Raw genomic sequence first — 57671 nt, forward strand, 5'->3', positions numbered from 1 at the left:
GGCTGGAAAGTAAATGGTGTATAGGTCGGTGAGACACCGACCGATAGGGACAAAGAATAAGAGCGACCTAAATTTCTTCCCCCTACCCACCAAGTGGGGAGTATCCCTCAAAGCATTAATCAAAAACCTAACCTCCAGCTTTCTTTACTTTGTAGCCATCCTTTTGAAGAATGCCCATAACTTTATCGCGAACATCGCCTTGAATCATAATTTCTCCATCTTTAACAGATCCTCCTACACCGCATTTGGTTTTAAGCATTTTTCCTAATACATCTAAATCTTCTTGTTTGCCCTTAAATCCTGTGATAAGTGTTACGGCTTTTCCTCCACGGTTTTTTTTATCGAGCATTACGCGTAAATCCTGTTGTTGGTTTGGACTTGTTACAGTATCATCTACTTCTTCTTCGTATTCAAATTCGGGATTTGTAGAATACATGATTCCTCCAAGATCGCTTAAACTATTTTTCTTTGGTTTCATACTAACAAATGTAAGGGGAAAATGAATTATGGAACAATTACCTGTAAAGATAATGGATTTACAACGGCTTCAATTTCCATTCCCATCTGCGAAGGCTCGCCATCTACATGCACTGCGCCTTCTTTTTGGCGGGTAATTTTAATATTTTTACCTTTTATAATTTCGATCATATCGGATGTTTCTGCTGTGCCTCTTAACATGATGTAACTTAACATGGGCAATTTTAGCAGTGAAAAAGGTTTGATAATGCAAACATCTAAAAGGCCGTCTTTAACGGATGCTGATGGAGCGATAAATACATCGTTGCCATACTGAGATGAATTTGCAATGGTAACTGCAAATGCCTTACGCTGATATTCCACACCATCAATATTTAAAATATAGAGCTGGGGCTTATAATTGAAAACTTCTTGAAAGCCTAGTTTAACATAACCACTTAAACCTCTTTTTTTATCGCCCGAAAAAACAGCGCTTAAATGGGCATCAAAACCCATCCCTGCCAGATTAAAAAAAGATTTATGATTAAATGTGGCAGAGTCTATTTTATCGATCTTTAAATTATTGATCAACAAAATTGCCTGCCTTAAATTTTTAGGGATGTTTAGAAATCTAGCCAAGCCATTTCCTGACCCTAAAGGAAGAACGCCTAAAATTTTATTGTGTAGTAAAACCTTCGTAGCTACTTCATTTATGGTTCCATCGCCACCGGCTGCCACGATTATGTCAAAATTTTTAATAGATGCTTCGTCTGCCAGCTCGCCTGCATGCCCAACATATTCTGTAAAAACGAAGTTCGGACTGAATTTTTCCTTATCCAAATACTTATCTATAAAGTCGGGAATGCGCAATTTGCCCTTTCCGCCTGAGATTGGGTTTATGATGAAGAGGATATTGGTTTTGATTTGCAAGTTGTAAAGAATGAGGGTACAAAATAATCTATAATTTTTGAAATAAAGAAAATATACTATTTTTGCAATCATTAAAAGTGGATTGATTTGCTATCCCGAATCTTCGGGACCGGATTGCAACCACTTAAAAAAATTGCTAATGCCTCCTTCAATCATTTTAAAGCCTGTTTCTAAGGGGTTTTGGCAATTATTAATTTGTTTATTTACCAATATTTAATTTTAATAAATGTCATACTTATTTACGTCAGAATCTGTTTCTGAAGGACACCCAGATAAAATTGCCGATCAAATCTCGGATGCTTTAATTGATAACTTCCTAGCTTTCGATCCAGAATCTAAGGTTGCCTGCGAAACTCTGGTAACTACTGGTCAGGTTATTTTGGCTGGTGAGGTTAAATCCAAAACTTATCTGGATGTACAACAGATTGCCCGCGATGTGATCAAGAAAATTGGTTATACCAAAAGCGAATATATGTTCGAGGCAAATTCTTGTGGTATTTTATCTGCGATACATGAGCAATCGCAGGATATTAACCAGGGTGTAGACAGAAGCAGCAAGGAAGAACAGGGTGCTGGTGATCAAGGAATGATGTTCGGTTACGCAACTAACGAAACTGAAAATTATATGCCGTTGGCGCTAGATCTATCTCATGCATTATTAAGAGAACTTGCGAATTTGAGAAGAGAGAATTCTGAGATTACCTATTTGCGTCCTGATGCAAAATCTCAGGTAACTTTGGAATATTCTGACGATAATAAACCGCAGCGAATTGATGCGATTGTAATTTCCACTCAGCATGATGATTTTGATGAAGAAGAGACAATGCTAGCTAAGATCAAATCGGATCTGGTTTCTATTTTGATTCCAAGGATTAAGGCTAAATATCCTCAATATGCCCATTTGTTTAACGATCAGATTACCTATCACATCAATCCGACAGGGAAATTTGTAATTGGCGGACCACATGGAGATACCGGTTTAACCGGTAGAAAAATTATTGTGGATACCTATGGTGGAAAAGGCGCTCACGGTGGTGGTGCATTCTCTGGAAAAGATCCTAGTAAGGTAGACAGAAGTGCCGCTTATGCAACACGCCATATTGCAAAAAATCTTGTTGCTGCTGGTGTTGCCGATGAAATTCTGGTACAGGTTTCTTACGCCATTGGTGTTGCAAAACCAACTTCTATAAACGTGGTTACTTATGGAACTGCTAAAGTGAATTTAACAGATGGAGAGATCAGCAAAAAAGTAGAATCTATTTTTGATATGCGCCCATACTTTATTGAGCAACGTTTGAAACTGAGAAACCCGATCTATAGCGAAACAGCAGCTTACGGCCACATGGGCAGAACGCCAGAAACGGTTACCAAAACTTTTAGAACTCCAAATGGGGAGGAAAAAAATGTTACGGTTGAATTGTTTACCTGGGAGAAACTAGATTACGCAGATCAGGTTAAAGCCGCTTTCGGAATTTAATCTTCTATTTATAATATTTAAAAGTCCCGATCAAAATCGGGACTTTTTTGCGTTTAGAGATTTAGAATAAATTATCCCCTAAGAAACCTGAGATCAGCTTAGTAGGATGTTTAACATTTGGGTTAACTAGATTCCTTTCAGTTTCATAAAATCTTTCTCTTTATCGGTTATGTGGTCATCATCTATGGCATAAGCTTTAATGTTGGTTATTTTCATCTCATCCAAAACATCAACAAAATCTTTATAGGTAGATGTTTTAGTTGGCTTAATAATTACAATCATATGCTTTGATGGATTATTATTATGGATTTTGGCAACCAATAGTTTAGATGAAAGGATATCATTTTCAATATTTTTTAATGATGAGGTTTTTATTTCGGCTTTATCAGTCTCGCCCATGTAATACGCTGCTTCGTTATTCTTTCCCAATAAAATTGTCATTGTTCGCGATGCAGGATATGGCCCTTGATCTATTGTTGCGTCTGGTTTTGCTACATCAACTACGTTTAAATCGCCGAGTGTTGTAGTGAGCATAAAGAATGTTGTTAACAGGAACATTAAATCTACCATTGCAGTAAGATCTACACGAGGTGCGGATTTTTTGGTTCTTACTTTAACGGCCTTGCCGCTTTGAGATTCGTTTAGAGTTGCCATAATTTTAGGTTTTTTTAATTATGATGACAACTCGAAACCAATTGCATAAAAAAAAGCGATTAAAAATTTAATCGCTCCTTAATAAAATTAATTATTGAACTTATTTTACAGCTTCTATTATACCACAACCAACTCTCGGTCCAGAATTACCTGTAGGCTGAGTGGTATAATCATCGGTTCCGCCATGAACAATTATGCCTCTACCGATAATATTTTTAACATCGCCCTCGGCAATACTCCATCTATCTGTAGTTACGGTAACGGTTCCATGTCCTTTGCTATCTAATTTAATATTCCCAATATCGCCACTGTGATAAGCCGCAGAGCCCCATTTACCATGATTCTCTTTTGTAGGATTCCAATGCCCATGTGTGTTCATTCCCATATCGCCACAATCTCCGTGTTCGTGAAAATGTACTGCAACATTGCTATCTGCACGAGATGCAAAATCCATAATCAATTCCATTTTAATTTTACCATCACTTTCCTGATAAAACTTGGCAGTTCCTATGTTTTTGGTATTATCTGCAGTTTCAGTTAAAGTTGCCGAAGCTATTTCTTTATCAAGTTTTGATGTTGTACAGGCACTTGCAAAGGCAGCACCTGTAATGGCTAAGGCTAAAAGATATTTTCTCATCTGATTAATTTTTAGTTCAGTAATCAAACACATTGACATCCATTTAGTTTGCTCCTTAATTTTCAATTATAAAACCATTTCAATTACCACGTGTTTAATACTTATAAAATCATTATAACTATGGAACAGCCAATTGCAATGAACACTTTGAGCCAAATTTTGGAGAAATTGAGGCTGAAAGGAAAAGATAACGAATTAAAAATTTCTGATCACGGTAAGATGCAAAGTAAAACCCTTGGCAAAATTTACAGACCTGAGGATTTAACGATTGTCAAAACCTATCGTTTTGAAGGAGATTCTGATCCTGCAGATAATTCAGTTTTATATTTAGTAGAGGATCAAGACAAAAATATAGGGTATATGCTGGATGCTTATGGAATTTATTCTGACAATGATGGTCCTGCTTTCGATGATTTTTTGAAGAAGATCCCAACGGCAGATCGAGACGAGCAAGAGTTATTTGCTTAAAAAAATGATAAGGTTTGATTAATTTCAAACCTTATCATTTTTTTTACAATAAATTATTAAAATTTTTGATGAATTTGATTTTTGTAACTTCGCGGGCTCCAGTAATCCCACAGTATGAAAGGCAAATTTAATCTCCCACCTATACCCGCAGTTATATTATCTATAATTAGCGTACAGTGTGGTGCAGCAATTGCCAAAGGGCTCTTCCCAGAATTGGGCGCTGCAGCAACAGCATCTTTAAGAATTGGCTTATCTGCCGTAATCTTACTCATTGCTTTTAGGCCAAATCTGTTTAAACTCAATGCAAAACAGTGGAAATATGTAATTCTATACGGTATTTCTCTAGGCGCAATGAATATGGTTTTTTATCTAGCAATAGAAAGAATTCCCATTGGTCTTGGCGTTACGCTAGAATTTGTTGGTCCTCTAGTTCTCGCCATTTTCTCTTCAAAAAAAGCGATTGATTTTCTTTGGGTATTGCTGGCTGCAATTGGAATTGCACTAATTGCGCCGTGGACGAGCAACAATGGATTAGATTTAGTAGGAGTTTTATTAGCGCTCCTTGCTGGAGCCTTTTGGGCAGCCTATATTATTTTAGGTGGCCGGATTTCAAAAATAATGAAAGGCGGAGATGCAGTTGCCATCGGGATGCTTTTTGCTACCTTACTGATATTGCCCTTTGGAATTTTTAGCGGAGGATTAAAACTCTTAACCCCAAAATTATTAGGCTTAGGAACAGCACTTGCTCTACTTTCAAGTGCCATTCCATTTACCTTAGAAATTAGGGCATTAAAACAACTTCCTGCCAGAACATTCAGTATTTTAATGAGCCTAGAACCTGCAATGGCATCATTGGCTGCATTTGTTTTCCTTCAAGAATATCTTTCCGTAAAAGAATGCTTGGCGGTTGCCTTTGTCGTTATTGCTTCAGCTGGATCTGCAATTACAGCCAGAAGAGCGAAACTGTAAACTACTCCAATTTATCCGTTTTATAAATTACAACAGAATCTGTTAATGCTCCCGCTTTTTTCACGAAAGCTTGAATGTAGCTCTGCTTATTGTGGGCATCCAAACTGCTTTGATCAGCCCACTCTTCTTGAAAAATAAACGTATTTTCCGCTAATGATTCATGCAAATCATATTGAATACAGGCCTTTTCCATTCTCGAATTAGAAACCATATCTAGTAAAATACTTCTTAATTCGGCTATTTTATCGGCTTTACTTTTAACTATTGCTGTTAAATAGATGCTCATATACTTCTGTGTTTAAAAATTGATTGTTTAAATGTTCTCTATACGTTTTTAAATCTTTCATAATGTCTGCATTTTTCTCTACATCGTGAAAATGCATTCCATCAATCCGCTCCATGCCCGTAAATGCATTCATTCTATGAAAGCCAAAAAGCGGTCCGTCATCTACACTGGTTTCCATAAAAAACTCATCAGGTAAAGTGAATGCTTCTTTAGGGGCATTCCAAGATGAGGTAACCATATATTTTCGTCCGTGGAGCATACCGCCAGTTCCATAGTTCCGGGTTGGGTTGGCGGATTTTCTACCATCGCTAATATAAATTCCGCTTTTATAGCCTTCTGTAAAGACTACATCAATATATTTTTTAAAACCGTGAGGCAACTGAAACCACCAGATTGGTGTATGGTAAATTACAACATCGGCCCAAACATATTTTGCTACTTCTTCTTTTGGGTCATAGTTATTGTTAATGTTTGTTGTTTTAACCTCAAAGCCTTCCAAGCTATTGAAAAAGTCTTCGGTTGCGGATGAGATGGTTTCATTAAACTTTCCGCCAGAGTGACCAAATTTTTGGCCGCCATTTATGATGAATATTTTTGTCATATCGTTTTCTTTATTTTGATAGGACAAAATTACTTTAGTTATATCTATTATAAAAACAAGTTAATTTATAGCTTTGTATCAGAATTATAATAGTAAAATTATGGTAAATTTGGAGTGGTACAGAAGTTTTAAGGCAATTTATAAAACAGGAACTTTAACTGGTGCGGCTGAAAGTTTGTTTATTTCTCAGCCTGGAGTTAGCTTACATTTAAGTTCTTTGGAAAGTTATGTTGGTTCTAAATTATTTGAGCGTACTGGTCGAAAAATGATCCCAACGGAAAAGGGGAAGGTACTTTATAACTTTATTGTTGAGCCTTTGGTTAAGCTTGAGGAGGCGGAAAAACATTTTCAAAAAAGCACGGAGAAACATACGCCTACCATTAGTGTTGGCATGTGCTTCGAAACCTTCCAAATAACGCTAGAGCAGTACATTTCTACATTGCCTTTTAATGTGATTATTCGATTTGGAGAATATCCAGAAATGCTAGATCAGTTGGATAAGGGAATTTTAGATTTAATTATTACGCCACAAAAGGGAACATCGGCAAATGTAGAGCACGAGGCTTTCTCCTCAGAAACTATTGTTCTTGTTGGGGGAATTGAAACTGATGAATCAGAGTTTAAACATATGGTAAAACGCAAAGATTTAGATGCGATGGAACATTGGTTAAAACAACAAAAATGGTACGGTACAACTGGCGATATGGAACACCTTTTACGCTTTTGGCAATTAAACTTTGGCAAACACGCCGATTTTAGACCAAATTATATTGTGCCGAATTTAAACTCTATAGTCCGTTGTCTGTCTGGCGGAAACGGTTTAGCGATAATTCCTGATTTCTTATGTAAAAAAGAAGTTGATGAAGGAAAAGTAAAGGTAATTTGGGAAGGATCACCAAAGCTTAAAAACACGCTCTATTTTGGATCAAGAAAAAAAACTCAATATCTAATGGAGATAAATTTGATTAAAAAATTATTTAAGGAGGTAATGGTCAGTATTTAGGTTATTGGTTGGTTAAATAAACTATTTACGATATAGGGGGCATCTTTTTAAAAGATACTCTAATGGCCCACTGTAAGAACCATCCGTATTGCTTAAAAACGCTTTATGGCTTTCATTATAAATACTTGCATTATTATCCATGTAAATTTGAAGGCTCACACTTACATCAAAACGTTGCACGGCATCACTGCTAGACGATCCGTAATTGGAAACGCCCTTAACCTTGTTATCGTCACCGCGTTTAACCTTTGTATCATCGCTAGTTGAGGTGTAACTGGTTTGGTAGCCCTTATTTTGCGTTACTGTTCCATCAATAATATATTCTACACCTAAAATATCGCAAAGATTTTTCATAGTAAAACCAATCATTTTATCACGCGTTGCTCCTGCTTGCACAAGGGCGGCATTAGTAGAACGTGGATCGAGAATGGTATATCCTGCGGAGTGCTGATTAAGTAACGCATAAGCATCCTGTTGCGCCTTCATTCCAATGGCATCGGCCCCAGGCTGGTTATCCATTAAAAATGTAAATGGGATAATTGCAATTTTATTATGATGATCTACAGGAGTTGCTGTCATGGCAACCTGATCTTTCTGTCTAGTTTCGGAAGGAGGAACCTGCTGTGAGAAAATCTCTACCCGGCCACTGGAATGGGTAATCTGAGAGATGTCTGATTTTTTAATTACATATTCAGCGGTTTCCCCAGAGTACACAAAAGAGACATCAGCATCTGTAATCTTAATAATTTTTCCTTTAAGTTCTTCACCGCTGGTTTTTTTAATCACATCAGCTTTCTGCTGAGCGCTGTTTTGGGCAAAACTGCAGATGGCAATCATTATGCAGAGCAATGATAGGTAAATTTTTTTCATGGTAGGTTTGATTTTTAAGATAAAAATAATCAAAACATTCTGAAAATCTAAATTTGATAATCAATTTTTTACGCAAAAAGCAAGGGATTGTTTAATAATAAGTTGCTATCATTTGGATACATTTTGATTTTTATTTAATATTGATTAAGCCCTAACGTTATGAAATTCACTCTACTTTTGCTCAAAGCTTTCATATTAAGCCTAATCTTTTTCCCCTCCCTTTGCATTGGTCAAAAAACAGCTGCCCAAAAAGAGCAAACCGATTCACTAAAAACCAATCCAAATGGATTTTTAGTCAGAATGCAGAATTTCGCCAAGCAATCGGCAAAAGAAAGTATTGCAGATTTCGAGGCAGATAAGGTTGTGATGGTGCAATTAAAAGTCATTAATGATATTAGACTTACCAGTCAAGATGCAAAAGGCTATCTTAAAACCGGTGTAGATACCATAACGCCAAAAGTCAAATTGGAGGTGCTAAAGGCGGATTATAAAACAGCATCTGATGGTGTCTTTATTAATGCGGGAACAACGCAAACCTATCGCAACCTTGCTTCAACGAAAAGAATTATTCGGGAATTACTATTAGATGCGAAAAAAATTAAATCAGCACTTGAAGTTAAACAAAAAGCATTATCCGGTTTTCATTATAGAATAGATTCATTATCTACTGCACCAGAATTGTTTGTTTTTCCGAAAGATTCCATCTCAGTTGTTGATTATTTACGCACCCTTGGAGCAGTTGCTTACGAAACAGCACCTGTTGATTCTACCCTAAAAAAAGCTAATCTCCATGTTCAAAAGTTAATAAACACGTATAATATTGCAATAAGCCAATTACAGAATAGTATTGAGCAGGTAGAGCATTACGAACAGAATATGGCCTTTAGTACTCTTGATCGCGAACTGCCAAATATATGGCAAGCTCAACTTCATTTTAGACCCTTTTTAGAAATCGTTCAATTTTCTACAATCAAAAACCTACTCACCCTTAAATTTTATCTATTAAATAATATAGGCAAATTGGCTTTAATCGTTTTGCTAATTATCACATCTTTTATCTATCTAAACTCTTTGAAAAAAATGTATCAATCAAAGGGATTACTAAATAAAGAATTGGATGGGCAATTGGCCATACGTTATCCAGCGTTATCGGCAGTGTTAATTGTATTAAGCTTATTTCAGTTCTTATTCATATCTCCGCCGTTTATCTTAAGTTTCTTAATTTGGATTATTTGCAGTATTTGCCTTACAATCGTATTCAGAAACTTTATTACCTCTTACTGGATGAAAGTATGGCTATTGATGATGGTGTTATTTATATTTGCTTCAGCCGGAAATATTCTTCTTCAGGCGTCGAGAGTTGAACGCTGGTATATGCTTGCCCTGGCCATTGCGGGTACCCTGGCGGGAGTAATCATTCTTAATCAGAAACGATATCTTGAACTTCGTGAAAAATGGATTTCCTACTCAATTGCAATCATGATAGGGTTTGAGATCGTTTCCATTATATTGAATGTTTATGGAAGATTCAACCTCTCTAAAACGTTATTTCTGGTAGGATTTTTAAATGTCGTTATAGCGATATTATTTCTTTGGGTTGTGCGACTAATTAATGAGGGTTTGCTTCTAGCCTTTGACATTTACACGGTACAAGACAGGAAATTATTTTACCTTAATTTCGGGAAAGTGGGCAACAGAGCACCGGTTTTACTCTACATACTCCTCGTTTTAGGATGGATAGTATTAATGGGCCATAACTTTCCCCTATTTGAATTTTTCTCTAAACCTTTCCTTACCTTTTTAAGCAGTGAGCGAACCCTGGGCAACTACAATTTCAGCATCAACGGAGTAATCCTTTTTTTCGGAATTATGACCGCATCTGTAATCATTTCTAAAATTGTATCGTTTTTTGCTTCTGATGATCACCTTGTGGGAAGCAAAGATGACAATACTCAAAAACGCGGATTGGGAAGCTGGGTTCTCTTAATGCGCATATCCATACTTTCAATCGGTCTTTTTTTGGCGCTCGCTGCAGCCGGCATTCCTATGGATCGAATTACCATCATTATTGGGGCACTAGGCGTTGGCATTGGATTTGGCCTGCAAACATTGGTCAATAATCTGGTTAGTGGATTAATCATCGCATTTGAGAAACCAGTTAATGTTGGCGACATTGTGGATGTGGATGGGCAAGGCGGTACGATGAAATCAATTGGGTTTCGAAGCAGTGTAATTACGACTTGGGAAGGTGGAGATTTGGTAATGCCTAATGGAGATTTACTGAACTCTCATTTAATGAACTGGACACTGGCAGGAAGCCGAAAACGGATGTCGCTCGTTATTGGAGTAGCCTATGATACCGATCTTCAAAAATGTAAGGAGATAATTGGTAATATTATAGAAACTGAAGAGCGAATTCTTAAAAACCCGAAACCAGTAGTCCTATTCGAGCAGTTTAACAGCAATTCTATTGATTTGAAAATACTTTTATGGACGAGGCATTTAAGGGAAAACAACTCTACCAAAAGCGATCTTATTGTTGCGATAAATGAAGCATTCAAAAAAAATGGCATTAAGATCCCGTTTAATCAACAGGAAATTTATCTGCATAAGTTGGATGAATGAAATTGGGATTTAATTAGGATAAGGGATTGAAACCACACCTATAAAACTTGAAAGGTATTATGCCTTTTGCAAGGGAAATTTTGGCAATAAATGTTCTAAAGAATTTCTAAACCCTTTATTCTTTTGAAATGTTTCTGATTAAGCGTAAGGATAGGCAATTTATACATTATGCAGGTGGCAGCAATAAAAATATCTCTAAATTCAATCATTCTATTACTTGTTCTTAATTCATGATAGATTTGAGCAGCCTTTATGGAAACAGAATCTGTAAATGATAGTACTTCCAAATCCTCTGTTAAAAGCAATATATCATTTTCTTTCTCTATAGTAGTTGCTCCCATATACAACTCGTAAAGCGATACCGATGAGATAAATAGTTGTGTATTTTCTGGAATTAAATAAAGCGACGTTTTAAATTTATCTTTTGCCCTTAAATGTTCAATAAAGATGCCTGTATCAACTACCATTGTTGTGGACTCAGATTTTCAAAAGATTTTCTACTGTCTTCAAAACTTTTCAAATCCTCTTCTGGCCAAGTCGAAACTGTAAGCAATTTTTTTTTGTAATCAGATTTCTTAGTTTGACTGTTTTCTTGAATGGTTACACCTAAACCTTTAAGTATTTGTTTTACCAAGGTACTTTTTTTGTCGGGAATATTTATAATTAGCGTTTCCATATAACAAATATACTGAACATTTATATAAATCAAACTGAAGGCAAAAATACTACTGCAATCTTCTAGAATCAGCGGAAAAGTTGGATGAATGAAATTGGGATCTAGAAGCAAAAAAGCCTCAACTTTTACAAGTTAAGGCTTTTGTTGCGGAATGGACGGGACTCGAACCCATGCCATAACTCGCTTTAAACGAGGTTTTTATATCTTTAAAAGCAAAGTACTCACCAAATACTCACTAGAAGGTTACAATTACTTGACTACAAACAACTACCTCAAATATACTTTAAGCTCTTAAATTATCAAAATTAATTCGTCAAAAGAATGATATTGGCTATTTTAGCCTATCTCAAAAATATGCGCTCAATATTACTATTATTCCTATTGACGATTGCTCTGAACGCTCACGCTCAGGCACCCGTCAATGATGACATCCGCAATGCGGTTTCACTATCCAAAATTACTGCATTCTGTTCTGCGGACGGGGAGTTCAGCAATGCAGGAGCGACGCCGAGCGGATACAAAAAGGGCAGCCTCTGGAACAGTGAGGGTAACGACATATGGTACAGCTTCATTTCCACAGGGACTGATGTTACAGCTACGGTTACGGGCATGGAAACTACTCTAGACAAAAACACGCTAATTAAGCCTTTGGTTGCCTATTACACCTATAAGGAGAATATTCTTACCGAACAGATCGGGTCCATGACTATCAAAAACAATACAGTTACGGGCTATAAGGGGGGGCTTGTCATCGGTCAGCTCTATTACCTCAGGATTAGTGCCGAAAGCGGAGCAACCGGAAATTTCAGGTTGTGCATAAACAGTTATAACCCTCCAAAAAAACCAGGCCAGGATTTTTCGACCGCATCCCTTCTCTGCAACAAGAATGGTTTTACAGAACAGAGTATCAGCGGGGCCGGGCTCAATAACAGGGAGGCACTGGGAACCTGCATGAGTACGGAGTCCAACTCGGCATGGTATAACTGGACGGCTTCGAACAATGGCGATCTCGGCTTTTCGATTACACCCACCTCGGTGACCGACGACATTGACTGGGTGCTCTTTGATCTGGGTCCTACAGCTGACAACGGTATCCCATCGGCGCAGAATGCCATTCGCTGTGCTTCCGGAAGTGGAATTGCCTGTATACCCCGCTATTATGCCACAGGTATGAACAGTGGATCGATAGACCTCACCGAGCAGTCGGGATGTGTTGCCGGACAGGATGGCTTCGTAAAATCGGTCAATATGGTACAGGGTCATCGATATGCCCTACTCATCGACAATTTTTCCAATGGCAACAATGGCTTTACGCTTCTCTTTTCCGGAGCGGGAGAATTCCTTGGCCCCCAGGCATCCATCAACATGCAGACAGAAAATCCATGTCAAGCCGACCAACAATTTACCTTCAGGACAGTCGCCAGCGGGTACGACAGTCTGAGATGGAACTTTGGAGAAGGCGCAAGCAAGGTATTTTCCAGTGATCCCGGTCCACAGCTAATCAGCTATTCAACAGAGGGGCAAAAGACCGTTATACTTGAAACAACCAGCTATAGGGGCTGTACAACCATAACCAGTTATTCTTTTTATGTTTCCCTAAAACCGGCAACGCCGATAATCCTTGCAAACAAACAGGTTTTCTGCATCGGCGACAGTATTGGGCTGAGCACTTCCGAAGTCAGAGATGCAGTTTATCGCTGGACTGGGCCAAACGGGTTTTTGGATACAGAAAGTAGAATAGTCATCCCTGTGAAAGATTCAGGGCAATCCGGAAGATATATCCTGCGGGTCAAAGTCGGCGATTGTGAGAGCGATATCGCCTATTTTGACATCCCCCCTATCCTAAAAAAACCAGTTGCACTTTTCGGAACAGCCCCCGAACTGCCAGGAAAGTTTTCTGCTCCCGCCCCCATTACATTCTTGAACCAGTCCAAAGACGCGGACCAGTTTGAGTGGGACTTCGGTGACGGCGAGAGATCGGACGAATTCAGTCCTGTGCATCTTTATAAAAAAGCCGGCAGTTATACGGTTACCCTTCGGGCATCTTCCAAAAGCAGTTGCTTTGACAATTTTTCCCTCAGCGATCTGGTCCTGCTCGATGGATCAACACTGATGATCCCTAATTCCTTCTCTCCCAACGGTGATGGAATAAACGATCTGCTGAATATCAATATTGCGAACCTTAAAAAATTCAGTTTCCGGGTCTTCAACCGATACGGGGAATCGATCTTTTTGACCGAAAATATTTTCGATGCCTGGGACGGGCAATGGAAAGGAAGTCCGGTTCCTATTGGCGCATATTTTTACGTGTTAAAGGGAACGGATCTTTTTGGCAAAGCAGTCGTTCACAGCGGATCGATTACGCTGATCCGATAACTACCACATCCTTGTCGGACAGACCACCTTGTAGACGTTGTTGAGCAACAGACCCAGAACTATTTCATGGCTTCCGCTACTGACTGAGTTTAGCCGGGAGACCGTCAGGTCATAAGAGTAGGTGAGGTTTAGAAAATGACTCACATTTATCCCTGCCATTGCGGTAAAGGCATCTGTACTTCTATAGCCGCCTCCCATCCAGAACCGGTCTGTAAGCCCGATCTTTAAGTTTGCATCCAGGGAAATCGGAGTGTTGCTTACCCATTTTGCCATTATAGATGGCGTAACATTAAAATCCTCCCCCAACGCGACGCGATAACCCGATGTAAAAAAAAAATGAGGCACAAGTTTCCCCTCATTAAGGTTATTTTCTTTTCCAAAAACTATTTTTTGAGGCAGGAGCTGCTGTACGGAAACTCCAGAGAAAAACCGCCTTCCGTATAGCCAAAGACCCAACGACAGGTCCGGACTCAATGTTTTACGGGAAGCATTGGATAGCGCCGGATCACCCGGTCTTTCCAGAACAAGTGCACCTACATCAATCCCTACCCTAGAGACGCCTGTGGAAATCCCCGCAGCGAGGTTCAGTCTTCTATTAAGCTGAAGATGATACGCGTAACTAACATCAAGAAAGGCCATCGAAAGCTGGCCCGACCGATCCGAAACTGCCGAGAAACCAATGCCATGGTGCGCAGGCGAAGCGGTATAGTCCTGTTCGATGCTTCTAGATCTTGGATCCGTTCCGTCTTCGCCGAACGATAACGGGTTTGGCCACAGATAGGCATCACCAAGAGCCCAGTGCGCTGAGACAAATGAAGTTTTGGGAGCACCCTCCAGCCCGGTCCACTGTTGCCTATGACCCATCCGGAGATCCGTATAATTTTCGATACCGCTCAGCGCAGGGTTGAGCAGGTAATTGTTCATAACGTATTGTGAATACTGGGGCCTCTGCTGGGCAGAGAGAGCCTGCGGATAAAAATAAAGAATCAACAAGCTTAAAATCTGTCCTACAGAAAACAGAAATCCGTTTAGCCAGGTTTGATTGCCATGTTGCTGCTTTAGCTTATCCATATCTGTTTATGTTCCCCTAAATAAGTGCACGACCTCATAAGCCAAGATCTGTTTTCAATATCTTTTAAAAATAACATGAAATCATTGTCGGCTTGAGAAATAAGAAGTAAATAAGAATAAGAGGTTCGCTAATTTACTACAGAAAGCCCAGTTCCCTGCGGATGCAGCATCGTGGAACCGCCATATCCCCAGGTTACCAGGTATTTGAAACCTGGCCTAGGCCCAAAATCAACTAGATCTGTATAAACCAGTCCATCAGTTGTCTTCACAAGCTTGATATTGTCACCTACTTTCTTTAATCCATAAAATGTTCCCTCGACTATCACTTCAGAAAATCCACCACCAGAGCCATAACTTGCCTCGGTTACGATTGATCCATTGTAAAAATAAAAATCCGTATTGTCGCCGCCGTTTATAGCCGTCGTGATCTGAATGTCGCAGTGATAAGCTGTAGACCCGAATGGCGCCTTTACCAGAATGATTCCATCCCCCTCCATTTTGTAGCCCATGGGAATCTGTTGCCCATAGTTGCTGTTCAACCAATAAGTTTCATTATCATCCGTAGAAAATACATCTGGCATTGGTGAAACCCGATAAAGCCCCGGCAAATTGTTAGATGCAATTGGAGGTGAGGCAACCACAAGATCGCCATACAGCGCCCAAACATCCGTTGCAATTTTGACCAAGGTAGCCGTAGAATACTGAGCCCGAAGTGCCTGACCTTTGGAGCTTTCAATCGCAACCCCAATTTCTCCTTTTACAAAAGTCTGGCCTGTACCCATCTGTCTAATTATAATCTGGGTTCCGATAGGGATGTTTGACGATGAACTTGCGGGAATGGAAACTGTATTTGCATTAGTCTGATTTAATTGAACTAATTTTCCAACATCTAAAGGTAATATTGTATAGTTTACGGTTTGCGTATTGATTTCTAGTATTTTTAAACCGTTCGGCAAGGGTATGCCCGCTACCGCGAAAGTACTCCGTTTGACATACTTAATCACCCCATCGGCACCTCGAACCAAAACACTATCACTACTCGTCCCCTCTGAAACGTTTTTAAGATAAGCTTTTCCCGCAAGCGACAAGCTTCCGTTGCCCGCAGGATTTCCTAAGCGAACGCTGTCCGGATTTACCACCGCAATCTGTGCAAAAAGACTATACGCCAAAAAGCTGAACAATAAGCTGAAGAGATATTTCATGTTAATTTGGATGTCTGGTTTAAAAAAGAAGGTCAAAGCCTTCTGTATACTAATAATTTAACACTGTAATTTGCCCAAATTTATTTTTGCCTGAAAACGGTATTGACGAAGCTGTGGTTTTGACTGACGGAAAGGCAAATAAACTGGACGAACAGGCCTTGAACAATACCCCAAAAGCAAGCTTGAAAAATCACCAAGGGGTAATTTAGACATTCCTAATATTTGAAAAAGTTAATTAGGTGCTCATAGCACATATCTTCGATTACTGAGTTACCAAAGGCGGGGCAATCACAAACCTTTTTCCCCTAGGTAGTCCAGACGAAATTCCCTGGGATTCCGACGCGGTTATCTGAAGATCTATCTGATCTGCAACAAGCTGGTGCCAGAGTGCATTTCCGTGAAGTCCATCAACCGTATAATCTGCAAAAAAATTATTTATAGCGTTCATTGGGGTATTAATATCAATTACCTGGATGCCATACTCAGTTCCCAGTTCCGACAGGGCAACATTGAGGGCGCCTATCCGCTCAGGCGAGGCCTTAACATAAGCCGATACCGAGGCATCAACTGGGGGGCAGTTAATTAATTTGATATCTTTCTTCGCCCAGCCAAGCGACAACAATTTTTCAATAATGACTACTTTATACTTTGCCTTAAAAACCGATACTGGATTCTGGGCATTTGTCTTTGATAGCGCATCGTTGACAATCGCCTCGACAAAGACCTTATTAAACTGCGGAACATATGCGTACCAGGCATCCCCCTGTATCGAAAGTGTCGTAAGTCCATTGTGTTCACCAGCATATTCAATACTGTTGGTCGACGGGTAATTGTTGTCCAGTGCCTGAACGGTTCTGCCAGACTGGTAAAAACGGGCAAAGTTCCTGCCATACTTTACAGCAGAATACCGAACGAAACAGGCCTGGGCGAAGTCTGGCCCAGTTGGCTGAAGCTGTGAATCACCGACCCAGAGATCCGTCTTTTGCGCACACAGGCAAAATGGGAATAGAAATAAAATAAGGGCAAGGATATTTTTCATATGGATTATGGTGTAACTCTAATGCCTTTAACGCTCATGCCCGATTCAAGCGCATTTATAGACCCGTAAAGCTGGGTATTCTTCGAAACAGCACTTGTTGCAGACCTTCTTAGCGTCCATGTGCTTCCATTATCCGTCGAGGAATAAAAGTTTACATTCCAATAAACCGCTCCTGCCACTGCTTCTATCTTTAGTTTTGTTGTTGCAGACTGAGGCAAGGCATACATATTGATATCGGTTCCCCCATCACTTGATTTTGCAATCCTGCTCATCGCAGACATATTCGGCTGGACATAAGAGGCAAAATCGATGCCCGCATAGCCTTCGCCATAATCCTGTGTAGATAGACCGAAGACAAGGTTTTTTCCGACCCAAGAGGCATCCCAGCCAACCTCAATGGAGGTTACCGCCCGCGTAGAATGTGGTCCGGGATCAGCTGAGTTGGCCACAACAGCCCTGGCCTCAGCGGTAGAGATGATCTGCCCGCTGGTCTGCGTAAATGTCCCGCCCAAAAATTTGTCAGGAACAACAGAAGCCGTCCCACCCGAACCAGAAACGCTAAAAGCATTGCTGTTATAAAGCCACACCGAGGCATTCCTTCCCGGATATGGCCTAACCCTTACACCCACTTGCCCCACAGCCCTTGCGCCGTTTACGTTTACCGGTTTTGCCACAACAACTGCCTGCGTAGCCCCGGCATCCAGTGTATATTCATAATCGTTCAGGCTTTCGAAACCCGAACTGTTGGTCCAGTCGAATGTCTTTGAAACATCGTCCACCACACCCATTGTTGGCGCAGAAGGCGTGTAGTTTCCGCTACCTTCACCTCCTAATCCAAGAGACTGTAGGTAAGATAGCTTAATGCCGATCGTTCCGTCCGGCAGGGTCTCGAACTGTGCAGGGGAAAGGTTTACTAACGGGAGTTGTGCCGTATCCACTTTGCCTCCTATCAGTCTCGCTTTGTTTTCGAGCGCATTGTTTATTGCCGTAACTGTAGGATATCTGCTGTTGGTGACATCTGGGGCGAGCGAATTCTGCTTGTTGGAAAGACTCTCCTTTAAAGGATCGGAGGCAGTGCCTAACCCTGAAAGCAGTTCGCTTCTCTTAACATACCGCATTTCGCCGGTCTTTCCAATCACCAATATACTATCGCCCTTAGTTCCCGGAACTGGGTTCTTTAAAAAGGTTTTGCCATAAATGGCTACACTTCCAGAACCGGATGGATTACCCGTCCGGACACTATCGACGTTGACTACCGATATCTGTGCAAAAAGATTATGCGAGAACAGGCAGCAAAGAATAATGGTTGAAAATCTACACATCATAAAATTATTTGTTGGACACACGGACCGTCCTGACAAGGCTCGATCGAGAAATCCGAATTAAAGTGTTGAATTTAACCGAATGTAAAAAGCCAGTTTGACAAATCCCGTGTTTTGGTTGACCTAAACCGGAAAAGAACGGATGAACAGATTGCCCATGATAACAAGCTTGATTTTCGTCCCGGAATAGGTTTATAAAATTGTAAGCAAACATGAGAAGGTTTAAAGATCAGCAAAGGAATGTTTGGTATTAATATAAGCTTGAAGTCTATCACTATGAATCAATGGCAATGATGCAATGCGTTCTGTTGAGAAAAGTGCGGACTTTGCAAGTCTAGGATGACCGATGGCTAAAATTACATTCCATCGGGATTAGAAAAATATTTATCTATCTTTAAGTATAGTGATCGCAAAAAAAACCAGTTGTCAACTCAAATGAAAAACTTCGCCTAAAGCCCTTGGATAATAAGCTCGGAGATGCACGCTCAAAAAACAATTGTATCTTAAGGTAGTTGAGATTGCCGTTAGGAACCCTAACCGCCCACTTTGTACTGATTTTTTTTGAGGAGATCAGGTATTGTAGAAGGATCAAATTTTTTGTCCAAAGTTTCCTTTCCCACTATAATCAAGACGTAATTGAATATTTCTGAGTCTATGCTCTCCCGATATTCACCATATGAATTATTGTAAACCATCGAATTACATGCTCTCTTATTTTGCCTAAATATGGTATCGCTTACATAAGAACATATTTCAGTTTTGGAATTTGTTTTTTCATTATAGTAATAATATCTTGTATTTCTTTGGTTAACCAAGTATTGACCCTCTTTAACACACAGAATTCCATCCCTTGGGATTTTGTAAACTACAGTGTTCTTATTTATTTTGCTTTTAACCCCAGCTTTCTGATTAAATAATATTAAGACAAAACCTTTGAAATTTTCGGGGATTAAGTATTCCTCAGATAGTATCTTATCATGTTTACAAGCCAAAAGACAGCATATTAAAACTATAAAAACAAAGTGTTTCTTGATCTGAAATTTAATTTTAGGGTTTAGTAGATTTGTCATCTCTTCTATCAGATAAATTATATTTATCGGGGAGTCTTTCAAAATGGCGATTATTCCTACCCAAATGTAAAAGAATTACGCACTAAAGTATACAGTCGGCTGATTTCCAATCATTTTAAGATATGTTTTTTATCTTTTATCGATTCGGTCTGTAAAACCTGTATAAGGCTCGAATTTTTACTAAAAACGATACGTTCTAAGTTCTTGCGTCGCCTCCGGAAATTACTGTGCATTAACACCGAACTTACGCTTAAAAAATTTAAGCTATCCTGACGGATAGCAATAGGGACTAGAGGGAGCTATGGGGTTTGGTAGGAAGTTAACCTAGTTCGATTCCAACAGTCGACAATTTATAAAGACTTTAGCATTGACATCATTTTTACCAATCTTTCCCAAACACGGGATTAAAGTTGAGCGCACACTTTGAACTGGAATCCGGTGACCATTCTCAATAGAATAACCCATTACCGTCAAAAAACATGAAATTTCGAAATTAAGTTCATATATGGATTTAAATATAGCTTCATACAACTACAGTTTGAACATGGCTTCTCCAGAAGGCATTATCAATATGTTAACGCTTTTTAACAGTATGATATTTCGATATCAAAATCATTTAAAACTTTTTCAAAGAACTCGATTCCTTCTTTAACAATTGTATGCTTAAAGGAAATTTCAATAATTATCTTCTATCAACTGAATCTGGATAAACATCATAGATTTCACCACTTTCTATAAATCTCAAATATGCATTGATTTTTTCCTGCAAAACGGATAAATGGTAATATTCATCGTCCCAATCCAAATGATCAGAAATTGTTAATGCAACTTTCTTAGTTTTTCCATCTATTCCTATGAAATCAATTTTATCAACTTGTATTACTGACATAAAAATTTATATTATTTTTTGGCATTACAACCTCACAATATTTTCCTTATTGCGTTTTGCCATAAATTCATAATCTTTAGTCAGTTAATTTGCAATCAATAATACTCATCAGAAATCTGTCTTATAAGAAAGTCTAGAAAATCATCTGCATATCTTGATCCGTCTGAAAGCCGATAAACTGGGAACTCCCCACCATCATCAGTTTGTTGCAAATCAAAGAAAAATGTTTCACCCATATCATTAGTCATTATAGCAAGTTGATCTTCGGACAATATATTGTTCTTCCTGTCCAATAAATTTCTATAAACTATGTCTCCACTAGGAATACCATCATTACTATCCTTGTAGATACTAAAAATTTCATCTCCATATATCTCGCCTCCCCTAAAGTGTTTAAGCCACCAAATATAAGTTTTAGGGAATTTTATGTTAAGATCAAGTTCCGCTTTAATTATTAGCTCATCAGAAATCCAATTTCCATATTCTGAAAAATTTACAAAATCTGCGTTTTCTTCAATTAGCTTACTTATTAAATTTAATCTATCCATTTTTTACATGGTTTGGCCGAAAGGCACGATTCCCAATGCTCAGATTTCCATTTTGGCAAAATCTTTCCCAAGACACGCAAAATGAGCTTATACAATTATATTCAGCTACTATATAATAATTTAAGTCTCAAACATATTCTCATTGTATCGTAAGTCCTTTTGTTCTAAAACAACTCTTGCTAACGGCCACATATTGCTATTCTACCTTTTCTATTGGAATTGAAAACTTCGGAGATTTATAATTATAATGAGGATAGTTTTTGAAGAAATGTTCAGGAACACCCTGTAATATTTTCAGATTGCCGTCTAAAACTTTCATTCCCAGAGCAACTTTATTAAGCTTTGCTAAACGTTGAAGGAACACTATACTATCTATTTCTCCAGTTTTAATTAATCTTAATGATTGAAGGTTAATTAAGTTACTCAAATGTTCATAATCAAAAAGGTTTTTGGCATTATAAATATCAACGCAATAAAGGTTTTTATTTGTCAAGCTAAGGTCTTCCAGGCTAACTAGTTTTTTCGCACCATCCAAATTTAACGATTCCAAAAAAGTCAACTTAGCAACACCATTCAAATTTACAATTGATGAACTAATGAGGTTTATACACTTTATTTTTTTCAAACTGGAAAGTTTGCTCAAATCATATTCGTTGAAACAGTCGATCCATAACCATGAAAGCTTTTCACAGCCCCTCAAATCTATATGTTTATTCCAAATTATCCCTAAAACTTCTAAGTCTTTAAGATTTCCGAAATCAACTTTTGAACCTACATTACCAACTCTTAATTCCTTAAGCTTCGTCAAATGATTTATCATTTCAAAATTTAAATTCTCGTCAAGCACTTTTAGACTTTCTATCTGAGTGATCTCTCTAAGAAAGTCTAAATTTGTAATTTTGCTATAATAAGAATTGACCATGATGCTCGTAATATTGTTAATTTTGATATAATTAATCAATTGATCGATCCTAGAAAATTCAATAATTAGGCTATCCTGTGCATCCGGGCTTAGTTTGCTTTTACTTTTAAAAAAAGTAAATCCGTCTTTGTTATATGTTACTTCCATTTTTTTTACTGTCCTGGTACTCTTCTAATGTTATACGTCTCACCACCTTGACCAATTGTTCCACCGTAACTTTTTAACACCGCACCCTCTAATTCGTTCAGCGACGTATATCCTGACCCATTTAAAGGAATAAACTGTGTTTTACCAGTATATGATGCATTTGCTTTAGCGGCAGTTCCTTTCTTTGTAATATCTAGCAACTCTTTCAATGATGTTTTTGGTCTTTCAGCCAAGTTTTTGGCTTGGCCAACATAAACTGTATTGGTATTAAACTCATGAACATAAACACCCTCAACATTGGTAAAATCTTTTAGCGCCCCTTTTGCAGTAACATCCAAAACTTTGTTAACTCTGTTACTAATTGAAAAGCCAACTTCCTTAAGCAATGGAGAGGCCACCTCAAATGTCCTTGAGATTACAATTCCTGACGCATACATCATTGCTGCTTGACCGAGATAGTTTATACTTTCCTTGTCCTGTTGGATCCTTCCTTTCTCAGTTTTGGCTTTATTATCATTTAATGCACTAGCTGCTACTGCTCCAACTATAAATTTAAAGGCAACATTGTATGCAGCTCCAAATCCAGCCGTCAGCATAGTTGCTGTTACAGCAAATCCTGTTTGATTTCCTTTGGAAACGTATTCTTCAGCTAATTTTGGATCAATCTTAGTTAGCCGTGCAGTTTCTTCTCTTATCGTGCGATTTGCATGTGCACCTGATTCTACGTACTCCAGACCGTCTCGATCTATCCCATCGATTGGTCTATTGCTTGCGAACTGATATGGTGTCAATTCAGGATATTTGGAAGTTATCGGATCCACACTCAAAAACCTGCCCAGCCTCGGATCATAAATCCTCATCCCATAATCCTGCTGGTTGCCCTCGCCCTTGACATCATTGTCGTTTTCTTTCCCATTAAAACCATAACGATAGGCAGAAGCACCGGGATTAGTGTAGTTCCTCCCCTGCATCTGTCCTCCAAAGGCATAGTAGTCGCTCGCGTTCACCACAGTCGGCTCTAAGACAGCGCCATTCTGTTGCGGGTTGTCGTTTACCACAGCCATCACATTGCCCAGGTGGTTGCCCAGTTCAAAGAACTTCAGCCCCCAGCTGTTCCATACCGAACCGCCGTTTGCCGAGGCCAAGTTAACATCCGGTTTCCACATTCCCAAATGGCTGCTGCCATAAAGCTGCTGTTCCTTCCAGCGGGTCACCCCGCCGGTCTGCTCATATACCGCAAGCGTGTTCCCCTGTGCATCCCTTACATAGTAGGTATCCAGGCTTCCCGCAGTCTTGCGCACCCTGTTCCCCATCGCATCATAGCTATAGGCCAGGTTCACATTCCCCGTAACCGTCCTGATCTTTCCATAGACCGACCAGCCTATGTTCGTAGCCGTTCCATTTTCCGTTTCGCCCGTCAGGTTCCCGATCGCATCATAGCTGTAGTTCCCGTTGCCCAGGTCGGTGCCGTTAGTTACGCCCGCCGCATCCCTTACCGATGCCAGACGGTTGTTGGCCAGCCTGCCCGAAGCATCCAGATTATATCCGTAGCTCAGGTTGTCCATCAGCGCCCCGCTCTGGTTCTTTCTCTTTAAAGTCCTGATGTTTCCGTTGGCATCATAGGCAAATTCTTCCCTGAAGGCCTCGCTTGCCCCGTCAAAGCTCCAGTTGCCAGCGGCTCCGAGACCCTGCTGCCTAAAGTTTCTGATGCGGTTCAGCTGGTCATAGCCATAAGTATAGCCCACCGCAGCGCCGTTGCCGATCTGCGATACCGCATAGGTACTGCTGGCAATATTTCCGTTGTAGAGGTTTCTGCCACCTGAGTTTGCATTGCTGCCCTGATGGGAAAGGCCAAAGGCCTGCCCCCCGCCGATGGGACTATAATCGCCGGTATAGTAGCCCAGGCTAAAGGCCAGTGCGTCCTTCCCAACCTGGGGCCCGTCCCCGCCGATGTCCCCGTTCAGTGCGCTTGCGTTCACGCCCTTGAGCCAGCCCTGAAGGGTATAGGCATAATCCATCCCCTGAACCTCGTAGGTTTCCCTTCCAAGTACCGTCCGGGCCAGCGGTCCGTGCAGGTAATATTGGTAACTGGCATCCTGCCTTCTGTCGGGAGCCGTCAGCGTGCTTCCGAAACCGTAAGGGGAAACATTTGCCTGAACGGCGCTCCAGGCCTTGATCAGCCTGTTCTCCGCATCATAGTCGTACTGGTAGTAAAACTGGTCAGCCGCACCTTGCTGATAGGCCAGAAAATTTACCTTACCGCTCACCAGATCATATTCGTAATCCAGTGTCTTTAGGCCAAGTCCCTGTACCTGCTGGTAGAGTTTTTTTACATTCCCCCCGAGATCATAGCTGTAGTAGCTGGCGTTTACGATGTTACCGCTACCCGTTTCCCTGTAGATGCTGGCAGATACCCGTTTGCGCAGGTTGGTCTGTACCAGAGCGCTCGGAACACCGTTTCCAGAAGCCACATTATCATATTGGGTCTGGGTTACTTCGTTATTGGTTCCAGAGGAACGGAAATTGTTCACATCGGCGTCATCGAGATAGCCTGCATCCCCGAGACCCAGGGCCCCGTGTTTACGTCCTACCTCGACAATGCGTCCAAGTACATCATAGGCAGTATAGCTATAATCGCCCTCAGTTTCCTGCTTCGCGTTCCTGCTGGCCACCAGCCGGCTCTTGTAGTCGTACCAGAACCGGCTCATCCCGGCATCCGGCGTCTGTTGCTCCACCACCTGGTTGGTGGCATTGTAGGCATAGCTGGTAACCAGGTTATGGGCAGGATAGATACCATTGAACTGGGTCTCGGTACTGGTATTTTCCGCGATCGTTGTCGCAGAGCCCACAGGCGGTACATTGAATCGGTACCATAGGGGCTCCGGCGAAAGCTGGGCGCCCATACACTTACTTGCGGCGTTGAAGGCAATTTCTCCTGCACCCATCAGCCTTCCCGGGTAGATCCGGAGCTGCTTGAGCATGCCAAAGTTCCTCGGCATGGCCAGCGGACTGCTGGTAATCGCCCAGGGACATCCCGCACCCGGGGCACCGTTTACGGCGGGATACTGGGTTCCATTGACCCAGAGCTGCAGGATTCCGTGCGCCAGATCTGTACCCTGTACCACCACATGGGTCCAGGGCTGGAGCGGCAATATTCCGCTAACATCCGCGGTCACATGGTTGCTCAGTACGAGCGATACCTGGTCTGCTCCGGTCTGGCTCAGGGAGAAAATATCGACATTGAGCAGGTTTCCGTTCTGGCAGACCTGCATCATATATTTCATGTCCGGCGTAGCTGCGATAAACTGTCTGGCGCCGCTCGCCCCGGCATACATCCAAAACTCGAGGGCACTGTTTCCGCTGCTCTGAAGCACATTGCTCAACGACTGCAGCGCAGTATTTTCATCCGATGCAACCGCGGGACCGTTATAATTACAGTCGTCCAGCGCCAGCCCCTCCCGGTTTTCTCCGACCAGGGCGATCTCGCTATCGCTCAGCAGGGCTACCCCCTCGGGCGGCACGGTCCTGACCAGATTGCCGGCGAGGTCGTAATAGTAAAGGGTATAGTGGTAGAGCTGCTGCTCGGCCTCCAGACGGACCATCGCTTTCGCTGCAGAACAGGTCGAGATGTAGGCGTCCACAAACTTCCGCCTTTCCTCAGAGATATAAACAGAATATTCTCGGTCACCGGCATTATAGCCCATATCGATCAGCGACTTTACGCATGCATATGGGTCAGCTGGCGCATCTGCAAAAGGAGGTCTGTTGCAGAGCTGGGCGGAGGAAGCATCTGCTCCGAATGTTCTGTACTGGGCGGCGCTCAGCGCAAATCCCGTTCTGTAGTTGAAGTAGTTCGCAAGGATTATCTCATAGTTCGACCAGCCCGGTTGGGATGCCGAAGCAAAGGCACCGTTGAAATCGGCAAGATAGGTATTGTACTGGGCTCTGGAAATACAGCCTCCGCTGTTCTGAAGAAATACCGGAAGCAGGATATCGGATCTCAGTAGGTATCTACAGTTTCCGCAACCGGACAGAAGCGTACCGAAATCCTCCAGATCCAGATTCATGGCCGATCCATAGGTTGATTTCAGGAAGGCAAAAAACTGGCTGTCGCTCATTCCCGATGGCCTGAGCTCGGTCAGTCTGGCGCAGATTTCCGGAGTGGTGCCCGAGATGTAAACATCGGTAGCCTGCTGGGGCTTATCGTAGGGATAAGCGCCCTCAAGTATCCAGGGGTTAAGTTCATTTGTAAAAGCCTGGATGCCAAGGGTAGCCTTGATCACCTCGCCGAAATTCCTGCAGGAATCGCCGTTAATAAACAAGGCAGTTGCATTCGCTGGCAGGCTGCTTGCACCAAATGGATGCGTCCGGTCGCCGCCACGCCTGCACATTTCGATCAGATTGGCCATCAAGGCAGGCTTAAGTGATGAATAGACGGCTAAGCCCGGCTCCAGTCGCTGCATCCAGACTTCGGCATTTGCCGTACAGTTGTCCGAAACGGCTGAGGCAACCGCATTCTGCTGCTGCTGGATGCTCTGCGAGCCGCTGATCGCTGGAAGCGTATGGTCGGCCTGCGGAAATCGGGTTGATTTCCCGGCATAGCGGGTCGCACAGGACGGCTCTTCTGGTCCCGGATTTCCGCACAGTACCCCACAGGCAAAATAGATGTCACCCTGATCGAGCGTCTCATTGGGTACCGAGAATTCGGCATAGGTGGCACCGACAGGGAGCAGTACCGAACGGTAAAATTCTATGCCCATGCCGTGGGCCGCTCTGTAGATATCCACATAGGTATCCCCGGTACAGGTATTGGCGCGTTTTGCAACAATGCTCACCCGCAGGCCATAGGCGGCATAGTCGGTAAGATATTCGTAACTGTTGTAGGCATCAAAGTCGGTGTCCAGACAAGGTGAGCTTGCGCTCAGTACCTGAACCGTTCCGGCGCCCCTTGCCGCAGTGCCTGCCCTTTCGGCGCTTCGCTGCGTCTGGACACTGTCGATCCGCTGCATCCTGGAGCCATCCTGGCTCCGGAAATCCGCTACCCATACGTCCCGGAATACCTTATAGCTGCCCTTGGCATTTTTCACCGCGAAATAATCCTTTTTTACGAAATCCCCAAAATACTGGGTCATGCCAGTCTTTGCTTTTGCCGACATTTTGCTAGCCAAAGGGGCGGTCAGGCTTACGGCATAAACCCGGTTGCTATTCTGGTCGGCCTCAACAGTCTGGCCGCTGCTCTGAAAACCCTGTATCGCGGCTTCAACATCGCAGGGCGTGATCAGCGAGGGATCGACATTGTCGCCAATGATCCCCTGCCTCTGCGGGGTGAGTACACAGGGATTTCCACCCCCGCCGCCACTGCCCAAAGAGGTATAACAGATAGCTGCCCACACATTGGTATAATAATAAACCTGTGAATTGTAATAAACGGTAAAACAGTTATAAAAAGAAAGACCTGTACCGATCGCGCTGTTACAGGAGAAGTCCGGCATGCTATTCGCCGAATAACCCGTAATCATGGTATAGCTGTAGCGGTATCCCGATTGGTCAACATAATATTGGTCCGTCCCAGTACTTCCTTGGGCGAACAGATCGCCTGAGGACTGGCAGGCCAGTGGTATATTTTCCGTACAGGCAATCTCCCATACGTTGTTAAAGCGTGCTGTAGAGGTTCCCAGAACAATATCGATACAGCTGTAAAACTGTGCAGCAACACTGCCAGAAGCGCAATACGGAGCGCTTGAGGGCTGGCTGCCGGGAGTACCCGCTACATAGTAATAGGTGGTCTGTGAGTTCGCCGGGTAGTTAAAGCTCCGGTAACTATCCGAAGCGAGCTGCACGCTCTCACTGCTCAGTGTCCTGCTCTGGCAGGTAGGACTGGTATTATTGCCCAGGGTAATGGCAATCGGTGTTCCTACCGGACAGGCCGAGGCACAGGTTGTGCCTGCACGCAGGGCATCATAATACTTTTCCTTGAGATCCAGGTAAAGCGACTGATACAGGCTCCATTCCCTTTCGGACAGCCGGCAGTCCGGGTTCGGTGCACAGTTTGTCCAGGCATCCGGGTTCGCACTGGTGTTGAAATTTCCCGAAGGATCTGAGCAGTAAAGAGTGAAGTCGACAACCTGCGAGAGGTTCTTTATGGCGTGGGCCTGTTCGCCGGAGACCCTTCTCGAATATTCTGACAGGTCCAGCGCCATATCGCTTCGGTATGCTGCACCCGGACCGCCAATAGAAAAATAGGGGTCTGTGTTCAGGAGCCAGTCTACGGCATTTGCGTAGCTGTACCCTGCCTGCTGCGCGGTCTTGGCCGCGAGCTGTTGGTCCCATAACTTTTGGGTACTGTTCTGTTCGCAGAATTCCAGCTTGCAGTATTCTGGATGAAAAGCGATAAACTGCTCTGCCCATTCCGGCTTCCAGTAGGCTACCAGTTCTGCAAGTGTGAAGGAGGCGTCATAGGGAGAGGTTATACTGCCGTCTTCCCGGGTAACCAGGCTGGCCTGGTAAAGCGGATTGGCAGGTAGGAGCGCCGCAAAGGCACCATTGTGAAAATTTAAGGAAATTACGTTGATCCCAGGCTCGGCGAGGGATCCGTCAGCACCAAGGGGCGCATATTGGCCGCCCGGAGAGACATCCAGCAGCATCGGTCTCCTATATACATCACAGGGCGAGGCCGGCGCGGAAACGCAGCTGGACTCCAGTGCCGAGACCGTTGCGGCGATCGCGGAATAAAGACCGCTGATGTAAGCCGAATACTCAGACGCATCCTCACCCAGTTCGGTGATCCGCCCACTGAACATCGCCGTAAAATCGGCCTCGCTGCCCAGTCTTGCCCGGGCAGAGGCACAGTCGGAAAAACATTCATTAAAGTTCAGTTTTCCCAGCTCGTGAAGGATAAACTCCGAGCGTTTTTTGAGCGTCCCGTTCTGGGTGCCGGCAGTTACATAGGCATCGGTATAATCACTGATCACCTTCTGGCTGAGACGGAAGGTAAAGGTCACAAAATAGGACTCGATCTGCGGAAAGTTGATGGCAATGGGCGCAAATGCGGGCTCCGCGTAATTGCAGTCAGCGGTCCTGGAACCGATGGTGCGCTGGCCCGAATTTGAGTACATCACCTGGCCGCAGTCGTTTGTCACCATGACCGACAGTTCGTAATAGCAGCTGCTGCAGGGCTGGAAAGCGCCACCCGGGTATCTGCTGACCAGTTTTTCGATATCATAGCTGAGCGTAACCGGACCGGTCACGCTCGGGGTATAGGTTGTAGTAGCGGTAAGGATAAGGGCCGTACTGTTGAAGGCAAACTGTTCGGGCTTAAGGAGTACCGTATTGACCAGCTGAGGTGCCGGCCGGCCATCAAGCGCATCCAGATTTGCAGGAGCATTTCCCGCAAGTGCCGTTGCGATCGTCTTGCCCGAGGCATTGAGGTAGCTAACCGACACCTGTCCGTTCGGATCGACTACGGTATTCTTGAGGTAATGCTCGGCATACCCGACATCGTTGCCGAACAGCCTGTCGAGCTCCCACTGGCTGGGCTTGTCGTAGAAGTACCGCGTGGTGTGCTTTTCGTTAAGTCCGGGCTGGAAGATCTGGCCAACCCCGCCCTGAAGCCTGATCCGGCCGGTATTGTCCGGCGTATACTGGGTCACCGAGAGCGGATAACCCGCGGCATCCGGTGTGTAAGCGGTAAAGCCGAATGTATTATATGGGGCCTGGACAAGAAACGGATTGTTAGGCGAATAATACCGGGAGGCGCCCGACTGGGTGCTCAAGGGTGAGGGAAGGGGTTCGCAAAGCTGACTGTTCAGGTCGGAAAAACTGTAGGGAACGTTGTTGGCGTTCCTGTTGAACCGCGAAAAATAATGCAGGTATTCGATGCCCGATGCGCTCTCCTTCACCGGAGCGGGAAGAATGCTTGCCGTGGCCCTACCGAAACTGTCGTATATGTTTTCCTGAACCACCGCAACATGGTCGCTGCTGTTGAGCGTTGCGGTCTGTCGGCCCCGTAGCGTTCCGTCGAAATAGCTGACCACTTCCTTTTTCTTCCCTTCCTCTGCATAGACAGCGCTGTACTGCCAGTTCAGGTTCTGCTCGTGCCAGGATAGCGGCCATACCGCATACATGTTGTTGTCGTCCTTTTTATAAAACCATTGCCCTTCGTTGCGCAGCCCGTCCGCAGTGTAGGCAACCTGCCTCATACGGACGGCGATGAAGGCCGAATTGTAGACCAGCGAGATTAGCGTATTGTTCTCGTGCGTAGTGATCCTGGTGGCATTGTTCCTGAAAAGCTCCGCAATCTGGGCATCGGTATAAAAGCCCGCACCGGAAGAGAGGTCGCTGGCCATCTGTCCGTATTCGCTGTCACTGTCTACGGTAGACCACTCGATGTCATATTCCTGGGCACCGCTCACCAGCTGCCAGCTCAGGGAAAGCTGTGTATTTCCATTGGTCGGGGTTCCCGAACTTAACCGCTGGGCGCTTCCCTTTCCGGGTGGCGAAACCGCCTCCCCGTTGATGCCCATAAACAGATATGGCCTGAAAAGGTAGGTCCGGTCGATATTGATCTGGCTGGTCAGCTGGAGCACGGGTGGTAGTTCTGCGCCGTATTCTGGACTGCTGACCGAGATGACATAGACCTTTACCAGATAGCCGTTAGTGAACCGGTAGGTATCTGTTCCCTGATACACCGCGCCACTTTCCTTCGAATACCTGACCTGCAGGCCCGCCGAATCTATCTTGGTCGGTTCACTTTGCCCGGGCGTACTAAAGTATTCCACTCTGAACAGCATCCTGCAGCTGAAGGACCGCGAAATGGTCTGCTCGTCTATGACCTGGAGGGTGACTGCGTTCTGTACCGAGATGTTGCTGATCTCCGACCAGTTGAAGGCGGCGTTCCTGAACTTCTCGTCTTTTACGAAAAGGGAATCACCAGCCTTGACCTGCCCCTTGATAAAGTTCTTATAGGGCTCTATGGCAGCAAAGGCACTAATCTTAAAAAAAAGCACCAACAGGACAAAAAATACAAAACGGAAGGTTCCCGACATAGCTTAAATGTTATTGTTCTTAAATGTATCATCTTCGGGCCCAAGGGCGCCGACAGGTTCCGGCCCCTGCCGGAAATCCATTAGGGCATTTCGATTACCTCGTAGTCCCTGTACTTTGCCGCGGCCGAAAAGCTCTTGTTTCCCTTCGCCTGGACGAAGCTCTTTAAAGAGCCTCCCTCCCGTATAACCGGGGGATTCGGCAGAAACCGAAAAGTCAGCACCCTGTCCAGCTTGTCGTTATAAGGGTTCCCGGGATTGTCCAGCCGGATCGATATCGATACCGGCCGGAGCGTAAGCGCATCATAGGTCACCTCATAGGCCCTGCAGGTCACATGGTTCGGGTTCAGCAGGGATATCCTTCTTTTTCGGATGCCCGCGGGAAGATCGATTATCCTATAATTTTCGGAAACGATGCTTCCGATGAGCTTATTTGCATCCGGCAGAATGCTCGCTCCGGACTGCTTTGCGCCCGTACCGACCATCATCTTCTTCTTGATGTGATCCACATAGACATACCGCCCACCTTCGTAGGCCGTCTCGGTCTTGCCCATCATACAGTAGAAACTGTTACCACTACGTTTATAAGCGTAGGGGCGTTCCCTAAAACTCTGGCTGCTGTCCGCGCCGTCCGAAACGGTTATGCTGCCGTTGAACTCCTGGTTCTCCAGGGTAGTAGATGTAAAAGCGAGTATCTTGAGGAACTTCTGTACAAGCACACTGTCGGGACGCTGCGGAGCCTCCAGCTCGGCCTCTGGTTTTTGCACAGCTGTACTCCCGAACAGACGGGTTCCCGCATATACGGCGCCAAAAAGCCCCATCGAGATAGTTATCAGCAATGCCGAATATTTATTTGTCTTTTTCATATCAATCTACTCCCATTATAGTGGTACGATAAGAGGAGCGGTTTTCCTTGATGGTTGCTATACCTCTTTCGGTTTCTTTTTTCACGCGGATCAGCGACCCCTCGTCATCATATTCGTAAAAAGTGGCAAATCCGTTTTCGTCCAGTTCGGCCATGAGCCTGAAATTTCGGTCATCATAGGCATAGGATTTCATGTGGGCATCTACTGGATGGATACGGATATCGTCCGCATAGACCGTTAGCCCGTTATACGGCACAATGCCTACCGAAAAGCGCACGTTGTCCGAGTTGTTGACGGGAACGGTAAAACGGCCCTCAATCAGTTTCCAGCCTTCCACCACGGCCTTGCAGGCAAGAACAGCGGTTGCACTACCATTGGTATTCCCGTAGGAAACACCGATGTTCACGTTCCGGTTCAGGGGCTGTCCGTCCCTGATCCACATGCTGATCAGGTATTCGCCACCGTTTTTTGGCTCGAATCCCCGCGGATAAAGTCCCATGGCACCCAGAAGCGTAAATTCGTTCCTCACCGTCCGACCCAGATAGGGCGCACTCTTCTGGTCCCTTAGATGCCTGATGGTCTCCAGTTTGATCCCCTGCTGTGGCAGTGCGACCGAGTAGTGTCCGGTATGCGCATATTCGTTCGTCCGGTTTACAAAAAGGCCCTGACCCTGGCTGGTAAACTCCTTGGTCTCGCTGGTATCGGGCTGTCCTATGGAACGGTTCCGGTCCTCGAAGCTGCTGACATAGATTTCCCTCCTCATCGCATTGGAGGCTACGGCAGCGGGAAGCTGACCGCTGAAATCAAAGCAGGCAGAGCTAGAGCGGTTCAGGGCATCCCTGTTCTCTTCCTCCTGACCGTACCGGTCATACTGCTTGACCCGGTTCGAGCTTACCCAGTGCGAGGACTGCAGATTGGGCATCCAGGCCTTGTTGCTGTAAACCCAGTAGGACATAAAAGACTTCAGCATGCCTGCATTTGCCAGGTTTACCCCTTTTTTGGCTGTATTGAAGATGTTGTCATAAGAGCGGTTGACCTGAAAGACCTGCTGTTCATAGGGCCGCCAGTTTCCCTTGAGGCCCTGCTGAAATGGGTTGAAATAAGTCTCATAGGTAAACCTCCAGGTCTTGATTCCGTTCACTGTCCTAAAAGTCTGGAAATTTGGGTCTACCGGCAGCGTTGCAGTTGTGAAAAGCGTAGTGAGGCTTCCAGAACCCGTCGCGGCAATAATCTCGCTACGACTGTTGTCGTAAACCTCTACCGCCATGGCGCCCGGGTTTCCGGCCCAGTTATTATCGCTGTTGGGGATGTTGTACCCCTCGACCTCGATAGTATGGTTTCCCTCAGGCAGATAAACGGGATATATCGACCAGTAATTCACGTTGTTCAGATTATTGGCTATTTTGGTCGATCCGTCGATCGAAATGTTCAGCCGGTCATCACCCGCAAATCCGATGTAATAAAGCTTGGCCGTTGGGGCATAAAATGAGGACACAAATCCAACAGGCTCACTCAGGCTTTCGGGAATTCCCGTATTGGGCCAGATGGAAGTATTGACCATACGGCTGTTGAGGTAGCTGTTGCTGAAGTTTTCAAAAACACCACAGTTTCCCCCAGTATATTCCAGCTCGTCGCAGATGTTGTAGATCCTGCTGCCAAATCTTCCATGCTCTAAGTGGGACTGGGAGCGCCTGTAGGTAAATACGGAGGCGGTGCTTTCCTTGCGTTCGGAAACCTGCCCCTTTCCATCCACCGGCCATTCATCATCGTAGGTAGTAGCCGAAGCGGTTATCACTTTGAGCTGGCTCTGGTCAAATGTAGAGGCAAAGAGCAGTCTTCCGCTTGCGATCGGGCTGTTCATACAGACAATGCTTTCTGCGGAGGCCGCAAGAATATTCCGGTATCCAGACCTCACAACCTTAAAACTGTGGTTTGCCTCGGGACCGGTGATGGCGGACAGTCTGGAGCCATTGCTATTGATAAGGATCTTGCTCGGCTCGCGCAACTGGATCCCGATCTGTCCGCTAAAGATTTCTGCACGGTTGTCCACTGCCCAGTAATGCTCCCCGGTACCCAGATTGACCAGTTCGTCTCCCTGGGTCAGCAGTTCCCAATAGTTCTCGTTGATCTCAGAAAAACTGTTGAGCACGACTTTTTTCAGCATCATACCCTGGTTCTGATAAGCCCCCCCCATTTTGCGGTAAGGCCAGTAGGCCGGAATATTGACCGAATAATAAACCTTATTGAACTCGTTCTGCGTCCGAGTCACCAGTGCCTCCCCACTTACCCCGTCAAAGGCCAGGTTGTCTACCGCGATCGAGGAACCGTTCTCTCTTTTGGTCACCCGGCTGATGATCCCGTTGGTCTGGATGACTTTGAGCGCACAGGCGGAACGGAAAAGTTTGTATTCGCTGTTGAGCTTGATCGGGAAATGGGGAAGCGGAAAGCTCGGTACGCCCAGAAAGGGCAGCAGATCGACTCCTGTATTGTTCGCAAAACCGCTGTTGATGCTTTCCTGTTCCCTAAAATCCGTAAAAAACTCGATGTCCCTCCCGATTACGGCACTTTTGACCAGGCCGCTGTCCGGCGTGATGACCTTGACGCGGTTGTCCAGTCGCTTGCTCGGGGCGGCCGGGTTCTCGACCTGATATTCATATTCGGTCGAGGAAATCTCCGATGATCCAGAGTTGAAGGTTCTCTCGGATCTGGGCTTTCCGTGCATATCGTTCAGCTCGATGCTGTAGCCCTGGGAAAGCACCAGTTCCTCTATGGTATTGCTCTCCACCAGGGAATAACTGTATCCCGGATCGGGATGGTGCTTTTCAATTGGCATTACCGTTACCCTGACCGGGAATTCCCTGGCGGTATAAAACTCGTATATGCTGAATCCCGTTTTGGGCACACTGTTCTGTGAGGGCGCAGAAGGGTCATAGTCCTTCACTGTTACCCTCCCATAGCCTACGCTTGGTGCGGGATAAAGCGATTCGCAGAACGGGGCTTCCAGCTCGAAAAAATTGCTGATCCCGCCCTTCACCTTCTGAGAATAGAATACGGGCTGGCGCAACGGGTTTTCATCGCTCCCGACTGCGGGCTCGTAGGTGGCAACACCGCTGCTGACCGTTCTTCCGTTTTCATCGGTTGTGGTATAACTATAGTCCTGTCCATAGATGCCCTTGGGTACGTCGGTTCCCGTAAGAGAATCCCACTCATCCCTGATCCGGATCTGCTTCACTCTTACTCCTCCCCCGATTTTGCTCTTTGAGGGCATCGAAATACGGCAGAAGCTTTTTGCTTCGGTAAAGCTGTCGCAGAAATGGCGGTCACTTTCCGAGGCCTTTTCGTAAAAATTCTTTCTGAGCTCGCTCAGGTTGCGAGCGGCATTGGCAATTGCGGCGATCGCGGAGGCTGCCCCACCTGTACCTGTTTTGACCCGGTTTTCATATCCCGGATAGGCATATCTGGGATATTCGTTCTTCATCTTCTGCCAGGCGGCAAAACGTATCGGATTGGTATGAAGGGTACTACCGCTGACCGGATAGACCGGTTCAAGCTTCAAATGGGCATTGCTTCCAGAAATAATCACCTGTGTGATTTTGACATATGCAGATATAAAATCGTCGTCGCATCCCATGCTGGGCGCATTTGGCGTGCTGAGCTTTACTGTTGATTTGGTATAGAGATAATCGGACCCATTCAGGTACACCTTTTTGAACCAGGCGGTCAGATCAGGCTCAGAGGAGAGCGGAACCGAGTCCAGGCTCACACTTAAAAACGCATCTGGACTGGTAATATCCGAGCCGTAAAACTTAAAGGGCGCCATGACCGATGCATGCCGGTCCTGCACATATGCGTAGTCATCCGATTCATACCGGACATCGATAATCCCTCCCGAAGGCAACTGGATCGAAGTCATTAGCCAGACGGCTGCGGACTGGTCAGCGCCTGTCCGGTTCTGATCGGAATAAGGATACTGTTCATTGGTCAGCGCCCCTGGATTACCTGCAGCTGGCTTATATGTACCCCATCTGTCGGTGGATTCGCTTCCGTATGCGGCGTCATGACCATAGGTAAAAACATAGGGATGGTTTACTCCCTTATGGGTCGATCCATATTCGAACCAGACAAGCTTCAGGGTCAGCTTCCTACCCCCGGCCGCCATTGAATTGGGCGTTCCCGGACAGAGGTCGTAACTGTAGCCAAACTTGACCACTTTTATCGGACGGCTGAGGTTGTCCTTGCTGTACAGCCTGATTTCCTTAAGGCACTTCTGCCTCACCGATGGGTCTCTTTCGCCCCTGAAATCCGTTACTCCAAGCGCGTCCTCTCTGTCCTGGGTAATAAAAAAGGCAATTTTCGTCTTCGATTCGATCGAGCGCACATAATAGAGCTCTTTTTCCCCATAGATCACGCTTCCCCTATCGTCCTTGGGATCTGCAAGAAGCGACCTGTTCAGGGCCGCCTCTGGGGTACTTCCAAGATTGTAGGGCGTCCTCCATCTATAGGTGTCGATTTTTGAATAACTGAACTTTATGGCGGTGCCATTGTCGTCCGGAGTAATACCGTCCCGCGTCCGGTCCACATAATCAGGAGAAAGTACGCCCGTCAGCAGATAACTGGCTGCGTAGGCCGGCTGGATATCCCGGTGCAGGTACTCATCGGTTCCATCGATACGATGGCTGATCTCCTGACCGTTCATGGAGAGGGCGACCTTCCCGTTAACTGCGCTTATCGCATTGTCAACAGCAAAAGAGATTTCTTCCTGTTTTTTGCTGTACACCGGAAGTCCGTAAACACTCCGCTGGCCCTGCTCATTGAGAACGGTAATCTCCGAGATGTGGTGGGCCCTTCGAATAGGGCTAATCCTTTCGATATTTTCGGGCACCACATATCTCGCAGGGTCAAAGTCCGAATAATCGTTGAAGGGGTAAACCTTTATTACTGTGTCAAGCCCGGCAATTTTCGCCTCGGAAGCGGTTAGGTAACTGATCGAGGTACTGCTTTCCTGCCTTTTTTCCTTTTCGATCTTTGAGCCCACAGGAACGACGTTGCTGGCAAAAAAGCCTGCAGTCCTGAAGGAAGCGCCCGCGGTGCGGCCCGAGGTCGATACGCTCATGGCGCCGGTTCCGTTCAGCCTAGCGGTCATGACCGAATCCTCTATATTGCGCTCGTCGGGTTTCTTGAAAAAAACATGCTGTCTCTGTGGCTGGGCATCAGGCTCGTCCTGAAAATCGCCCTTGGCAAGATAGCTATTGTCCTTTGTCCATTTCTGGGTCGTATTCGAGGTATACTGGTCAAATTTGGTCACACCATAATGGGCACCAAATCCCCACCCGACATCGGCACCGACGGTCGAGACTGTGGATTTATCGGAAACCCGGTTATCATAAAAAATGCCGGTACCCCCACGGTAGAGCCTAAACTGGCCGGAACCAATCTGACTGTTGTAGGTAAATATATCTGGGGTATGTATGGGTATGGCGAGGTTTGGAATTTCCGGTATCACCGGATTCTCCTTTTCCCTGATAAAATCATGTACGGCATTCGGTTTGTTCTTGCCGCTCTCGGAGTAAAGAAAACCATATTCCGGGTTTTCCATGACCGGGCCGCTCACCCTTCTCACGCTGCGGTATCCCGTAAGTCCGCCACCGATAAAAAGTGGCCCCGCGGATCCGCCCAGATCGATGCTGTAGGAATCATAGCTGGATATATAGGGAACCTGGATCTTTGGCTGTACCGGCTCGGTATTATAAGAGACCAGTGGCGCGGAGGTATTGTAGTTCGAAAGCCCTCCGCCGAGGGTCAGGCTCTTCATCCCAGATCGGCTGTTGTAGCCCAGGGAAGAGCTGAGTCCGGCGTTCCGCACCGACTTGTCCCTTGAATTGTCGTTGATGGACATTGATACGTTTGGGGTAATGTCTACCCCGCTCGCGGTACTGGAAAGTACGCCGAGCCCAAGCCCCGCTGTCATCATGCCCTCATTGGCAAAAGCGAAAGACATTCCGGCATTGGCCCCGATCTCGGCCCCGATCCCGGTATAGCTGTCGCTAAAAACGCCAAAGGTCAGCGAACCGTTTAGCTTCAGCTTTCTCTGTATCTTGCTGTTTCCCACCAGTTCGACCTTTGTGGTCAGCCTGCCGCCAACTGTAACCTTGTCCTTAACCGCATGCTCGGTCCTGAGCAGGTCTCCCTTTAAGTCATCGGGCAGGCCCCGGAGCTGTCTGCTGATCGAGCCAACATTCAGGTTCCAGCCCAGGCCGACCCAGCTCGCCTCGTCATCCGGACCAATGCCAGACTGGTAGGCAAGATTGAGCGGATAGCCGTCCACATCCATAAGCGGAATATTGTATTTAAAGTCGCCTGAAAGCAGATCAACCATATCGGATGTACCGACAGGCTGAAAAGACTGGCTTTCGGGCTGGGATGGTCCAGAGGTCAGCGCATGTGCGACCGAGGGCAGCAGCAGGTTGATCAGCCATATGGCAAGCAATATTCCGGCGGTCCGCCTGATTCCTTTTTTTCTTCTGTATATCATATTACCTTAAGCTCAATTGATAGGTCCTCCCACTAATATATCTGTCCCTGTAGACAAGACTGCTGTTATCTTCCCCGCTCTCTGCCGGAAAGAAGACAAGATATTCATAACAGTCCCGTATTCCTGTCGATACTGGCATCACTCCCGATGCATATCGCTTTTGCCCAGATCTGATCCTATAAAAACTGCTGTCGTTTCCGTATTCCATTTTTTCGCTGAGCTTTTTCCCTCTGTTGCCTTCTGTTTTACTGAGGTTGAATACCCTGACCTGAAAGGCGGTTTCAACGGCTGGATTCTCCGCTCTGGCCTCCCGCACCTGAATGGAGAGCTTTCTGTCACCGAACTGATGCTGCGGATTTCTGTTACAGGCCAGAAACATTGGCACAAAAAGCGCTATATATATTGTTTTTTTCATTCTTTTTTGTCCCTGAATATAAACCGGAGGCTTCTTGATCCGCCCCCGGGCAGCTCGGTCACCATCACATAAGAATAGCCGTCCTTAAAAGAAAAATTCCTGCTGATATCGAGCGTGATCTTGTTCTGTCCTTTTTTGAGCTTTACCGTTGGCAGGTTCCGTACCCTAGAATCCGGGTGGCTGATGCAACTGATGCTATACCTAAGCTTCTGATCACCATAGGAATTGATCAGTGCAAACCTTACCGTCCCGTCGGCAACGTAGAAATTGCCCTTTGCCAGATCCTCAATGTCCCTGTAGCCATAATCGGTTTCCGGCACTGCTCCAACCGTATCCTGACAGTTTACCTCAAAAGACCAGACATCCGATCGGTTGATCACCGTCTGCTCCTTATAAGCGGTTACCTGCCAGGCGTATTTTCTGCCCTTTTCCAGATCCTTTGAGTTTGGAGGATAAAGAAGCAGGTTGGCAGCAATGCCCTTTTGGTTGACTACGGGCAGATTGTAGTTCAGCGCCTCTACCGCGCTCTGTTTTTCCCTGATCTCCACCAGCATGAGCTGATAGAGCAGTCCCGGAATTGCCGGAAGTGAGGGCTGCCAGGTCAGCAGCGGCCGCTTTTCGCAGATTTCGTCCTGGTCATAGGGCTCGATCAGGTCAAGTGGCGCCGGGGGCGTAATCTCGTTGCTGAATACCTGATCGATCAGCTCATCGCTCGAAGAGGCCGCGATAATATTGAAGTCATAATCGTAATCCCCCTGGGGGAAATACTGGTTCCGCCTGATGAAGTTGGCAGTCGCGTTCTCACCGATTGCGACCGTTGCTGCACGGGCCACTCCCTGGGGAATGCTGTTGTTTCCCGGTACAATGGTGAACACGCCGGTCTGCACGGTGAGAATCCTTCCGGCCCTGGCCTCGGTCACCGTGATGTTCATCCTAACGCTTCTGGAGCCGGAGAGATTGTAGATCGAGGCACGGAAAAGACCGCTGACCGTGGTTCCGTTCACCTCCGGAACAAACTGTATGCTTATCTGAGCCATCAGTCCCTTGCCGATGAACAACATGCAGAACAGCAGTGTAATATTCAAAAACCTCATTGTCTGTCTAAATAATAATGGATGGAAAATTCGGCCCTTGCGGTCGAGTAGAGATCGGGATAAAGGGGTACAACCATATTCTTTCTCAGGTCTGCATATCCGGTTATATCAAAATGTTTTTTCAGCATGAACTGGACGCTCTGTCTGATCCCGGCCTGCCTGGCCAGATTTTCGTTATTGAGATAGGTAGCACCGGTAGACATGCTTACGGAACCGAAAAGGCGGTACTGGACCGAGAGATCAGAGCTCAGCATATTGCCCAGAACCGGAACAGCGCTCGTCTCCCGGTTGTAAAACAGGTTTCCGTTGAGGGAGAAATTGGCAAATACAACCGTCTGTACACAGTTGAACTGCAGAAGCTCCGAGCTTCCCGCCAACAGGGGATTGCTCATCCGCTGGCTGGCCAGACCCATATGGCTAAAACTGTTCAGGCCGAACAGCTTATAGCTGCTGTTCAGATCTGCCTGCATTTTTCTGGAAGCATAGACCGGCACACTGGAAGAGGAAACCCTGTCCACACCGTTTTCGATGTATTTAAGGCTCACCGTCGACCTTTTGGAAATCCGCAGTCTGGAATCAAGCTGTACATTGTAGTTTTTCCAGTGGGCATCGTCGACGGCGCTGATCGGCATGTTCTTGAAATCCGAGCGGAGCGAAATCGTCAGCAGGTTTCTAAACAGTATTTTCTTTATGTTAGCCCCAAAGCGCATGTTAAGATTGCCGAGTCCCTGCTGTCCGGGATTCTGGAAACCCGCGCCAGAATAGTTCATGTATACCATACTTTTTATTCCTGCTTTCTTAGAATCCAGTGCATGGTTGATGCCCAGCGACATTGTTTGCAGGAAATCGTCCCTGAAATAATTGCCGTTTGTATTTTTGTCCAGCAGGAGCTGGTCAGGCCCCAGACTGGCAAGATCCCTATACTGGGTTGAAGATTTGGAGATGTCCAGATTCAGCATCCCGGCTTTTTTCAAGCTGAGAGACTGACTGACGGAGAAAACAAGGTTATTTCTGGGAAGCGCATTCAGGGTCTGCGAAAGAGATCCCGAAAACTGCCGGTCATAAGCCCCCACCCAGGAGAGCTTGCCGGAACCGAATGAAAAGTTCGTAGTGGGAATGCTTATGTAGGTGTACATTTTCGGAACCGAAAAGGTAGAATTGTCAAATCCGGCATCCTTTGAGCTGCCAAGATCCCTGTTCGTGCTGATCCCCGCCCTGACTGGTCCTCTTGATGTTCCGAGCGAAAAATTGACCCCATTGAGGAAAAGGTCCCTGTTCAGGAAACTTCCGGGCAGCTGTCCGGAAAAATTTCCGGCCTGAAGCTCCGATAGTCTTGAGTAAGATCGCTGAAGCCAGCTAAACCTGGGATTTTTACCCAGTTCTCTTACAAAAAATGATTCCAGTTCCTTTTGGGTGATTTTGTTCTCCGCAATCTTCTGGAAAAAGGCAATCTTTTCTGCGTCAAGGCCATTATCGCTGAGTTCCTGCTTCAGTGCTGTAATTTCCTTCACCAGCTGGTCTTTCTGAAACGCTATGTTGTTGTTCAGAGAATCTGAAACGGATTGTCTCAGTTGCGCTCCCTTATCGGCTACCTCGGATTTTATGTTGAGAAATGCCCTGTCTATCCTTGCCCTAACAGTCTTTTCATCCATTGCAAGCAGATTTTTGACCGCCTCCCTGTCGTTTAACAAAGCGCTTAGGCTTGGGGTTTCCGTAAGCCTTTTACCGGCAATGGCAGTTGCTTTCGCTGAAATCTTGTCCCTTAGTACCGTTTCGATGTTTTTCCCGCCGAGAACTGTTGCCCTCAAGTTTTTGTATTTTTCCATATCTGCCCCGAAAACCCCGGCAAAACTGGGTCTCGGAACTTCGAATTTGAAAAGGTTATTTTCCCCGCCCCTGAGACTGCGTACGGCATTGTAGTTGTTTGCTATTGCAAGGTCGATCGGAATTCGGTACATTTTCAGCTGTCCGTTGACAGTTAAGTTGTTGAGCAGGTTCTTTCCGCCCAAGGGATCCTGCGTCCGGATATACTGAAGCGAATTTTCTATCGAAAAATCCCGAAGGATTATTTTTTTTTCTCTGTTGAGGCTGTCTTTTGCGAAAAGCATACCGATCCCCGACTGGGCTAAGCGCTCGCCAGATTTTTTCCCCACCTCGCGTACGCGCAACAGTACTGTTTTACCCATTGTATCCACTTTTGCGGAAAGACTGTCTTCAATATGCGCTCGGTCGATCTTTAATGGGCCTGGGCTTTGCGCAGACACCGTTCCCGCCCACAGCAGAAAAAAAATCGGGACACAGATGCTCTTAAAGAGTGCGTTCATATGTTTGTTTTTGCCGCGTAATCCGTATGCCCGGATTTCTGGGCGAAACAAGAGTCATTCGGAGCGCGATGGTTTGATTTGGAGGTGAGATCTCCATTTCGAAGGTCAGAAAAAACAAGGTTAATCTGAAGGCTGGGGTAACCCCGTTACACGGAAGGGATATTTTCGCACGACCAAAAGCGCAAAAGGGATGATGAAACAGATAAATTTTACACTTCGGTTTCTATTAAATATATTTGGGTTCTAAAACGCTCCCTATTATGAAATTCAACTGCATTGCCGTCGATGACGATCCGGCAAATCTGGAACTTTTGTCGGATTATCTAGAATCCCTCGGAAACTACCGCATGGTAAAAAGCTTTACCGATCCCATAAAGGCCATGAACCATATCGCACAAGAGGATCTTCTGGACGTGGTGTTTATGGACATCGAGATGCCTAGAATGTCCGGCATCGAACTGGCCGGTATCATTCGCCACAGAACAAAAAATCTTATTTTTACGACGGCGTACTCGAAGTATGCAATAGATGCCTTTGAGAACGAGGCTGATGCATTTCTACTAAAGCCCTATTCGCTCAGCCGCTTTGCATCTGTACTCCATAAACTTCAGAACCGCGGGATTATGGCAGGCCAGGAACCTGTGGATCACGAACCCTATTTTTTCATAAAAAGCAAAAACGATAAATCTAAACTGGTCAAGATCCGCTTCGACGAGATCGTTGCGATCGAGAGCACACAGAATTACGTATCGATTTATACCGTGGACAAAACCATCGTTGCCCATATCACCCTGACCAGGATTAAGGAAATCCTTAGGCACAAGGAAAACTTCCTGCAGATCCACAGGACTTTCATCATCTCCAGAAATCATCTTGAGGAGGTGGAGAACAATCTGCTGAGAATGAAAAACGGCCTCCTCCTTACAATAGGCGAAAGCTACCGCGACGAGCTGGTCGACTTCATCAAAAAGAGGACAATCAAGACCGGAAGAAACTGATGTGGCGAAAACCGGGTGCTGAACAGCGAGATCTTCCCCCGGTGCATCACACCTTCTCTAAAGTATATCTTTGTAGAAGCTACTGGGCGATCCGGTGGAGTGGGGCCCACAGGGCACAAATGTGGGAGGGGAAACACAGAAAATCCCTTCCTGTTATATTTTTAGATTACCCGCTCAGTCCACGACATCGATCTATTTCAACACGCTAAAAAAACTTTTTCCCCTGTAGCCTATTGTATTTTTCCCTTTCTTTGTTTCTTTTCACCTGTTTTTCAGCCGCCTGCTGTTCCGCCCTGAGCATATTTTCCCGAGCGACCAGAATACTGTCCGCATGAGCCAGAATCTTTGCAGAGCCCCGCTTCCACTCTGCTTCCAGCTCCGAGACCAGGCCCGGATAAACCGCATCCATGACCCTATACTTTGAGGCACTCTTGCTTAGGGCGGAGTTCCGGTGCATGAGATAGGCCGATGTGCCCATAGAAACCGCAAAAAGGAGGAAGCAGACCATCACCGTTTTTGTCAGAACTCCAAAATGGTGCTCCGTTCTAACCCTGAATTCCGGGGGAAGCAATGAGAGTTTTTCCAGAAGCAGCTCAATCTGTTTTCCCAGCTCCAAAAGAACAAGGCTGTCATCCTTCGCTCCGATAAGATCTGCGGTTCTTTCGCCCCGCACCTCAGCCCGGTTTCCTATTTCACGTATTAGTTCTTCCAGCTTCTGCGTATCTTTCCTGACCTCTGCAAGCTCCCGATGCCTATCCTCAATCGAGGCAAGCTTGCCTACCGCGATCTGCATCAGCTCCTCAATACTGTTCAATTGCTCCTCTGTATTTTCCATATTTAATGATTTAAGCCCTGATCCGGCCACTTTGTCCTATTCCTTTTTCTGAACGTTTCCGAAACCTCTTGCTCCTCCCGGTTCTTTTCCAGCAGGAGTTCCAAAGGTCCCGTGTTATCACCACCTGCCGCACGGATCTGATCGGGGCACCTTTCTGTTTCGTTTTTCTGTTTATGGGATACCCGCCCCTTCGCATGAAATTCAGCTACCTGGGAAATTGCCCGGTCTAGGCCGGCATAACTAAATGCCCGGTCTACCTCCGATCCGCTGAACGAACATTCCCGGTAATTGAAGGAAATCCCCTCAGCGATATCCGTACCGCTCCTTATCTTGAACAGCAGCCTTGCTCCTTTTTTGTTCAGCGATTTTTCAAATCCATCCCAGCTACCCGATCCCCTGAGTGCTTCCGAAATAATTTGCCGGAGCTCATGCCGTACCCTATCGGGACCATTTAGATTATCGATCTTGACAGATCTAGATCTCCCGGCAATATAAAATCCGTGCTCCAGGCTCAGCTTTCTGCAGACCTCTATATTCCGCCTGCGCTGGTTGCTGTCCGGAATCGTTCTGCCTAGGTTGCCCACCCGGTTATAGACAATGTGGATGTGGGGATGGCCGCTGTCGAAGTGGCGCACCATCAGTACCTGTGTACCCGAAATCTTCATCCTGTCCAAGTACTCTAGGGCCATGCTTGTCATCCTCTCGTCACCGAGCTTTTCGAGATCCCGGATACTCCAGTTCAGGGAGATATGGCCGACAGCCTTTCCCAGACCGGGTTTCGCCTTACGCTGGAGGTTGAAGTCCGCGATTATCTCCTTGCCGCCCAAAAGGCGGATGCCCTCTCCGTAGATGATCCTGGCCTCCTGTTTTCCAAGCACATACCTGATACATCCCCCGAAGCTTCTTCCAATTACGATCTTGGCGATCATTTCCCCCAGATCATTTTGAGTATCCCGTCGATCTGCCCGATCATCTTCCTGCATGACTTTGCCAGTGTAAAAATGCCCTGCTGGTGGGCAAGCTTTGTTAACTGGTTCAGGTTGTTGGCCATGCCCGCAAGTACGCGGAGATTCTTGAGGTCATCGGGTGTCGTGTTCTGGACAACGCGGGCACCAGCCGCCGCCCTTCTAAACCATTCGCTGATCCGCATGCCTGCCTTTTCCGATTTGCCAGCAATAATGAAATGCTCCGCTACGGTCAGCCTTACCATGATGTGCTTTTCCCTGCGGATCTTTTTTCTGGGTCTTCCCCCGGCTCGGCTGATACTGGTTCTCCTGTTTTCTTTTTCCATCTTATAAGTGGCCTTTATGCGACCGCCGGGAGCATAAAGCAAGTTGAATCCCGGGCACCGGGATGGGTTTTTGTGTAACAAAAACACAAACTTGCTCCCTAAAGGCGCCAAAAAAAATGCACCCCGCTGGTCGGCTATCTGTTAAACGGTAATCCTGATTATGCTTCCACTTGGATGATAGGATGGTTCATAAATGATCAGTCTGGAACGTACCAGGTCCGTGAGGCACCTGTGATAGGTCGCGGTCGATGCGATCCTGGAAAGAGCCATAAGTCTTCTGCGGGTGATCGGTATATTCCCCGAAAAACGCCCCCCCTCCGCACAGACACAGATCGAGACGAAAAGACTGATGTGCGCAGTTCCTATCCTATTGTCGATTCCAGCCTTTTTAAAGAACAAAGCCAGTATCCTATTGTCTTTTTCCACCGGATCAGCCACCCTTCCTTCCCTCGAGCATCGCATCGATATCCGAAAGCTTATAGAACATTGAGCCGCCTACCTTGGTATAGCGGAGCGTGCCCCTGACTCTCAGGTTCTGGAGCGTACCGGGCGAAATGCCGAGCATCTTTCTAACCTCGATTCCCTTTACCCATTTCTTTCCCACGCCCGCAACAGCGTTCTTCTGGTGAAGTGCCTTCAGCTCAACGAAGAGTTCCTGCTTGAACTGCTCAAGGTCAACCTTTGTGATTAGATCCAATAGTGCCATAATGCTTTTAGTTAAGTTTTATTTACACGCAAAAAGAGCGGGAAATAATTAATATCGATCGGCAGACGTCACCAGTACCGAAAGATTTATCAAAATTTGGCATTACCAAAACACATTTATGGGTATCACGTTAGGGAGTACCAAAGATTTTTCCACGACCGATAATGGAATTGAAGGAAGGAAACTGGGGACTGGCCCGAAACTGGCACTTTTCGGTAAAATATTCGTAATACATAAAAATCCAAATCCCGTGCCTCATCAGAAGTGGCAGGCACGGGATTCAGATCCTCCAAAGTGGAGGCTTTATTAATGGACTGCGAGTTTTTCTCTTAAAAAGCGCATATCCTCACCGATCTTGGCGTCCATCACCTTTGCATATATCTGGGTGGTTTTGATACTGGTATGCCCCATCATCTTAGAAACACTTTCGATGGGCACTCCATTGTTCAGCGTTACCGTTGTCGCAAAGGTATGGCGGGCAATATGAAAGGTTAGCTCTGTCCCGATTTCGCAGAGATCCCCTATCTCCTTGAGATAAGCGTTCATCTTTTGGTTGCTGGGTACCGGAAGAACAAGATCCTTTACGATACAGGTTTCGCTATCGAGGTAACGCTCGAGGATCTCTAATGCTTCGGGGAGAAGCGGTATCCGGGAAAGGGTATCCGTTTTTTTTCTGCTGGTCAGGATCCACTGCCCTCCGTCCACCCCGGTCTGTATTTCCGAACGCTTTAGTTTCTGCACGTCCACGTAGGCCAGACCGGTGTAGCAGCTGAACAGGAATATGTCCCGAACCACTTTTAACCGTTCGATACGGATCTTGTCTGATTTACGGATCCGAGCGAGCTCTTCGGTGCACAGTACCACCCGGTTGACCTTTTTCACCTTCGGCTTGTAGTTGATATACGGATCTACCGTCAGCCATCCGTTCCCAAGGCAGATCCGGACAATTTTGCCCATATTTTTGATGTACTTGATAGCCGAATTGTTCGCGCACTTTCTTGTACTCCGTAGGTAATATTCGAAATCCGTTAAAAACTTGAAGGATATTCTGGAAACCGGAAGGTCGGTAATCTTGTACTCCAGCTTCATAAAATCCCTTACGTGCATCAAACAGGTCTTGTACCTCAGGTAGGTACTTTTCTCGAACTCCTGCCCGATCAGGCTTTCCATCTTTTTGTTGTGTTCCTCGAATACCGAAACAAGCGTAAGTACTTTTCCAGACTTGCCGGTGAACCTCGCCCGGATGGCCCCGGCACTGATGAGTTCCTGCGAGGCTTCCATCATCTGGTGAATCTGCTGGAATTGGAAATTTAGCGAATCAAGATGCCTGTTGAGTACGCGAACCCCTTCTTTTGTTCCGACCGCCCTCCCCGACTTTGGATTCCAGCGCATCGGATCGCAGAATTTTCCGGTAGATACTTCGGCACGTTGTCCGTCCACGGTAAAACGGATGTAAATGGCCATAGGGCCGTCTTTGTAGGATTTTTGCTTCTTAAGATAAAAAAGCAGGCTGACATTGCATTGCATGGCAAATGGTTTAAGTGAAACAAATTTGGTTATTTCGTCATTTGCAGTCAAGATGTTTAGCTATTGAACAAGCTGAATTACAGCGTTCTATAGCTTTTCTGGTGAGTAGATACTCAGGATCTAAGTACTCACCGAATCAATCACCTTTTATATACGAGAATTTGCATATTTCGCGATTTATCGGTAAACAAAAAAGCCTGTAAATCGGTGATTTACAGGCTTTTAAATGATTTTAACTGTGTTCTCAGCGGAATGGACGGGACTCGAACCCGCGACCTCCTGCGTGACAGGCAGGCATTCTAACCAGCTGAACTACCACTCCGTTTTTGTTTGCTTTTTAAAAGTTTAAACCTCTTTCCCCTTTCGAGGATGCAAATATAGAGACATTATCCTTATTCGCAAACTTTTTTTTAAAATAATTATAACTCGTTAACCTACAGCACCTTCTTGCATCTTCTCTGCATTTTCTGCAAATTGAAGCGCACTAATAATCTCTTGAATGTCTCCATCCATGATCGACGGCAAGTTATACATCGTTAATCCGATGCGGTGTTCGGTAACGCGACCTTGAGGATAATTGTAAGTTCTAATCTTCGCCGAACGATCTCCTGTAGATACCATTGTTTTACGTTTAGCTGCAATATCACCGTTTTTCTTCTGCAATTCTATATCGTATAATTTACTTCGCAACATCTCCATTGCAATAACACGATTACCCAATTGTGAACGCTCCTGCTGGCAAACTACTACTAAGCCAGAAGGCTTGTGCGTTAGCTGAACTTTAGTTTCAACCTTATTCACATTCTGCCCACCGGCACCACCCGAACGAGAAGTTTGAAGTTCAATATCCGCAGGGTTAATGTACAAATCAATTTCTTCAGCTTCTGGCAATACCGCAACCGAAGCTGCCGAAGTATGCACACGGCCCTGAGTTTCTGTATCTGGAACACGTTGAACGCGGTGTACGCCGCTTTCATATTTTAACTGACCGTAAACATCATCGCCAGTAACTTTTAAAATTACCTCTTTATATCCACCAGCAGTTCCTTCAGTAACATCAACCGTTTCAACTTTCCAACCTTTGGTTTCAAAATAACGGGTGTACATGCGGTACAAATCGCCAGCAAATAATGCTGCTTCGTCTCCACCAGTACCCCCTCTAATCTCAAAAACTGCATTTTTAGCATCTTCAGGATCTTTAGGAATCAACATTAAACGGATGTTACTTTCCATTTCTTCCTGTTGTTTCAACATTAAATCCAGTTCCTCTTTTGCCATTTCACGCATTTCTGGGTCTTTCTCGGCCGATAAAATGTCCTTGTTGGCATCAATATTACTCATCACATTTTTGTAGATTTTATATTCATCTACAATCTTGCCCAAATCTTTATATTCTTTGTTTAAAGCCGCAAAACGTTTCATATCCTGAATTACATCTGGATTGCTCAATTGCTCTTCTACATCTTCCCAACGTTGCTTTATTGCCTCTAATTTATCTAACATAATATTATTCGTATTGAAATCCCTAGCATCTTAGTACCTGTCTAAAATTTAGGAAATGCAAAAATAAGGAAAAAAGCTGAATTAGTTTTGAATGGAAAACCTACAGTTTTAATTATAAGTTTTGGAAATGATCGGTTCGGAGAATATGGCGGTCAGCAGTCCTGCTATTCCTACTGCCGAAGAAAAATCGGCATTCGTGCTATCAGGTTTAGATTGAGCGCTTGCAAAAATCCATCAATGTTTATATTGATGTAATTGTGGATTGGAAATCCGAAGCTCAAAAGGCCGAGATTGCAAATCTCGACCAGCTTGGCCAGCTTAGTTTTTGCGTCCAACCGTTAATAGGAGTAATAACTGAGTGATGTAAACGGGATTGAAATGGCAGCCACCAATTTTTCATTGGTGCTATAATGTAAAGCCCGACGAACGTTAATAATTTTGCAGGTTTTGCTTTCCAAAAAGGAGAACAAATTAATTAAAAACTAGGGCTTGTAGTATTCCAGCTTCAAATCTACACCATCAAATACGGCATAAGAATTATACCGAAGCCACTCACCAGTGTTAACATACCGGCTTCCATTGCCCAAATCGAGATCTAACGGTAAATGTCTATGGCCAAATATAAAATAATCGAAGTGTGCTTTTTTGAGTTGCTCCTTCGCATAAATGGCAAGCCATTCTCCATCGATACCGAAAAAAACTTCTTCCGGATTGCTTGCCGCCCTGCTGCTTTTGCTCCAGCCATTTGCTATGCCAATACCAAAATTTGGATGTACGCGAGCAAATAACCATTGGCAGATTTTGCTTCTAAAAATCTTGCGCAAAAACTTGTACTTGGTATCTCCCGGACCTAAACCATCGCCGTGGTGAAGGTAAAATTTCTTTCCACCACGTTCAATAATTAATTCATCACTAATTATTTCCATTCCGATTTCTTTTTTGAAGTAATCGAAAACCCACATATCGTGATTGCCTTTAAAGAAATAGATTTTTATTCCTGAGTCAGCCATCGAAGCTAATTTTCCTTGCAATCGGATAAATCCCTTTGGAATAACCTTTGCATATTCAAACCAGAAATCGAAGATATCGCCCATTAAAAATAACTCCCCACAGGTTGGTTCTATAAAACTTAACCAGCTTACAATGCGTTCTTCGCGGGCACGGCTTTCGGCATAATTTGGTGTGCCTAAATGAAAATCGGAAGCGAAATAAATATTTTTTGCCATGTACAACATCAAAGGTAATTGAAAAAGAGGAAAATAAAGGAAAAAGTAAAAAAGACCAAAGCTGAAAGACCAAAGGCAAAAAAACTAAAACAAATCAGTGTAATCATCCCGAAGGAAAAAACATATATTAGTAAATAAATCCCTATTAGTATGAAAAAGCCACTCATATTAAGCTTATTTGTAATGGCACTTTTTAGTTGCAAACAAACCAAAAATGCGGCACAAAAAATTACTTTAATGAACTACCCCGAAACGAGAAAAGATACTACAACAGATAATTATTTTGGAACATCCGTAGCCGATCCTTATCGCTGGCTAGAAGACGACAATGCGCCAGAAACCAAAAAATGGGTGGAAGCAGAAAATAAAGTAACCCAAAATTACCTTTCACAAATTCCCTTTCGTGCAGATATAAAAAGAAGGCTTACCGAATTATGGAATTACCCTAAAGAGGGCGCTCCATTTAAGGCAGGCGAATACTATTTATTTACCAAGAACAACGGTTTACAAAATCAAAGCATTTGGTACATTAAAAAAGGATTAGATGGAATTGAAGAGGTATTTTTAGATCCGAATAAACTCTCTGCCGATGGAACTGCGTCGGTTTCGATTTTGGGCATCTCCCACAATAAAAAATATTTGGCTTATTCTATCGCCCAGTCTGGTTCAGATTGGAGCAATATTTATGTTATGGATCTTGCAAGCAAAACCAAATTAGTTGATGAGTTAAAATGGACCAAATTTTCTGGTGCAGCATGGAAAGGCGATGGCTTTTATTACAGCAAATATGATGAGCCAGCCAAGGGCACAGAACTATCTGCGGCCAACAAATTTCAAAAGGTGTATTTCCATAAACTTGGCGATGAGCAAAAAGAAGATGAATTGATTTTCGAAGATAAAAGCAATCCAAACTTATATTTTGGAGCTGATGTTACCGAAGATGAACACTTCTTAATTCTTTATTCTAGCGCTGGTACTTCAGGAAATGCATTGTTTTATCAAGACTTGAAAGCGCCTCAAAGTAAAATCTCATTATTGGTAAAAGGTTTTGAAAACAACCACAGCATTGTGGAGAATGTAGGCGATAAACTTTTGCTGAACACCGATTTAGGCGCTGAAAACAAGCAAGTCGTTTTAATTGATCCGAAAAATGCTGATCCAAAAAACTGGCAAAAAATTATTCCAGAATCTAACTTGGCTTTGGAAAACGTTGGAACTGGAGGAGGCTATTTATGGGCTTCCTATTTAAAAGATGCCAGCACAAATATTATTCAATTCGATCTTTCTGGCAAAAAAATTGGCGAAGTAAAACTCCCGGCAATTGGAACGGTAGACAGCTTTGGCGGTTACAAAGATGATCAAGAATTTTTCTATACTTTTTCCAACTTCACAACGCCGGGTACCATCTACAAATATGATGTAGCGAAGGCAACCTCTACACTTTATAGAAAAACTGAACTTAAATTAAATACTGATCCGTATGAAACAAATCAGGTTTTTTATCCTTCGAAAGATGGAACAAAAGTGCCCATGTTTATTGTTCATAAAAAGGGTATTGTTTTAGATGGAAACAATCCTGTTTATCTTTATGGTTATGGCGGTTTCCAGATTAATTTAACTCCGGGATTTAGCTTATCCAGAATGATGTTTTTAGAAAAGGGTGGTATTTACGTTCAACCGAGTTTACGTGGCGGAAGCGAATATGGTGAAGCTTGGCACAAAGCCGGAATGCTGGAAAAGAAACAAAATGTTTTTGATGATTTTATTGCAGCAGCTGAATATCTGATCAAAGAAAAATATACTAATCCTTCAAAAATTGCAATTGCAGGTGGTTCAAATGGCGGTCTTTTGGTTGGCGCCTGTATGACTCAAAGGCCTGATCTTTTTAAGGTTGCTTTGCCTGCTGTTGGCGTTTTGGACATGTTGCGTTACCATAAATTTACGGTTGGTTGGGGCTGGATGGTGGAATATGGAAGTAGTGATAAGAAAGAAGACTTTGAGTATTTAATTAAATATTCTCCGCTTCACAATATCAAGACTGGGGTTAAATATCCGGCTACACTAATTACCACTGGCGATCATGATGATCGCGTAGTGCCAGCTCACTCTTTTAAATTTGCAGCTACGCTCCAAGAAAAATACAAGGGAGAAAATCCAATTTTAATCAGGATTGAAACTAAAGCAGGGCATGGTGCTGGCAAACCAACTACTAAACTAATTGAGGAAGCAAGCGATGCCTGGAGTTTTGTATTTCAGAATTTAGGGATGAATTGGTAGTTCCACGTTCTTTAATTACTTTTCCTCGCAAGACAAAAAAGCATTTCCCACTAAATCTATAGACCAATTATAATTTGCATTAAACGGTAAATAATCAATATGTTTTGTTTTATAAGAGCTTAGAGCATATAAAATACTGATTCTAATTGCATTACAGAATTATCTAGAATATTTCTAAATAGAGGAATTGATAATAGTTTATTTTGTAACTTTGCATCAAATTTTTTTGAATGATCTCTACTGATATAGCCGTAATAGGCGCTGGTCCGGTTGGTTTATTTGCCATTTTTGAAGCCGGTTTATTAAAAATGCGTTGCCATTTAATTGATTACCTTCCGCAAGTTGGTGGTCAGCTTTCTGAAATTTACCCTAAGAAACCCATTTACGATATTCCGGGTTATCCTTCTGTTTTAGCTCAGGAGCTTGTAGATAATTTAATGGAACAGGCAAAACCATTCCATCCTACTTTTACTTTGGGCGAACGGATTGAAGGCTTGGAAAAACGTGGCGAAGCTGATTTTGTTTTAACTACAAATATGGGCACTATAATCGAGGCTAAGGTTGTGGTTATTGCTGGTGGTTTAGGTTGCTTTGAGCCACGTAAACCTGCCGTAGAAAATCTTGAGAATTTCGAGAATGGAAAAGGCGTTAACTACATGATTCTTGATCCAGAAAAATATCGCAACCAGAAAATGGTGATTGCCGGTGGTGGTGATTCGGCTTTAGATTGGACAATTTATTTAGCTGAGGTTTGTTCTGAACTAACCTTGATTCACAGAAGTGAGAGCTTCCGTGGTGCTCCAGATTCGGTTGCTAAAGTTATGGCATTGGCCGAAAGTGGAAAAATCAACTTGGTTTTAAACAGTAACCTTCACGCTGTACATGGTGGCGATAAACTTGAGAAAGTAGAAATTGTTCAAAACCGCAGCATGGAAAAATCCATGGTTGATGCAGATCATTTAATTCCTTTGTTTGGCTTGAGTCCTAAATTGGGCCCAATTGAAGATTGGAATTTAAACATCAGCAAAAGTGCCATTGAAGTAAATACCGATGATTATTCGACCAACATTCCGGGTATTTACGCAATTGGAGATATTAATACTTATCCAAATAAATTGAAATTGATTCTTTGTGGATTCCACGAGGCGGCATTAATGAGCCACAGCGCTTATTCTTACATGAATCCTGGTATTAAATACACAATGAAATATACCACGGTTAACGGAGTTTCAGAATTTTAAGTTTTGAGGTAAAATAGTTTTTTATAGAAAACTATTTTATCTAAGTTTGCGCTAATAAGCGAGCAAAATGGAAAACAACATTACAATATACATGCAAGAACCGGATGGTTCAGTTACATCTCACGAGGCACCAACAGATATGGGCTTAAGTTTGATGGAGTTTTTAAAAGCATCTGAATATGATATTTTAGCTACTTGCGGTGGCATGGCGCTTTGTGCAACTTGTTGTGTTGATGTTTTGGAGGGCGAAGAGAAGCTTAATGAAATGACAGATGACGAGTATGCAATGCTTGATACTTTGCCAGATTTACTTCCAAATTCTCGTTTAGCTTGCCAATTGCAACTAAATAACAACATGGAAGGCTTAAAGGTAAAATTACACGGCGTAAGCTAGTATTTAAAACAATATAAAGATATGGCGATACTGAAAAGTGTCGCCTTTTTTGTTATTCGTTATTACGTGGCACGAAGTTAAACAACAGTCCATTTGGAACAAATCTCAATGCCGTATCGCTGGTCGAGATTTGTGAATTTGAAATACACTTAAAGGATTAAAAATCCTTAGCTCGCAAGACGGGATTACAAATCCCGACTAACTGAAGAATAAGATTGCTTCTTGCCTCGCAATGACGACTAATTGAGAAATTAATTAACCTCTACCCTTTTTCGCTCCACATTCCAGCCGTAAATTTCTATGGCCAGATTGCTTTGAGATCCAGTGTATTCAACTACAACAGTTTTGCTTTCACCTGGCAAAACGCTTACATAATTATCATTATAAAAAGCAGGTAAAATTCGTTTACCGGTTTCATTATCAATTAAAGCAATTCGGTTAAAAAATGCTACTGGATTGCCAATTACATTGCTCAATAAAACCTCAATCTTCCCCTTACTTTTTTGAGATGCGGTAACGTTTAATGGAGCAGATTTAAGCTCTTTATATTCGCCATCTTTTCCCGCTAACCAATAAAGGTTTTCACTTAAAACATTTTGCTTTTCGTTTAATATTTTAAGCGACACAAAGACGCCTTCTTTTTTATCCAATTTCTCCAAAAAATCATTCAGTGGGAAAAACTTTCTTACGGATGATGCCCCAATAGAATTAAAAACCTGAGAATAGAAGTATTCTTTTCCCTGCATATCATAAGCCTTTGCCTGCACCATTAAGTTGTTTCGATCGGTTAATCCGTTATTTACTACGATAACCATACTATCCGTTGGATTCATCATGATGTGCAATGGCTCACTACCTTTTCTTAAACCATATAAACAAGCATTGGGATCTAAATAATAATCGTACATCTGACCACGTAAAGCTGTCCAAGGGTTTTGAGTTTTCCATATGATCGAACCCGTGTACCATTCCCACATATGCGAAGAAAAACCTTCCATTAAAGCTCTGTATTGATCGTAATTTACAAGTTGAGCCTTCATGGCGAAGTCTTTGGCATCTTTCGCTTTTCCATAAGGATTAATGTGTTCATCGTAACCAATGTATTTATGGTATTCCCAAACAGAATCGGTTTTACTTTTAAATTGCGGGGCGATTAAATTCTCTTGCGGAATAAACCTTTCTAACGATTCGTAATCTCCAACACCAACAGAACCTACTTCAGAATTGTAAGGAAAAGTTCGAGTTGCCCAAAAACTTTTAGGATCTTGAATGCCGTACGGACCATCGCCATTCCCTCCTATTGTATTGTAAGACATTTTATCGCTATTAGAAAAATCGAACAAGATTCTAGTGCCATCCAGCCTTGGTAGGATTTCATTTTTTAAGGGTTCAAGGATATCTTCTGGCGGTGTAATTTCATTCCCTCCACACCAAAAAGCTAATGAGGCATGATTTCGGATCATTTTTATCTGATCTTCTATCGCTGTTAAAACCAAAGGGTGATTATCAGGATAATTTCTCCTGGTCCATTGGTCTTCCTTTTTCATAGGATCTACCCAACGGCCGTTACAATCGCCACTGAACCAAAAATCTTGAAAAACCAGCAAACCATATTTGTCACACGCATTATAAAATTCGGGTCTTTCTAAAATTGCACCGCCCCAAATCCGAATCAAATTTAGGTTCATATCTTTATGGTAACGAACCTCAGCATCGTAGCGGGCATCACTAAAACGAAGCATAGCATCAGATATGATCCAGTTTCCGCCCTTAATAAAAATCTTTTGTCCGTTTACGTAAGCGCCCATGCTTTTGGTTTCTTCATTCCAAATGTTATCGATTTGGCGAATGCCTACGTTTAAAATTTCTTGATCTAAGACTTGATTCCCACTAACAAACTTAATATTCAATGGATATAAATCTTGTTTACCATAACCATTTGGCCACCAAAGTTTCGGGTTTTCTAAAACGAGATCAGGTAATCTCACTTCAGTGTTTGCAGGCGAAATAGTCACGTTTTTCTTTACCAACTTACCTGCCATTTCGTATTGCAAAATTCCAGAGATGGGTTTTCCTGTTGGATTTTCGACTTCGACTGAGACCTTTATGGTTGCAGGCTGTTGCTTGGCATCTGGTAATCTTTTGCCAGGAACTAACGTTACTACATGCGGATTTTGGATTTTAATACTATGTGTTTTCTCAATAGTAACCTTATCCCAAATCCCGGTATTGCGATCTCGAGTGGGCTGAATCCAATCCCATCCTGCAGTATATTGTGTGGTTAAGCCTTTTGCAATCGTACCATCGCCGCCCTGACCGCCATTAGCATTGCCGGGAAAATCTGGTGGATAAACAATTACTGCAATTCTATTTTTGCCTGTTGATGAAAGCAGCTTGGTAATGTTATATTGTGCCCGCAAATGCATTCCCTCTAGGATTTTCTGGTTTACCTTTTTCCCATTAAGATAGATTTCTGCTTTATAATTTATGCCTCGAAACTGAAGCCAAACTTGCTCATTACCAACTGCTTTTTCTTCGAAATCTTTTACAAACCAATAGGTATAGTAATCGTTACCGGTTTTATAGATGTCGGGGATTTTTTCATTGTTCATTCCATAGAAAGGATCAGGAACTTTTTTATTGTTTAAAAGTGTTGTTAATATAGTTCCGGGAACGGTAGCAGGCATCCAATTATTTAGTGGAGCGCTTGATTTAGACAATTGATAACCATCAGCATTTGTTTCTTTTACATTTAGGCAAACCCAACCAGAATTTAATTCATAAGGTTGTTGCGCATAAACTGAAGCGGTTATAAAGAGCAGTAAAATCAGGGATATTTTTTTCATTATAATTTTTTAAATGCTTTGGGTTTTATCGTTCATTTTAAACCCGATAGAACGGAAAGCCCAAAGCGAGGGATAGCCTGTGCGTATTTTGGGAAAGCGAGGACTTGAAGTGATAGCGGGGCTTTCGGCTGCCATTATAACTGAACTGCTCGTTTTCAAAATTTAATTTAAAAACAGATTTTATTCTACCTCTAGCACAACCACATTATCTATCTCATTATTATTAAAGATGGTAGACAATTCTAATTTGCCCTTTTTTAGCGTGTATTTAGCCGGAGTACCGCCATTTAGTAAATACGCTTTTTTTATTTTTTTAA

General features: G+C 44.1%; 42 protein-coding genes and 1 tRNA gene (1 of these 43 running past the window's edge). 10 read left to right on the top strand and 33 right to left on the bottom strand.

The features are described from left to right. Positions 1-127: 127 nt before the first annotated feature. Both H7U22_RS09560 and H7U22_RS09565 read right to left on the bottom strand, forming a co-directional pair. On the bottom strand, positions 128-478 hold the full coding sequence (locus tag H7U22_RS09560; RefSeq protein ID WP_187071133.1) for a translation initiation factor: 351 nt from the start codon (positions 476-478) through the stop codon (positions 128-130). A gap of 26 nt (positions 479-504) precedes the next feature. After that, positions 505-1386: a diacylglycerol/lipid kinase family protein gene (locus H7U22_RS09565; RefSeq protein ID WP_248284711.1), complete on the bottom strand. Its 882-nt coding sequence runs from the start codon at positions 1384-1386 to the stop codon at positions 505-507. 226 nt (positions 1387-1612) lie between these two features. Between H7U22_RS09565 and metK the strand changes: the two genes are divergently transcribed. Further along, a complete protein-coding gene (gene metK, locus H7U22_RS09570) occupies positions 1613-2863 on the top strand; it encodes a methionine adenosyltransferase (RefSeq protein WP_187071135.1) in 1251 nt (416 codons plus the stop codon). 126 nt (positions 2864-2989) lie between these two features. Here the strand turns inward: metK and H7U22_RS09575 are convergent, their stop codons facing one another. Continuing rightward, positions 2990-3517, bottom strand: coding sequence for a biopolymer transporter ExbD (locus H7U22_RS09575; protein ID WP_187071136.1), 528 nt, complete (start codon positions 3515-3517; stop codon positions 2990-2992). Between the two features lie 100 nt (positions 3518-3617). Beyond that, positions 3618-4154 (bottom strand): superoxide dismutase family protein, encoded by a 537-nt coding sequence (locus tag H7U22_RS09580; protein ID WP_187071137.1) that lies wholly within the window; start codon positions 4152-4154, stop codon positions 3618-3620. A gap of 120 nt (positions 4155-4274) precedes the next feature. On the opposite strand from H7U22_RS09580, the gene H7U22_RS09585 reads away from it, so the two are divergent. Beyond that, the gene (locus H7U22_RS09585) at positions 4275-4622 is read left to right on the top strand and encodes a hypothetical protein (protein WP_187071138.1); all 348 of its coding nucleotides are present in this window, start codon (positions 4275-4277) and stop codon (positions 4620-4622) included. A gap of 114 nt (positions 4623-4736) precedes the next feature. After that, on the top strand, positions 4737-5591 hold the full coding sequence (locus H7U22_RS09590; protein WP_187071139.1) for an EamA family transporter: 855 nt from the start codon (positions 4737-4739) through the stop codon (positions 5589-5591). Between the two features lies 1 nt (position 5592). On the opposite strand, the gene H7U22_RS09595 is transcribed toward H7U22_RS09590, so the two are convergent. Both H7U22_RS09595 and H7U22_RS09600 read right to left on the bottom strand, forming a co-directional pair. Beyond that, complete coding sequence (locus H7U22_RS09595; protein ID WP_187071140.1) at positions 5593-5877, bottom strand: putative quinol monooxygenase; 285 nt, start codon at positions 5875-5877, stop codon at positions 5593-5595. Continuing rightward, on the bottom strand, positions 5849-6478 hold the full coding sequence (locus H7U22_RS09600) for an NAD(P)H-dependent oxidoreductase (RefSeq protein WP_187071141.1): 630 nt from the start codon (positions 6476-6478) through the stop codon (positions 5849-5851). Before H7U22_RS09600 ends, H7U22_RS09595 begins: the two co-directional genes overlap by 29 nt. 100 nt (positions 6479-6578) lie before the next feature. Here H7U22_RS09600 and H7U22_RS09605 point away from each other — a divergent pair, with 100 nt between their 5' ends. Then, a complete protein-coding gene (locus H7U22_RS09605; RefSeq protein ID WP_187071142.1) occupies positions 6579-7481 on the top strand; it encodes a LysR family transcriptional regulator in 903 nt (300 codons plus the stop codon). Between the two features lie 21 nt (positions 7482-7502). On the opposite strand, the gene H7U22_RS09610 is transcribed toward H7U22_RS09605, so the two are convergent. After that, positions 7503-8351, bottom strand: coding sequence for a hypothetical protein (locus H7U22_RS09610; RefSeq protein ID WP_187071143.1), 849 nt, complete (start codon positions 8349-8351; stop codon positions 7503-7505). A gap of 159 nt (positions 8352-8510) precedes the next feature. On the opposite strand from H7U22_RS09610, the gene H7U22_RS09615 reads away from it, so the two are divergent. Next, positions 8511-10976 carry a mechanosensitive ion channel family protein gene (locus H7U22_RS09615; protein WP_187071144.1) on the top strand — a complete coding sequence of 822 codons (2466 nt, stop codon included), beginning with the start codon at positions 8511-8513 and terminating at the stop codon, positions 10974-10976. A gap of 95 nt (positions 10977-11071) precedes the next feature. On the opposite strand, the gene H7U22_RS09620 is transcribed toward H7U22_RS09615, so the two are convergent. Both H7U22_RS09620 and H7U22_RS09625 read right to left on the bottom strand, forming a co-directional pair. Continuing rightward, the gene (locus tag H7U22_RS09620; protein ID WP_187071145.1) at positions 11072-11443 is read right to left on the bottom strand and encodes a type II toxin-antitoxin system VapC family toxin; all 372 of its coding nucleotides are present in this window, start codon (positions 11441-11443) and stop codon (positions 11072-11074) included. Next, on the bottom strand, positions 11437-11652 hold the full coding sequence (locus H7U22_RS09625; RefSeq protein ID WP_187071146.1) for a hypothetical protein: 216 nt from the start codon (positions 11650-11652) through the stop codon (positions 11437-11439). Before H7U22_RS09625 ends, H7U22_RS09620 begins: the two co-directional genes overlap by 7 nt. Before the next feature lie 321 nt (positions 11653-11973). Here H7U22_RS09625 and H7U22_RS09630 point away from each other — a divergent pair, with 321 nt between their 5' ends. Continuing rightward, positions 11974-14028 (top strand): T9SS type B sorting domain-containing protein, encoded by a 2055-nt coding sequence (locus tag H7U22_RS09630; protein ID WP_187071147.1) that lies wholly within the window; start codon positions 11974-11976, stop codon positions 14026-14028. Here the strand turns inward: H7U22_RS09630 and H7U22_RS09635 are convergent, their stop codons facing one another. The 14 genes from H7U22_RS09635 to H7U22_RS09700 form a co-directional block, all read right to left on the bottom strand. Then, a complete protein-coding gene (locus tag H7U22_RS09635; RefSeq protein ID WP_187071148.1) occupies positions 14029-15099 on the bottom strand; it encodes a PorP/SprF family type IX secretion system membrane protein in 1071 nt (356 codons plus the stop codon). A gap of 128 nt (positions 15100-15227) precedes the next feature. Beyond that, the gene (locus H7U22_RS09640; RefSeq protein WP_187071149.1) at positions 15228-16301 is read right to left on the bottom strand and encodes a hypothetical protein; all 1074 of its coding nucleotides are present in this window, start codon (positions 16299-16301) and stop codon (positions 15228-15230) included. A gap of 262 nt (positions 16302-16563) precedes the next feature. Further along, entirely contained in the window at positions 16564-17340 is a 777-nt protein-coding gene (locus tag H7U22_RS09645; protein ID WP_187071150.1) for an SGNH/GDSL hydrolase family protein, read from the bottom strand. Between the two features lie 5 nt (positions 17341-17345). Next, positions 17346-18119, bottom strand: a complete 774-nt coding sequence (locus H7U22_RS09650) for a hypothetical protein (protein WP_222621831.1) — start codon at positions 18117-18119, stop codon at positions 17346-17348. Positions 18120-19195: 1076 nt separating this feature from the next. Continuing rightward, a complete protein-coding gene (locus tag H7U22_RS09655; protein WP_187071152.1) occupies positions 19196-19732 on the bottom strand; it encodes a DUF6843 domain-containing protein in 537 nt (178 codons plus the stop codon). Positions 19733-20414: 682 nt separating this feature from the next. After that, on the bottom strand, positions 20415-20621 hold the full coding sequence (locus tag H7U22_RS09660; RefSeq protein ID WP_187071153.1) for a DUF6572 domain-containing protein: 207 nt from the start codon (positions 20619-20621) through the stop codon (positions 20415-20417). 95 nt (positions 20622-20716) lie between these two features. Beyond that, entirely contained in the window at positions 20717-21169 is a 453-nt protein-coding gene (locus tag H7U22_RS09665) for an SMI1/KNR4 family protein (RefSeq protein ID WP_187071154.1), read from the bottom strand. 196 nt (positions 21170-21365) lie between these two features. Next, entirely contained in the window at positions 21366-22238 is an 873-nt protein-coding gene (locus tag H7U22_RS09670) for a hypothetical protein (RefSeq protein ID WP_187071155.1), read from the bottom strand. A 5-nt stretch (positions 22239-22243) separates the two neighbouring features. Further along, positions 22244-31282, bottom strand: a complete 9039-nt coding sequence (locus H7U22_RS09675) for an RHS repeat-associated core domain-containing protein (protein ID WP_187071156.1) — start codon at positions 31280-31282, stop codon at positions 22244-22246. 80 nt (positions 31283-31362) lie between these two features. Next, positions 31363-32145, bottom strand: coding sequence for a hypothetical protein (locus H7U22_RS09680; RefSeq protein ID WP_187071157.1), 783 nt, complete (start codon positions 32143-32145; stop codon positions 31363-31365). A 1-nt stretch (position 32146) separates the two neighbouring features. Continuing rightward, entirely contained in the window at positions 32147-38677 is a 6531-nt protein-coding gene (locus tag H7U22_RS09685) for a carbohydrate binding domain-containing protein (protein WP_187071158.1), read from the bottom strand. Between the two features lies 1 nt (position 38678). After that, positions 38679-39092 (bottom strand): hypothetical protein, encoded by a 414-nt coding sequence (locus H7U22_RS09690; RefSeq protein ID WP_187071159.1) that lies wholly within the window; start codon positions 39090-39092, stop codon positions 38679-38681. Further along, positions 39089-40186 carry a ubiquitin family protein gene (locus H7U22_RS09695; protein WP_379016897.1) on the bottom strand — a complete coding sequence of 366 codons (1098 nt, stop codon included), beginning with the start codon at positions 40184-40186 and terminating at the stop codon, positions 39089-39091. The genes H7U22_RS09690 and H7U22_RS09695 overlap by 4 nt, the downstream gene beginning before the upstream one ends. Beyond that, the gene (locus H7U22_RS09700) at positions 40183-42510 is read right to left on the bottom strand and encodes an HsdR family type I site-specific deoxyribonuclease (protein WP_187071161.1); all 2328 of its coding nucleotides are present in this window, start codon (positions 42508-42510) and stop codon (positions 40183-40185) included. The genes H7U22_RS09695 and H7U22_RS09700 overlap by 4 nt, the downstream gene beginning before the upstream one ends. Positions 42511-42770: 260 nt before the next feature. Here H7U22_RS09700 and H7U22_RS09705 point away from each other — a divergent pair, with 260 nt between their 5' ends. Beyond that, entirely contained in the window at positions 42771-43508 is a 738-nt protein-coding gene (locus H7U22_RS09705) for a LytR/AlgR family response regulator transcription factor (protein ID WP_187071162.1), read from the top strand. 205 nt (positions 43509-43713) lie between these two features. Here the strand turns inward: H7U22_RS09705 and H7U22_RS09710 are convergent, their stop codons facing one another. The 8 genes from H7U22_RS09710 to H7U22_RS09745 all read right to left on the bottom strand — a co-directional run bounded on the left by H7U22_RS09710 (position 43714) and on the right by H7U22_RS09745 (position 50596). Next, positions 43714-44343 carry a hypothetical protein gene (locus H7U22_RS09710; protein WP_187071163.1) on the bottom strand — a complete coding sequence of 210 codons (630 nt, stop codon included), beginning with the start codon at positions 44341-44343 and terminating at the stop codon, positions 43714-43716. A 2-nt stretch (positions 44344-44345) separates the two neighbouring features. Continuing rightward, the gene (locus tag H7U22_RS09715) at positions 44346-45272 is read right to left on the bottom strand and encodes a relaxase/mobilization nuclease domain-containing protein (RefSeq protein WP_187071164.1); all 927 of its coding nucleotides are present in this window, start codon (positions 45270-45272) and stop codon (positions 44346-44348) included. Further along, positions 45269-45634, bottom strand: a complete 366-nt coding sequence (locus H7U22_RS09720) for a plasmid mobilization protein (RefSeq protein ID WP_187071165.1) — start codon at positions 45632-45634, stop codon at positions 45269-45271. Before H7U22_RS09720 ends, H7U22_RS09715 begins: the two co-directional genes overlap by 4 nt. Positions 45635-46064: 430 nt before the next feature. Next, the gene (locus H7U22_RS09725; protein ID WP_187071166.1) at positions 46065-46340 is read right to left on the bottom strand and encodes a helix-turn-helix domain-containing protein; all 276 of its coding nucleotides are present in this window, start codon (positions 46338-46340) and stop codon (positions 46065-46067) included. A 306-nt stretch (positions 46341-46646) separates the two neighbouring features. Next, positions 46647-47918 carry a site-specific integrase gene (locus tag H7U22_RS09730; RefSeq protein ID WP_317172961.1) on the bottom strand — a complete coding sequence of 424 codons (1272 nt, stop codon included), beginning with the start codon at positions 47916-47918 and terminating at the stop codon, positions 46647-46649. Between the two features lie 197 nt (positions 47919-48115). Further along, a tRNA-Asp gene (locus tag H7U22_RS09735) sits at positions 48116-48189 on the bottom strand. Between the two features lie 107 nt (positions 48190-48296). Continuing rightward, a complete protein-coding gene (prfA, locus tag H7U22_RS09740) occupies positions 48297-49370 on the bottom strand; it encodes a peptide chain release factor 1 (RefSeq protein WP_187071167.1) in 1074 nt (357 codons plus the stop codon). A gap of 482 nt (positions 49371-49852) precedes the next feature. Further along, the gene (locus tag H7U22_RS09745; RefSeq protein ID WP_187071168.1) at positions 49853-50596 is read right to left on the bottom strand and encodes a UDP-2,3-diacylglucosamine diphosphatase; all 744 of its coding nucleotides are present in this window, start codon (positions 50594-50596) and stop codon (positions 49853-49855) included. Between the two features lie 150 nt (positions 50597-50746). On the opposite strand from H7U22_RS09745, the gene H7U22_RS09750 reads away from it, so the two are divergent. The 3 genes from H7U22_RS09750 to H7U22_RS09760 all read left to right on the top strand — a co-directional run bounded on the left by H7U22_RS09750 (position 50747) and on the right by H7U22_RS09760 (position 54508). Beyond that, positions 50747-52873 carry a prolyl oligopeptidase family serine peptidase gene (locus H7U22_RS09750; RefSeq protein ID WP_187071169.1) on the top strand — a complete coding sequence of 709 codons (2127 nt, stop codon included), beginning with the start codon at positions 50747-50749 and terminating at the stop codon, positions 52871-52873. Positions 52874-53103: 230 nt separating this feature from the next. Further along, the gene (locus H7U22_RS09755) at positions 53104-54114 is read left to right on the top strand and encodes an NAD(P)/FAD-dependent oxidoreductase (protein ID WP_187071170.1); all 1011 of its coding nucleotides are present in this window, start codon (positions 53104-53106) and stop codon (positions 54112-54114) included. A gap of 67 nt (positions 54115-54181) precedes the next feature. Beyond that, a complete protein-coding gene (locus H7U22_RS09760) occupies positions 54182-54508 on the top strand; it encodes a 2Fe-2S iron-sulfur cluster-binding protein (RefSeq protein WP_187071171.1) in 327 nt (108 codons plus the stop codon). A gap of 251 nt (positions 54509-54759) precedes the next feature. Here the strand turns inward: H7U22_RS09760 and H7U22_RS09765 are convergent, their stop codons facing one another. Next, positions 54760-57354 carry a glycoside hydrolase family 2 protein gene (locus tag H7U22_RS09765; protein ID WP_187071172.1) on the bottom strand — a complete coding sequence of 865 codons (2595 nt, stop codon included), beginning with the start codon at positions 57352-57354 and terminating at the stop codon, positions 54760-54762. Positions 57355-57534: 180 nt separating this feature from the next. Then, positions 57535-57671, bottom strand: the 3' portion of a protein-coding gene (locus H7U22_RS09770; protein ID WP_187071173.1) for an alpha-L-fucosidase. It continues 1189 nt past the right edge of the window; the window shows 137 of its 1326 coding nt (coding positions 1190-1326); the start codon falls outside the window, past its right edge; the stop codon is at positions 57535-57537.

It is taken from the genome of Pedobacter fastidiosus (assembly GCF_014306625.1).
Classification (GTDB): domain Bacteria; phylum Bacteroidota; class Bacteroidia; order Sphingobacteriales; family Sphingobacteriaceae; genus Pedobacter; species Pedobacter fastidiosus.

Coding starts and splice junctions, on each gene's coding strand:
- H7U22_RS09605 (WP_187071142.1), top strand. CDS start 6,579: ATGGTAAATTTGGAGTGGTACAGAAGTTTTAAGGCAATTTATAAAACA.
- H7U22_RS09690 (WP_187071159.1), bottom strand. CDS start 39,092: ATGAAAAAAACAATATATATAGCGCTTTTTGTGCCAATGTTTCTGGCC.
- H7U22_RS09655 (WP_187071152.1), bottom strand. CDS start 19,732: ATGACAAATCTACTAAACCCTAAAATTAAATTTCAGATCAAGAAACAC.
- H7U22_RS09685 (WP_187071158.1), bottom strand. CDS start 38,677: ATGATATACAGAAGAAAAAAAGGAATCAGGCGGACCGCCGGAATATTG.
- H7U22_RS09645 (WP_187071150.1), bottom strand. CDS start 17,340: ATGAAAAATATCCTTGCCCTTATTTTATTTCTATTCCCATTTTGCCTG.
- prfA (WP_187071167.1), bottom strand. CDS start 49,370: ATGTTAGATAAATTAGAGGCAATAAAGCAACGTTGGGAAGATGTAGAA.
- H7U22_RS09705 (WP_187071162.1), top strand. CDS start 42,771: ATGAAATTCAACTGCATTGCCGTCGATGACGATCCGGCAAATCTGGAA.
- H7U22_RS09695 (WP_379016897.1), bottom strand. CDS start 40,186: ATGAGGTTTTTGAATATTACACTGCTGTTCTGCATGTTGTTCATCGGC.
- H7U22_RS09620 (WP_187071145.1), bottom strand. CDS start 11,443: ATGGTAGTTGATACAGGCATCTTTATTGAACATTTAAGGGCAAAAGAT.
- H7U22_RS09680 (WP_187071157.1), bottom strand. CDS start 32,145: ATGAAAAAGACAAATAAATATTCGGCATTGCTGATAACTATCTCGATG.
- H7U22_RS09615 (WP_187071144.1), top strand. CDS start 8,511: ATGAAATTCACTCTACTTTTGCTCAAAGCTTTCATATTAAGCCTAATC.
- H7U22_RS09575 (WP_187071136.1), bottom strand. CDS start 3,517: ATGGCAACTCTAAACGAATCTCAAAGCGGCAAGGCCGTTAAAGTAAGA.
- H7U22_RS09665 (WP_187071154.1), bottom strand. CDS start 21,169: ATGGATAGATTAAATTTAATAAGTAAGCTAATTGAAGAAAACGCAGAT.
- H7U22_RS09760 (WP_187071171.1), top strand. CDS start 54,182: ATGGAAAACAACATTACAATATACATGCAAGAACCGGATGGTTCAGTT.
- H7U22_RS09700 (WP_187071161.1), bottom strand. CDS start 42,510: ATGAACGCACTCTTTAAGAGCATCTGTGTCCCGATTTTTTTTCTGCTG.
- H7U22_RS09625 (WP_187071146.1), bottom strand. CDS start 11,652: ATGGAAACGCTAATTATAAATATTCCCGACAAAAAAAGTACCTTGGTA.
- H7U22_RS09745 (WP_187071168.1), bottom strand. CDS start 50,596: ATGGCAAAAAATATTTATTTCGCTTCCGATTTTCATTTAGGCACACCA.
- H7U22_RS09585 (WP_187071138.1), top strand. CDS start 4,275: ATGGAACAGCCAATTGCAATGAACACTTTGAGCCAAATTTTGGAGAAA.
- H7U22_RS09755 (WP_187071170.1), top strand. CDS start 53,104: ATGATCTCTACTGATATAGCCGTAATAGGCGCTGGTCCGGTTGGTTTA.
- H7U22_RS09765 (WP_187071172.1), bottom strand. CDS start 57,354: ATGAAAAAAATATCCCTGATTTTACTGCTCTTTATAACCGCTTCAGTT.
- H7U22_RS09710 (WP_187071163.1), bottom strand. CDS start 44,343: ATGGAAAATACAGAGGAGCAATTGAACAGTATTGAGGAGCTGATGCAG.
- H7U22_RS09595 (WP_187071140.1), bottom strand. CDS start 5,877: ATGAGCATCTATTTAACAGCAATAGTTAAAAGTAAAGCCGATAAAATA.
- H7U22_RS09750 (WP_187071169.1), top strand. CDS start 50,747: ATGAAAAAGCCACTCATATTAAGCTTATTTGTAATGGCACTTTTTAGT.
- H7U22_RS09720 (WP_187071165.1), bottom strand. CDS start 45,634: ATGGAAAAAGAAAACAGGAGAACCAGTATCAGCCGAGCCGGGGGAAGA.
- H7U22_RS09600 (WP_187071141.1), bottom strand. CDS start 6,478: ATGACAAAAATATTCATCATAAATGGCGGCCAAAAATTTGGTCACTCT.
- metK (WP_187071135.1), top strand. CDS start 1,613: ATGTCATACTTATTTACGTCAGAATCTGTTTCTGAAGGACACCCAGAT.
- H7U22_RS09590 (WP_187071139.1), top strand. CDS start 4,737: ATGAAAGGCAAATTTAATCTCCCACCTATACCCGCAGTTATATTATCT.
- H7U22_RS09560 (WP_187071133.1), bottom strand. CDS start 478: ATGAAACCAAAGAAAAATAGTTTAAGCGATCTTGGAGGAATCATGTAT.
- H7U22_RS09660 (WP_187071153.1), bottom strand. CDS start 20,621: ATGTCAGTAATACAAGTTGATAAAATTGATTTCATAGGAATAGATGGA.
- H7U22_RS09640 (WP_187071149.1), bottom strand. CDS start 16,301: ATGAAATATCTCTTCAGCTTATTGTTCAGCTTTTTGGCGTATAGTCTT.
- H7U22_RS09715 (WP_187071164.1), bottom strand. CDS start 45,272: ATGATCGCCAAGATCGTAATTGGAAGAAGCTTCGGGGGATGTATCAGG.
- H7U22_RS09670 (WP_187071155.1), bottom strand. CDS start 22,238: ATGGAAGTAACATATAACAAAGACGGATTTACTTTTTTTAAAAGTAAA.
- H7U22_RS09630 (WP_187071147.1), top strand. CDS start 11,974: ATGATATTGGCTATTTTAGCCTATCTCAAAAATATGCGCTCAATATTA.
- H7U22_RS09725 (WP_187071166.1), bottom strand. CDS start 46,340: ATGGCACTATTGGATCTAATCACAAAGGTTGACCTTGAGCAGTTCAAG.
- H7U22_RS09580 (WP_187071137.1), bottom strand. CDS start 4,154: ATGAGAAAATATCTTTTAGCCTTAGCCATTACAGGTGCTGCCTTTGCA.
- H7U22_RS09675 (WP_187071156.1), bottom strand. CDS start 31,282: ATGTCGGGAACCTTCCGTTTTGTATTTTTTGTCCTGTTGGTGCTTTTT.
- H7U22_RS09610 (WP_187071143.1), bottom strand. CDS start 8,351: ATGAAAAAAATTTACCTATCATTGCTCTGCATAATGATTGCCATCTGC.
- H7U22_RS09635 (WP_187071148.1), bottom strand. CDS start 15,099: ATGGATAAGCTAAAGCAGCAACATGGCAATCAAACCTGGCTAAACGGA.